This is a genomic window from Lentzea xerophila, from assembly GCF_051094245.1.
Classification (GTDB): domain Bacteria; phylum Actinomycetota; class Actinomycetes; order Mycobacteriales; family Pseudonocardiaceae; genus Lentzea; species Lentzea xerophila.
On sequence record NZ_CP194934.1, the window covers coordinates 5798154 to 5855824 of the forward strand.

A 57671-nucleotide genomic window follows, 5' to 3' on the forward strand; every position below is an offset into this window, starting at 1 on the left:
GCCCGAAGGCCGATGACCGCCGGCTCCCGTCCGCGAGCTCGGTGCTGGCGGCCTTCATGGCGGTGGTTCCACCCTGCCTGCGCCCGGCGAGGTCCGTCACCGCTGCCGTGCGAACGCGGACGCTCATCGGCTGAGGCCGCACCGGCTCCGCGGTCACCGGCACATCCGGGCCGACCGGAGGCAGACATGTCTGCCTGTTCGGTTCGAGTTCCGGCTGGGCGCTGCGATCTCCAGTTGACTGGGATGTCACCGCACTGCGGCAAACACCATGGAGTTCTCGCATGTCTTACGGTTTGGGTGTCGACATCGGCACCACCTACACGGCCGCCGCGGTGTCGGACGCCTCGGGTACCCGTGCCATCCCGCTCGGCCGCGACGTCGTCGTGTCCTCCGTCGTGTTCGCCACCGAGGGCGGTGAGCTGATCACCGGTGACGCCGCTGACGGGGAGTCGAGGAAGCAGCCGCTGCGGGCCTCCCACTCCCACAAGCGGAGGCTGGCCGACCCGACGCCGTTGAAGATCTGCGACGTGGTGCGGTCCCCCGGCCTCCTGATGGCCGCGCAGCTGCGCGACGTGATCTCGATGGCGACCGCGATGCGGGGACGCCCACCGGCGTCGGTCGTGCTGACTTGCCCCGCCGTGTGGGGGCCGTACCGCCGCGAGCACTTCTCGGAGGTGCCGAGGTTGGCGGGCGTGCAGGACGCCGTCATCGTCACCGAGCCCGAAGCCGCTGCCATGCACCACACGGTGGAACGCCGGCTCGGCGAGGGCGAAATCGTCGGTGTCTACGACCTCGGCGGCGGCACCTTCGACGCCACCGTGCTGCAGGCACGGCGGCACGGCATGGAGATCCTCGGCACCCCGGAGGGGGTCGAACGGCTGGGCGGCATCGACTTCGACGACTCGCTCCTGGCGCTGGTGGACCAGCGGGTGGACGGTGGGATCACCCGGCTCGACCCGGCCGACGCCGAGCAGGCCCGCGTCCTGCTGTCGGTGCGGGAGGCGTGCCGCAGGGCGAAGGAGGAGCTGTCCGCCGCCACGGACACCGCGCTGCAGCTGGACCTCCCGGACGGCACCCGCGAGGTGACCGTGACCCGCGCGGACTTCGAACGTGCCATCACACCCCAGCTCGCGCTCACGACGGACGCGTTCCGCCGCACGATCACGTCGGCCGGCCTGCGTGCGGACGACCTCGCGAGCGTGCTGCTCGTCGGCGGGTCCTCCCAGATCCCCTTGGTGGCCGACACGCTCTCCAAGGCCGTCGGCAAACCGCTCCGCGCTGGACTGCACCCCAAGCTCTCCGTCGCCCTGGGAGCCGCTGCCCTGGCGCGCAACGCGCTCCAGCGCTCCCCTGCCGCACCACCCGCTGCCCGCCGGGCCGCTGCGCCTCCTCACCAGGTACCCGGACGCCCGGCGGGCCTGCCGACTCCAGCGGGCGTGCCGGCTCCCGCAGGCATGCCGGTGCACACGAACCCACAGATTCCCTCCAGCCCGCCCGCGCACGCAGGCCAGCCATCGCACGCGAACCCGTCGTTGCCCTCACGCCCGTCGTCGCCCCCAGGCCCATCGCTGCCCGCGACTCGGCCCGCCGCCTCCGTCGAGGAGCTCCCGGTGCGGCGTCGCACCTTCGCGGCGGCGCCGCCCGCCAGGACCGCGCGCAGGCGGAACACCGCGGTGATCGCGGCAGCGGCCGTGACGGTGTTGACCGCCGGCGCCATCACCGCGGCCGTGGTGTTGAGCTCGGGAGAGGACTCCACCGAGCAGCCGGTTCCCGCCGCGGCTGACGATACCAGCGCTCCCCCTGCCTCCTCAGGTCCCCGGTTCCTGCACAACGGCCGGGACGTGGCGCCGTTCCACAGCATGATCGGCTCCGAGGCCAACTGGGCGGGCACCGCGCTGACAGCGGACGGCAAGGCCTCGCAGCAGGCGGTCGCAGTGCGCCCCGCCGACGTCAACGGCTCGAAGGACGGGCGGCAGGTGTCGTGGACCGGCAAGGGGGCGGCGCAGTTCTACGTGCAGGACCCCCAGGGCCGCCTGGACGCGACCTCCTACGTGGAGTCGGGCACTCTGACGTTCGACGTGGTCGTCGTCAAGGCGCCCACCGCCGATGTGTCGCTGGCCGCGCACTGCGGCTACCCGTGCGCGGCGCAGCTCAACGCCACCAGCTCGTTGCGGCGGCTGCCGATCGGTGAGAAGACGACGATGCGGATCCCGCTGAGCTGCTTCGCGGGCAAGGGCCTGAACGCGGCGGCCGTCGACGTGCCGTTCCTTGTGCACACCACCGGCACGTTCGAGGCCAAGTTCGCCGAGGTGCGGTGGGAGCCCTCGGGGACAACGGGCTCGGCGCCGGTCATCCCGTGCGCCGACCTCTCCTGAGCACTCGCCTGACGTGACCAGCGGTTCCAGCCGGAGCTGGAACCGCTGGTCACGTTGGCGGCTCAGCCCACGGAGGCCAGCCCTTCCTCAGAGGCGACCCGCTGCATCCCGCTCCTCATGAGCAGTTCGAGATCGGCGGCGGTGAGCGTGCGGGAGGCCGCCGTGGTGGCGAGCCGCTGCGCGAGCCGGTGCACGTCCCTGGCCGTCCGGCCGCGAGTGTGCGGCAGGAGGTCGCGCAGCGCGGCCGTCACCTCCTCTGGCACCTCGTGCCCGCGCCGGGTCAGGTGGCGCACGACCAGCGCAGCCAACTGGTCCACGTCGTAGTCCTCGAAGTCCCACCGCTGGGTGAAGCACCCGCTCAGCTCGGAGGAGAACTCCAGCAGGCGGGCCAGCGCGAGGTCCTCACCGCTGAGCAGGACGACGGGTCCGGCCGGGTTGCGCCGGGTCACCTCCACCAAGGCCTCGGGCACCTCGATGCGCCGTTCCGCGGAGTCGGCGGCCCATTCGTCGTCGACATCGAGCAGCAGGACGCCACCGCGCGCGTCGTCGAAGGCCGTGGCCATCAGGCTCATCGCCTGTCCCGGCCAACGCGGGCACAGGTCCGTGCCGAGCGACAACCGCGTCACGTGACCGGAGTCGACGAGTCGCAGCTCCGCCAAGGCCTGCGCGTAGTGCGTGGCCACCGCGCGCCGTCCCATGCCCTTGCTGCCCGACAGCACCACGTTCGCGTGCCGGCCGACGCCCTTGTTGCGCGCCTTGAGCCCGCACAGCTGCACCAGGGTGCGGCCGAGGGCTTCGCGGACACCGGTGAGCCCGGACATCGCGACGACGCGTTGCCAGCCGAGCGTCGCTTCCACGGCGGCGACGGGGTTCGTGGCCGAGTCAGGCCCTGCGCTCCTGGGCGCCACCTCGCCGAGCGCGCTCACCTCCGCGGCGAGGTCGTCACCGGTGAGCCTGTTCAGCTCGGTGTCCTTGTCCGGTGGGGTCATCGCCAGCCGGGACGCCTGGTTGTTCACCATCGACTCGAACAGCTTGCGGGCCACGCGGCCGTTGCCGAACGTGTCGTTCTTCGGCACGCGCTCGAAGTAGTCGGTGAGCGCGTCGACCGCGTCGTCGGTCAGCTCGTAGTAGTGCTTGCGGCACAGGTTGGTGGTGATCGTGACGAGCTCGTCGACGCTGTAGTTGGGGAACTCGATGGTGCGGGAGAAGCGGGACGCCAGACCGGGGTTGGAGGCGAGGAACTGCTCCATCAGCTCGGAGTAGCCCGCCACGATCACCACGATCTCGTCGCGGTGGTCCTCCATCATCTTCATGAGCGTGTCGATGGCCTCCTGACCGAAGTCGGGACCGCTGCCGCCCGACCCGCTCGACAGGGTGTAGGCCTCGTCGATGAACAGGACGCCGCCCATCGCCTTCGTGACGACCTCGGCCGTCTTGATGGCCGTCGCACCGATGTACTGGGCCACCAGGTCGGCCCTGGCGACCTCGATCATGTGCCCCTTGGCGAGGATGCCGAGCTCCGCGAGGACGGAGCCGTAGAGCCGTGCGACCGTCGTCTTGCCCGTGCCGGGAGGGCCGGCGAAGACCAGATGGCGGCTCATGGGCGGCATCGGCAGGCCCATCTGCTGCCGCCGCTGGGACATCTTGATGAGGTTGATCAGGCCGAGCACCTCGTGCTTCACGCCGTCCAGGCCGATCAGCGAGTCGAGCTCGGCCAGCGGGCCGTCCAGCTCGGCGCCCATCGCACCGCCGAGCGCGGACGACGCCGGGGACTCGGTGCCGGAGGGGTGGTCCGGCGCGACCGGCCTGGGCGCCGGAGCCGCAGGCTGCGCGGGACGCTGGGAGGCCTGCTCACCGGTGGCGATCCCCGTGACGGACAGCCGTTCGTGCTCGACCGCGCGGCGCACCGGGCTGCCACCGCTGCCGGTGACGGTGCAGTCCGCGACGGTCACCGACTCCTCGGTGTCCAGCAGGACGCCGTCCCCGGCGCTGTCGGTGATCTCGCACCCGCGCACCTCTCCGCGCGCACCGCTGAGCAGGTGCACGCCGTGCCGCCGAGCGGACCTCACCCGGCACCGCACCGCTTGCAGAACGCTGCCCGCACCGGCGCTGAGCCCGTCTCCCGCCGCCGCGACCACCTCGCTGTCCTTCATGGACAGAGAGGCGTCGTTCGCGTGGACACCGCCGCCGCGGACCAGGGTGGAGGCGAACTCCCCACGGGCTCCGCTCATCACGGTGACCAGGTGCTCCGCGGCCCCGGTGACGCGCACGTCCGTCACCTCCGCCTGCGCGGCCTCCGCCAGCAAGAGACCCGCCGCGTCACCGACGTCGATCACGGCGTCGGCGAGCACCAGCCGGGACTGGCCCTTCACCAGGACGGCGGGACCGCTCGCCGGAGTGGCGCGGAAGCCCTTGAGCTCCACCACCGCCCCGGAGTCGACCAGCACGGCGCCGCGGTCGCTGCCCTCGACGGTGAGCTTGCCGAACACGGCCTTGGACGCCGTGTCGACGACCACCCCGACCGGGCTGGCGCCGACGCGGCAGTCGTCGAACCGCGGTGTGGCCCCACCGGTGACGTAGACGGCGTTGCGACCGGCCGAGGTGAAGTGGCAGCCCCGCAACCGGGGGGAGGCACCGCCCGCGATGTGCGCGGACTGCACGCCCGCACCGGTGAACACGGAGTCGGTGACGGTGACGTCGCCGGTGCTGCGCACGTAGAGGTCGAGGCTCGCGCTCTGGCTGATCTTGACGCCCCGGACGTCCGCGTTCGCCTCCTGCTCCACGACGAGCGCGGGCTTGTCCGCCTCGATGATCTCGCAGTCCTCGACGACCAGCCGCGCGCGGCCGTTGGCGCAGATGCCGTTGCCACCGGCCTTGCGCACGGCGACCCGGCGCAGCACGAGGTTGCCCTCCTCGGTGACCACGACGCCGGACGAGGCGTTGCCGACCACCTCAGTGTCCTCGACCGTGCTGAGGACGCTCGACGTGACGACGATGCCCGCGCCACCGGTGCTGGTGATGACGCACCCGCGCAGGACCAGGCTCCCCCGCCCCTGCACGAGCACCGCCCAGGAGGACGCCGAGACCCGGCAGTCGTTCAGCGCGATCTCGCCGGCCCGGATGTCGACGGCCGGCACACCGGAGTCGGCGCACGTGACCACCAGGCCGGAGAACTGGGCCGCCGCCGCTGCCATGACCGCGACGCTGCCCGTCTGGGCGACGAGCTCCACCGTGCCGGGTCCGTCCTCGGCGGTGATGGTGACCATCCGCTCGATGACGAGGTTCTCCTCGTACCGGCCGGGCAGGACGCTGATGGTGGCGCCGTCGCGGGCTTCGCGCAGCGCGGCGCCGATCGTCGGGTAGGCGCCTGGCCTGTCGGTGGCGACCACCAGAAGTTGCCGGTTCATCAGCTCTCCTCGTGGGTCGTGGTCCTGGTGAGCCCCGGCCGCTGGACGAAGCGCGCCAGCGACGACTCGGGGACCCGTGCCTCCTGCGTGCCCGCCCCCCAGGTCTGGACGCACCGCCGCAACGAGTTGAGCGCCAGCTCGTCGAGCGCCTCGCGGTTGCGGTCGACCTTCCCCGTCGGGTCGATCTCGCCGGCGGCGAGCTCGCGCAGCAGCAACCGGCCGCGCGCACCGTCCGCGGGAGGGGTCAGCTCCAGCACCTTGAAGCTCGTGCCCGGGACGAAGAGCACGCGGTCGGCGACGGCGTCGACGTCCGGTTCCAGCAGCTTCGTCCGCCGGGCGGTCATCGACCAGACGAGCACGTCGACGTCGTTCTGCTCGGACTGGCGCGCACAGGGCGCGCTCAACGCGTTGATGAAACCCCACTCCGTGAGCAGCTTGCGACCGCCGTAGAAGTCGAGCTCCTGCTCGGTCAGGGAGGTGGAGAACACCGCCGGTCCCCGGTGCGACGGCAGCCTGCTCAGCCCCGACACCACGCAGCGCGCGAACGGCACGTGCGGACCGACCCCGCCCGAGCGCAGGGACTGGTCGAGCCCGTCACCGCTGGGCGACAGGTACAGCCGGATCGCGACGGCGTCGGTCAGCACCGCGCCGGACGACCGCTCGATCGCGCCCTGGAACCCAGGGTGTTCGGACAGCACGCGGTTCACGGAGTTGGCCACGGCCGCGTACTCCTGGCTGAGCGTGCGGCGCAGCCATCCCCGTTCCTCCTCCAGCCCGCGCTGCGGGACGAGCGCCGCGGCGGCGGCCGCCGGAGTCGGTTGCACGGCCGTCACCACCGGGCGTGCCGCGGACCGCGGCGGTGCCGGTTCTTCGACCGGGGGCAGCTCCTCGGCCGGGGCCGCGGCAGGTTCGGTGACCGCGGGTTCGCCCGGACGCTCCGGTGGCGGAGCAGCAGCGGGCTCGGCGACGGTCAGATCGGGTGCCGAGGGCGGGAGCAGCGGCGCCGTGCTCGCCGGAGGCGCGGAAACCGGTGCGTAGTCCAGCACCGGCGTGGAGAGTGCCGGCGCCGGCTCGGAGACCGGCGGCGACTGCGTCGGCAGCGGATCCGCGACCAGCTGCCCGTTCTCAAGGCGGACCGTCGCCGTCTCGAACGACGGATCCAGGGCGAACGGCGCGTCGGTCGGCGCCGTGGCGAACTCGCGCGGGGCGTGCGGTGCGGCAGCGGGTTCGGGGGACAGGAGCGGCGGGACAGTGGACTCGGAGGCCAGCAGCGGCGCAACCTCGGTGGCCGGAGTCAGCGCCGGAGCGGCGACCGGCTCGGCCGGCTGCTGTTCCACGACGCCCCACGCCTTGCCGCCGACCTGGTTCCGCTGTCGCGCGACCGCCAGTGCGGGCACCAGCTCGCTCACCCGGCGCGTCTGCGAGTCGAGCCGGCCCAGCAGGTCCTGGGCCGCGCGCCGAACCTCCGGTGCCACCGCCTCGACGCCTTCCTCGAACAGCACCAGGTGCCGCTCGCCGTCCGGTTCGGCCGTCCTGACCGCCGGACCGTGGGCGACCTCCTGCTCCAGGCGCACCCAGAGCCCTGCCGGGACGACCTCCAGCAGCACGTCCTGGGTGTACCGGTAGACGGCCGGTTCGACCTCCTCGATGCCGAACAGCGGGTCCCGGTAGCTCAGCAAGGCCGGCAGCGGCGCGGCCTGCCCCTGCTGGGCGGGGAAGTAGGCCACCTCCAGCGCGAACGGCTGCCAGCCCGGCGTGCCGTCGGAACGCAGGGTCACGATGTGGGGATCGGTGCGGGACCCGACCGGCAGACCGTTGTAGCAGGTGATCTGCTCGTCCAGCGCGTCGGCGACGTGCTGGCCGTACGGGCCGCTGTCGGGCAGCGTCATCGGGCCGAACCGGACCAGTCGCAGCTTGGCCCGCAGGTCCTGGGGCAGCCAGCTCCAGAACCGGGTGATGTCGTAGAGCGTGATCGGAGCGGCGCCGGGGCAGCCCAGCACGATGGTGCAGACGTCGGGCTGGCACGGCATCGTCTCGATCAGCCGCTGCCGGTGCGGCATCAGCAGGCTCTCCGACCCGCGCGGACGCAGCCACGCCCCGCCCGGCAACGGCTCGCTCACCGCGCTCGCGCTGGTCGGCATCACCTCGGCGAGCGCGGACACGGTCTCCCACGTGGGCCTGGGAAAACGTTTACCGTCCCGTTTGGGGGCCTTCCCCGGCTGGAACCGCACCCACCCGGTGCCCCACCCCGCGTCGACGAAGAGCGAGCCGCCGACGCCCGGCATCACCGCGCCGTCGGGGGCGATCACGGTGCGGCCGAGCCGCTCGGAGAACCACTGGCCCGCGAGCACCGTCGTCTCCCTGGTGCGGCCTCCGATGACCAGCCGCACGCCACGTCGCCTGCGGGGCAACAGCTTCGCCGCCGACTCCCACGTCGTGAACGAGCTCGACGGTGGCAGGTCGACCACGACGAGCTCATGGTCGGGGTCGGCGGCGAGGTTCAGCGCCATGTCGCGGACCTCGTCGCGCAGGACATCGCGCGGGTGCACCACGAGGGCGTTGCCGATCGTGTGACTGGTCATGTCCCGGTCACCACCGCGGTGATCCGGCCTCCTGGTCAGCAGGCTCACTCAGCCACGTCCTTTCCCACTCACGCCCACGGCGGCCCGGCTGAGGCCCGGACCGCTGGGAATCTGCGCCAGCACCTCGGCGGCGACCGGTACCGGTGCGACACCGCCGAACCCGAGTGCGCTGATGCTGTCGTCGTCGGCCAGCCGGTACTTCAGGCCGCGATCGGTGATGAGGTAGCGGTCGGGTTTGGCACCGGCACCCTTCGGCGCGGGCACCGACGCGGCGAGCACACCCGTACCGGGCTTCGCGCGCACCCCGACCCGTTCGTTCATGCCGAACCCCGCGTCCGCGCGGTCGACCGTGACGGCCTGGCTCACGACGTCCGCGCCGTCGGGTCGCTGGCGCAGGCAGAACGCGCGCTCACCGGCGGGGACCGGCTTCGCGGCCAGCAGGTCGGGAACGCGCTTCACGAGCGAGTCGTCGTCCGAGTGGGATGCGCTCGCCAGCACCTCGGACCCGATCTCGACGGCAGCGGCGCCGTTCTTGGCCTGCAGCAGCACCGCCTCGGTGCGCGACACGGGGGCCAGGCCGTTCTCGCGCAGGACGGAGAAGTTCTCGGCGCCGTTGCCCGCCACGTACCGGAACACCGTGCCGACCGGACGCGGAACACCCCCGACGTTCACGTTCTTCCTGCCCTGCTGGGGAATCACCGCCGGCCCCACCTCGGGGCCGTCCGGCAGTGCCGAGAGCCACACGGGCGGTGCAACGGGGGGCTTGCCCCCGCCGAGTCCGAGCGCCAGGGGGACGATCGGGTCGGTGAGCCGCAGCTTCCGGTTGCCCCACACCACGTACTGCTGCCCTTCGGCGGACGCCACCCAGAGGTACTCGTTCCCGCCGACGGGAGCCGAGGGCACGTCGGGGTCGACGGTCATGCTCATCAGACCGGTGCCCTCCACCTCGACGCCCGCGCTGCGCGGCAGGCACAACAGCCAGTGCCCGGCCACCAGCGAGGAGGCCGGGGGCACCGGGTCGGGCGCGTCGGGGATGCCGACCGGCTGGCCGCGTTCCAAGGCGGCGAGCGACGCCCGTGAGATGGACTCGACCTTGGCGCCGGCGCCCTTGAGGAGCATCGCGGACGCGTGGTTGAGCACGGGGACGAGCTGTCCCCGCTCGTACACGAACCGCGTGCCGCTCTCCTTCTCCACGAGGATGGCGTTGGGCTTCTTCCACGCCGTGTTGCCGCCGGGGTTGATCAGGCCGTACACCCAGAACGCCACACCGATCAGCAGCGCCAGCACCAGCCCGAACACCAGGCCCATCAGGGCGCGCCGCGCGGGTGCCTCGCTGTAGTTGGTGTCCCCCAGCAGCAACGCCGAGCTCATCCGGCCGACGAGCGTCTGGTAGGCGTGGACGTGGTCCTTCTTGGTCTGCACCGCTCACCCCGCCAGTCCGCGGGCCCAGGCGAAGAGGCCCAGTGCGTGCAGGACGAACGGCACCAGCGCGAGGCAGAGCAGGTTCTCCACGACGTCGCCCAGGTGCGGCCAGATCGGCAGCACCCGGCGGTGGGACGGGCGCAGCGCCGCCAGCACGAGCAGCAGAGCGGCGGCGAACAGCATCAGCACGCCGAAGAGGCGCTCCAGGTCGCTCATCCCGGACAACATGTGCAGAGCGGGCAACACCGCGCCCCAGGTGCCGGCCAGCGCGAGGGACGTGCGCTGGCCGACGTTCAGGAACTCGCGTGAGCGCAATAGCACCAGCGCCGCGAAGAGCCCGCTCAGCGTGTAGTCGAGCCAGCCGGGATCCGCCACCAGGTAGACGAACCCGACCGCGAGCACCGCGGACGCCCCCGTCGCGAGCACGCTCAGGTAGCGGTCGGCGATCCCGGTCTGCTCGATCACCTGTGCCGCGGGCATGGGCTCGACGTCGATCTTCATCTCGTCGGCGTTGCGGGGCAGCTGCGGGCCGCGCAGCCGGGCGACCCTCGTCGCGAGCTTCGGCGCGAACAACAGCAGCGCGAAGAAGGCGCTCATCAACGAGGCCGCGATCTGCAGACGGGTCAGCTCCAGCCCGAGGTGCAGCCACACCGCCAGCACCATCGCCACGCCCACGACCGCCGCGCACCCGAACGGGACGATCGGCAGCTTCGGCGCGAGCAGCCGTTGCACCACCAGCAACACCACCGACGTGGCCACGAGCGCGACGCCGCAGACCAGCAGGCCGTGCGGGTCCAGGGCGAGCGCACCGTCCACACCGGCCACACCGATCAGACCGGCCAGCCCCGCGTACCCGCAGCCCGCCACCCCGACCAGCCCGGCGAGCACGCCGTCCTCGATCGTGCGCGCGACGAGCACGGAGGCCAGGCACAGCACCAGCGCCAGGACACCGGCCGTGACCGTCGCTGCGACCGCGCTCGCGTTCTCGAACAGCGAGAACGCGATGGCGAACAGGACGAACCCGCTCAGGCTGAGGAACAGCTTCCGGTTCACCGCCTCGTTCCAGCGGTTGCCCTGCCGGTTCACCGCCGTGGCCATGCCCTCGGCCACGTCGTCGAAGTCCAGCTCCGGCAACGGGTCCTCGGCGCGGGAGAGGTGGAACTGCTCGCCGTCGAGCCAGTCCAGCGTCTCCGGCGTGCCCTCCGGGTCGAACGGGGCACCGCCGAGGCGTTGCAGCACCCACGAGCCGTACAGCTCACCGTCGTGACCCCGGTCGTGGTCGCGCACCACGTGCCGCACCAGCGTCGGCAGCAGCACCGCCACCGTCGTCGAGACCGGCACGGAGAGGTCGGCCTTGCCGCTGGGACCGTGCACGGTGATGCGACAGAGTTCGGAGGTCGTCGTCACATGCCCTCGTTCCGCGCGAACGCGCCGACACCGGTCGGCTCGTCCTGCGACTTGTCGACCGGCACGAGACCGGTCTGGATCAACTTGATGCCCCGCCGCGTCACCAGCTGGGCGCGGCCCTGCGGGAGGGTGCGCGGAGCGGCCTCGCCGAGGAACTTCCCCTCCTCCTTGGGGTAGGAGAAGAGCAGTGCGGGAGAACCGAGCTCCCACAGCCTGCGCATGACCGGGTCCATCATGCCGCGCAGGGCGTTCGCGCTGCTGCGCGCGACGATCAGGTGGAATCCGATGTGGACGCCCTGTGCCAGCAAGGGCAGCAGCGTGTCGAGCGGGGTGCCCATGCCGGTGCCCGAGGTCATCAGTTCGTAGTCGTCGACGACCACGAACAGCTGTGGCCCCTCCCACCAGTCGCGCCGGCGCAGCTGCTCGGACGAGATGTCCGGGCCCGGGACCCGCTTGTGCAGCGACACGGCCGCCTTGGTCGCGAGGTCGGTCAGCGCGTCCGAGCTGACCACGTGACCGATCTTGTACTCGTCGGGCATCATGTCGTCGAGGTCGCGGCGCGAGTCCGCGACGAGGATCTTGGCCTCACCCGGCCGGAAACCCTCGACGATCGACCGGATCACGAGCCGCAGCGCGTTGGTCTTGCCGGTCTCCGCGTCGCCCATCACGAACAGGTGCGGGATGGCGTTGAAGTCGTGCCACACCGGGTTCAGGCGCTGTTCGTCGAGGCCCAGGCACACCTTCAGGCCGCCGTTCTGCGGCTTCGGCAGGTCGACGATCGGCAGCCGGGTCGGCAGCAGCCGCACACCGGGTGCGCTGCGGCCCGGCCAGAAGGTGCGGACCTCCTCCACGAACGACTTGGTGGCGCTCGCCAGGTCCTCGGTCGCCGAGGACCCGTCCAGTCGCGGCAGCGCGGCGAGGAAGTGGAAACCGGAGCTGGTCAGGCCGCGGCCAGGCTGGTTCGGCACGGTGGCGGCTTTGCGGCTCTGCACCTCCGACTCCATCGAGTCGCCGAGGCGCAGCTCGAACCTCGTGCCCAGCACGTCGCGCAGCCACGGCCTGATCTCCGACCAGCGCGTCGAGGACACCACCAGGTGCACGCCGAAGGACAGACCGCGGGCGGCGATCTCGGTCAGCTTCGTCTCCAGGTCGCCGAAGTCCTGGCGCAGGGTGAACCAGCCGTCGATGATCAGGAACACCTCGCCGTGCGCGTCCTCGACCCGTCCGGCGCGCCGTGCGGCGCGGTAGTCGGCCATCGACTCGAAGCCGTGCTCGGCGAACGCCGCCTCACGCAGTTCCATGACCTGCACGACTTCTTCGAGGGTGCGCACCACGCGGTCGCGTTCCATGCGGGTCGCGACCGAACCGACGTGCGGGAGACCGCTGATCGACATGATGCCGCCGCCACCGAAGTCGAGCCCGTAGAACTGGACCTCCTCGGGGGTGTGGGTCAGCGCCAGGCCGAGGACCAGCGTGCGCAGCAACGCGGACTTGCCGCTCATCGGGGCGCCGACGACACCGACGTGGCCGTCCGCTCCGGACAGGTCGGCCACCAGCAGCTCGCGCAACTGCTCGTAGGGCAGGTCGACGACTCCGACGGGGACCCGCAGGCGTCCTCGGGTGCCGGGGTCGTCCACGCACATGCCGAGCTCCGGGTGCGGCACCACGCTGGGCAGCAGGGCGTCGAGGCTCGGCGACGCGGACAGCGGGGGCAGCCACACCTGGCGGGCGGCGGGTCCCGCACCGGCGAGCCTGCCGATCAGCACCTCCACCACGCTCGGGGCGTCCTCCGCGGGCGCCTCCGCCTTCTCCTGCTTGGCCTCCGGTTCCACGGGCTCGCTCTGCCGCAGCTCGTGCACACGCGGGCTGGGCTGGGTGTAGAACGGCACGATCTCGCCCGCCGCGCGGTCCTCACCGCTGATCGCCCCCTGCTCGGGCGCGGTCGTGAGGCAGGGACCGGACACGTACGCGCCCTTGAAGCGCGTCAACGTGGTCGTGTCGAACTTGAGGTACCCGTTGCCCGGACCGGGAGGCAGCTCGTAGGCGTCGGCGACACCGATCACGCTGCGCGACTCCATGGAGGAGAAGGTGCGCAGCGCGATGCGATAGGACAGGTGGCCCTCGACGCGGTGGATCCGCCCCTCGTCGAGCCGTTGCGAGGCGAGCAGCAGGTGCACCCCGAGGCTGCGGCCCAACCGTCCGATCGAGACGAACAGGTCCATGAACTCCGGCTTGGCGCTCAGCAGCTCGGAGAACTCGTCGACGATCACGAGCAGCGTCGGCAGCGGTGGCAGCTGGCCACCGGTCATGCGGGCCTTCTCGTACTCGAACAGCGACGAGTACCCGCTCTCGCGCAGGATCTCCTGGCGCCGCGTCATCTCACCGTTGATCGAGTCCTGCATGCGGTCGACCAGCGGGAGCTCGTCGGCGAGGTTGGTGATCACCGCGGAGGTGTGCGGCAGCTTCTCCATGTTGAGGAACGTCGCGCCGCCCTTGAAGTCCACCAGGACGAAGTTCAGGGTCTCCGACGAGTGCGTGGCCGCGAGCCCGCACACCAGGGTGCGCAGCAGCTCGCTCTTGCCGGAACCGGTGGCACCGATCAACATGCCGTGCGGTCCCATGCCGCCCTGCGCCGACTCCTTGAGGTCGATCTCCACGACCTCGCCGTCCTCGGTGACGCCGATCGGCACCTGGAGGCGGGCGCGTTGTGGGGTCTTCTGCCGCCACATCGCGTTGACGTCGAACGTGTGCAGGTCGCGGATGCCCAGCAACGAGGGCAGCTCGAAGTCTGTCTCGAAAGGACGGTCCACGATGTCGACCGTGCCGCTGGTGCGCTTGGGCGCGATCAACCGGGCAAGGGCGTCGGCCTGCACCACGCCGAACGAGTCGTGCCGTGCGGTGCCAGTCTCCTCACCGACCGGGTACGTCACCTCGCCGTCGCGGCAGGTGAGCCGCAACACCTTCGCACCGCCGGGCAGCGCGCCGGTGGCGTCGAGCAGCACCGTGTTGCGCAGGCCGGGGCCGAGCAGCGGGGAGTGCTCGGGAATCGACGCCAGGTGCGCGACGACCACCACGAACGGCTCCACCACACCGGGCAGGACGGACTTGTCGTGGTCGCCCCGGTCCGTGACGTCCTTCCCGAGCAGGTCGACCAGCTCGTCGTGGTCGCAGGTGAGCATCCGCAACGGGCCGGCGGCGTCGCGGGCGGTGGGGTGCGCGAGGTGCGGCAGCCACTTGGCCCAGTCCCAGTCCGCCTGGTTCGAGGGCGCGGTCAGCACGGCGATCCGCAGCTCGTCCGGCGCGTGGAAGGTGACCAGCTGACCGATCATCGCGCGCACCAGGCCGACGACGGCGTCCGGTTCGCCGGCGAGCTCGATGCTCGTGAAGCTGCGCAGCCCCACGGAGATCGGGATGCCGGTGACTGTCCGGTAGGTCTCGCTGAAGCGCCGCAGCGAGATCGCCGACAGCGGTTCGAGGTCCTCGATCGGCTTGGTCGACGGCGGCAGGAACTCCATGGCCGCCTGCTGGGTGCCGAGCCCGATCCGCACGCGGGCGAAGTCGTCGTGGCTGCCCCGCCGTTCCCACAGCCGCGGCCCGGTGGCGACCGACCACAGCCACGACGGGTCGGGGTTGTCCCACGCGACGGCCGCGCGCTGCTCGTTGCTCGTCTCCCTGGCACGCCGCCGCAGCTGCCCGATGTAGCGCAGGTAGTCGCGGCGTTCCGCGTCGAGTTTGCGCTTGCGCTCCCCCGCGTTGCGGAAGAGCTGGTTGATCGCCATCGCGACCATGCCGATCGACATCGCGCCGGCCATGATGAAGATGAACGGCGACCCGCCGCCGGAGCCCATGGAGGAGAAGATCAGGATCATGGCGATCGGCCCCAGCGCCATGGGCAGGAACATCAGCACCGAGCTGAAGTCGCGCACGGCGGGTTCGGGCATCACCGGCGGTTCCTGCAGCTCCTCCTGACCCTCCGGCATCGGGGGCCCCTCGGCACGCGGCCCCCGCTTCGCCGTGACGGTGCTCATTCGATCACCCCCGGTGCCGCCTTCGTCCTGCCGCTGTCCGCCCACACGCCGGTGTCCTGCTTGAGCAGGTCAGCCGACGTGCGCTCGTCTTCCTCGTCCTGCTCGTCGTCGTTCACCGGCTCCTCGTCCTCGGGGGCGTCGAGGCCGGCGCACCCCAGCCCCGACACGTGCGGGTCGAACCGGGGCAGGTAGGACGACATCTCGATCGGCTGGACAGTCGTCTCCGGCTGCAACCGCACAACCCCCTCGCGTCCCGCGCTGTGCCCCCACACCGTCGAGTCGCGCAGCGTGTAGTCGGGCTTCTCCGGCGCGCTCTCGCGCTCCTCCCGCAGCGCTGCAGCGGTGGGCAGCCAGGGCAGACCACCCGACGCCCCGGCGTCCCACGCGCTGAAGTCCTCTTCCCCGCCGGCGTGGACGAGCGCCACGCGGTCGTCGTCGAACGCGGCGATCAGCGGTTCGGCCGGTGGTGGTCCGGTCGGGATGTCGGTGATGGGCAACGGCACGCCTACGAGGGCGTCTTCGCGCCGCCTCTCTCCCGCACCTGCTGGGGCCGTCGGGGTCGCTTGGGCAGCCGGAGCCGCCGGGGCCACCTGGGTGGCCGGGGCCACCGGGACCGGCAGAGCCGCCGGGGTGACCGGCAGCACCGGTACCTGGGGTGCCGGCACCTGGGGCGCGGAGGGCTGGAGACCAGGGGGCTGGGGTGCCGGCGGCTGAGGCGCCGAGGGCTGAGCCACCGGGCGCTCGGAGACAGGGGCTTGGGGCACCGGGACCTCCGACGCCGGAACCTGCGGAACCACGACCCCGGCCGCCGGGACCTGTGGCACCAGGGACTCGCCCGCCGGAACGTGGGCCGCAGGAGCCTCGGACGCCGGAACCTGTGGCACCACGGCCTCAGTCGCCGGAGCCTGTGGCACCAGAACCTCCGACCCTGGAACGTGGGCCGCGGGGACGTCGAGCGCCGGAACCTGCGGCACCGACCCGTCCTGCGTCCACGGCTCCGGCCGCCCACGCGGCGCCTCCGCACCACCCGGATCACCGGTGGGCACCGCGGACGCGTGCTCCCACGGAGCCGTCTCACCGTCCACGAGTCCGGACGCGTCCGAGCGTTCGGCCGCACCGGCACCACCCGCACCGCCGCCCTGCCCGGGCGCCATCGGCATGGGCGGCATCATCGGCGAGCCGGCACCAGGCTGAGCGGCGCTCTGCGGTGCCGCGCTCCACTGCTCCGGCGTGCTCTTCTCCTGACCGGCCGTGTCCGGGTCACCGACACCGGGCAGCTCGACGCCCTCCCAGGGCTTGGCCTCCCCGCCGATCAGGCCGGCGGCGTCCGGACGCTCCGCAGCACCCGAACCACCACCGGTACCCGCACCAGGCGCACCCGGCGGCATCATCGGCATCCCACCACCGGGCATGCCGGCACCAGGCATCTCAGAGCCGTTGCCCTGGGACGAAGCCCACTCCTCCGGCTTACCCCCCACCTGGCCGATGGCCTGCGGCTCACCGACACCGGGCAGCTCGACGCCCTCCCACGGCTTGACCTCGCCACCGATCAATCCGGCAGCGTCCGGACGCTCCCCAGCACCCGAACCACCACCGGTACCCGCACCAGGCGCACCCGGCGGCATCATCGGCATCCCACCCGGCATCCCACCGCCGGGCATGCCCGCACCGGGCATGCCGACACCGGGCATTTCAGAACCGTTGCCCTGGGACGAAGCCCACTCCTCCGGCTTGCCGCCGACCTGGCCGATCGCCTGCGGCTCACCCAGACCAGGAGCGTCGACGCCCTCCCACGGCTTGACCTCGCCACCGATCAGCCCGGCGGCGTCCGGACGCTCCCCAGCACCCGAACCACCGCCAGTACCCGCACCAGGCGCGCCCGGCGGCATCATCGGCATCCCACCGGGCTGCCCGCCACCGGTCATGCCGCCGGGCAGCAAAGGAGTGTTGTGCTGGGACGAAGCCCACTCCTCCGGAGTCGACGGCAGCTCGGGGACGCCGCCGTGCGGGTCGCCCAGGCCGGGGGCCTTGGAGCCCTCCCACGGCTTCACCTCGCCACCGATCAGCCCCGAAGCGTCCGGACGCTCCCCAGCACCCGAACCACCACCGGTACCCGCGCCAGGTGCACCCGGCGGCATCATCGGCATACCGCCGCCGCCGAGGCCGTTGCGGTCGTCGTTCGACGCGCCCGAACCCTTGCCCGCGGTCCAGTCCTGGGGGCTCGGCACCTCGCCCGGCTTGAACTCACCGGGCTTGAAGTCACCCGGCTTGAACTCACCGGGTGTGAAGTCGCCCGGCTTGAAGTCAGCCGGAGGCGCACCTTGGCCACCGGGCGACACCTTGCCACCGGGGAACTCGCTCGGCTTGAAGTCACCGGGCTTGAACTCTCCCGGCTTGAAGTCACCAGGAGGCGCGACCTTGCCACCGGGCGGCGTCTTCCCACCGGGGAACTCGCCCGGCTTGAAGTCACCCGGCTTGAACTCACCGGGCTTGGGCACGTTGGGAACAGGCGTGTTCCCGCCACGACCGGACGCCGGCGGCTTGGAGCCCACGAACGAGCCGACGGGCGGCGGAACCGCTCCCTGACCACCGGGCAGGCCACCGCCGCCGGGACCGTTGCCGGGGGTGAACTCACCCGGCTTGAAGTCGGGCGGCGGCACGTTCCCGCCGGGAAGCTGGGAGGCGTTGAAATCGCCCGGTTTGAACGAGTTCGGCGAAGGCACGCCTCCACCGCCGGGGAGGCCGCCTTGGCCTGGGCCCGCTCCAGGGGTGAACTCGCCGGGCTTGGGGATCTCCGCGCCGGAGCCACCGAGCCCGGAACCGGGACCGCCCAGGCCGCTCGGGTCGAACTCGCCCGGCGGCGGCACGGCGGAGAAGTCCCCGGGACCACCGGCACCGCCGAAGGCGTTCCCGCCGGGCATGTCCGACGGCTTGAAGCCGGGGATCTCCGGCGTCTTGACCTCGGGGATCTCCGGCGTCTTGATCTCGGGGACCTCCGGGACCTTGCCCCCGGGCGGCGGCGGGATCTCGGACTTGGGCGGTGGCGGGACCTCGATCTTGGCCGGCGGCGGGACCTTGGACGGTGGCGGGACCTTGATCTCCGGCGGCTTGAAGCCGGGGATCTTGATCTCCGGGACCTTGATCTTGGGGGGTTTCGAGTCGGGCCCACCGCCCAACGGGTCCGGCTTCGGGATGGTGGTCAGCGTGGTGTCGTAGGCCTGCTTCTCGTACTCCGCCGCGAGGGTCTTCAGCACCTGGCGCATGTCGCGGTCGAGCAGTTTGACGATCTCGGGGAACTTGCTGATGTGGACGAGGTTTCCCTTGTCGCTCTCGATGATGACGTCCTCGCCCTTGATCGCGGCGATGCGCTGCGCTTCACGGGCGTAGAACTGGTCGATGTCGTGGACCGTCTTGATCGCCCACGCGAGGTAGTTGCCCGCCGCCCACAGCTGTTCGGGCACCGGGGAGAGCCGGGCCGAGCCGCCGTCGATCTGCGTGGCGTGGGCGGTGAACGACCTGGAGAACTCCTCCATCAACCCCATGAAGGCCTTCGACGCCTCGCCCTGCCACGGGCCGCCCTCGCCGCCCAGCGCCTTGGCCTGCTCGGCGATGCTCCTGCCCGTGGAGGCGAGGATCTCCTTGACCATGCGGAAGCTCAGCGCGGCGTCCCACAGCGTCTGCGGGTCCGAGGCGGCGCTCGCCCCCAGCTCGGTGCGCTCCTCGGCACCGATCGCGGCCGACCCGGTGATGCGGGCCATGATCTCTTTCCAGCCCCACGAGTCGTAGTCCGATGTGGACGAACCAGACCCGTCCCCGGTCGCCACCACGGCACCGTTGTCCTTGACTTCGACTTCCTGGCCGCCGGGCTTGGGCGGATCTTCAGCCATGGTGGTGCCTTCGTGTTGCGCGGGTGCACTGCCCGCAGGGCCGACAGGGGTGGACGCGACGCCGGGGAGGCCGTTGCTCGGACGACGCCCTAGGAGGCGGGGGTTGCTCCGCTGATCGCCTTGCTGACCTCGGCCCTCGCACCCGCGATGTGCTCGTTGAGGTCCTTGCCGGTGGCGGCGTTGAGCTCCTCGGCGGTGTCGTAGGCGCGCGCGAGCTTCTCGAGCTCGTCGGCGACCGTCGTGATCGCGTCGATGCTCCTGCGGAGGAACTCGCGGGTCGTGGGCTGGATCGCCGTGCCCTCACCGCCGCTGACGACCTTCACCTGCAGCTGGTGCGCGTCGTAGAAGATGCCGGGAGCGACCTTGACCTTCTCGATCTGCTCCAGCGCGGTCTTGAGGGTCGGGATCAGCGAGCGGATGTTGGTGGCGAACGTCTTCAGCGCCTCGGTGCTGACGCGGATGCCGCGGCCGGAGTGGTCCTTGTTGCGCGGCACCTTGGGCGGCGGGTACTTGTTCGCGAAGTGCTCCCCCTCGGGACCGCCCCAGTCGCCGAGACCATCCCTGGGCCCCTTGGCGTCGTACTCCTCGGGGTTCTTCTTGGCCTCCTCGTACGACTCCTTCTTGTCGGCCTCGCCCGGATGGTTCTTCTCGTAGTTCTTCTTGAACACTTCCTTCTCGTGGTCGGTCAGCTGCCGCGTGGTACCCGGCATGGTCACAGCCCTTCTCTTCGATCGGTGTCACGGGCGGAACGGGGGCGTCGCCGGGACGTCCGGCGACGCCCCGGGGACTTACTTCACGCTGTAGCCGCCCCAGGCGTTCATGCCGGTGTGCTCGATCTTGAGGTAGCCGCCGGTGATGTTGTTGAGGGCGACCTCGGCCGAGTTCAGGCTGTGCGGCATGCGCGCGGCGGCGGCGTCCCACTGGGACTTCGCCACCATGTACTGGTCCTTGGCACCGTCCTGCCAGTCCCCCAGGCTCTGGAGGATCTGCTGGTGCATGCTCTCCAGCTCGGTCTGCAGGCGCTTGGTGACCGCGGCCATCTGGTCGCGGACCGAGTCCGCCATGCCGCGGTCAAAGGTGTAAGTGGGCAAAGCACTGTCCTTTCGATGGCTGAACGGGGTGGGGTGTGGCGGCGATCAGAGGCCGGCCAGGCCCGGACCCACGGGGATGCTCGACGCGGTCTCGGTGTTGGAGCTCTCACCGGCGGTGATGACCTGCCGGTTGCCGTTCATGACCTCGATCATCTCGCCGAGCTTGTTCACGATGAACGTGCAGTCGTCCATCCAGGCCCGCATCGAGGTGTCGAAGGCCGCGGACGCGTCACCGGTCCAGGTCGACTTCAGCGTTCCGAGCGCGTCGCCGACGGTCTGGACACCGCTCTTGGCCACGTTCTGCGTGTTGCCGAGGTGGCCTGCCGCCGCCTGCATTCCCGGGGTAGTAGTTGACACTCCGGCCATTGGCTGTCTCCCTATGTGAACGAGCTAGTGGTCGCTGACAAACGAAGCTTGCTCAAGCAGCGCCCCGCCGCAGAAGAGCTTGCTCCCACTCGCCGGACCGATCAGCACTCTGCGGACGTTCTTTCCCTTCCACACACCTTTGGTGGCGCGTTCGCCCTCGCCTCCGGTGAACCGCAGGTGATGGGCTTGTCCGGATCCGGACAAAAGCGTTTGCGGTCAATCGACCGAGGCCGCCGGACGCGCTACATCGCCATTCGCCGAAGGTCGCCAATGCGAATGCGCGAAAGCAATGAGAACAGCGAAAGATCGCGCACGGACGAAAGACCGAATCCGGCGCTCTTCTCACCGGACGCCCAGGACAGCGCCTAGGACGTCACCGGTGCGGGTTCGTCGACGTCGTACGACGCGAGCAGCTCGCCGACCCTGCGCGTGACGTGGTCGTGCGCCATTAGCTCGGCCTCGCTCGACCCGGTCTCCGCCACGAGGTAGTGCTCGCCGTCCGTGCCGCACCACGTGAGAGCGGGGAGGGCACAGGGCCGGCCACGACCGGAGAACCCGATCCGGCCGGTCGCGGGAGGTCCGTCCACGGCACCCGACCAAGCAGCGGACCAGCGTCCCTCCGACAACAGGTCGGTGATCGCCACGGCCAGCTCGTCGGGTCTGATCGAGGAAAGCCACAGTTCGCCGCCGGCGAGCACGGCGAGAACGGCGTCGTCTGCCCCGCGGGCGGCGAGCGCCTGCAGCGGGTATCCCACGAAGGCGACCAGGTCGACGGCCTCGCGGTAGTTCCCGAGCAGGTGCAGCATCCGGGTGAGACGGGCGTCCGCGCGGTGCCCGCGGTCGGCCAGGCCCCGGTTGACCAGCTCCCGGTAGACCTCTTCGACCAGCACGGCACCGCATTGGGATCGTCCCCCGGTCTTCGGCACCATCAGGGGGTACGGCATCGGGCCGGGGCAGACGTCCGCCCACAGCACCTCGAAGTCGTACGTCGACAGCGGGAACTGCGGCATGCGCATCACACGAGTCAACACCGCGACGGGCCGCGGCGCAGCCCGCGGCCCGTGTTTGAGCCCGTCCGATCGCCCGGTCCTTCCCACCCGGTCAGAAAACGGGCGATGAGGTCACGAGATCCGGGCCAGCTCGCTCTCCACGCTGGCGCAGCGGGTCGGCATCGCCAGCTCGTCGAAGACGGTCCACGCGTACTCGAGCAGCTCGCGCGCCTCGTCGAGCGCACCCGCGTCGATGCAGCACCGGCCCTCCCACAGCGCCGCATCGGCCGCGAGCCCCGTGGCCCCCACCTCCTGCTGCATGACGCGGGACCGCGCGAACAGCGGCACGGCCTGGTCGCACCGGCCCATCGCGTGCAGGCAGCGGGCCATCCCCTCGACGAGAATGGCCGTCAGGCGGTTGCGGGGCTTCGTCGCCTCGCCCGCCCGGCCGCGGCGCACCGCTTCCTCGTGCAGCGCCTCCATGAGAGCAAGCGCCTGCTCGTGCTGTCCGTCGAGCAACAGCAGCGCACCGAACCGGTAACGGACCGGCAGCTGCACGGCCCAGAAGTCGTAGGAGGCGGCGAGTTCCACGGACTCCCGTGCGTGCTCCATCGCCGTGGCGCGGTCGACCTGGGAGTACTCGAAGTAGGAGGCGTAGGCCAGCGCCCACATCCGTTCCAGCCGGTCGCCGGCCACCTCGGCGCGGCCCAGGGCGAGCAGGTGCTGTTCCAGCGCGGCCTTGGTGTCGGCCACCATGGAATGCGCCCACCCCAGGAAGTTGAGCTGCTGCGCCTCGGCGGTCACGTCGCCCAGCGCCCGTGCCGCCTCGACACCGGCGCCGAAGACCTCGACCCACTCGACCACCTGCCAGCGGTCGTCGGAGTACCAGTGCATCGCCTGCGCGAGCGCCAGCACCTCGCTGTGCCAGCCCGTGCGCACCGCTTCCCGGAACGCGGCCAGCCAGCTGGACCGCTCCTGCTCCAGCCACGACCGCGCCTCGTCCAGCGTGTCGAAGACCTCGTTCGCGGGTTCCTCCGGCGAGAACCTCGTCCCCGCCGCGGTCGCCATGTCTAGCAGGTGCTCCACCACCGCTTCGGTCGTCAGCGCGCGGTCGGCCTCGTCGTCCTCGGCCTCCCACCGCTCACGCGCGAACAACCGCAACAGGTCGTGGAACCGGAACCGGCCCTCCGCCGGACCGGCCAGCACCATGCTCGCGTCCACCAGCTCGTCGAGCTGGCCGAAGGCCTCCGACTCGGTCAGGCTTCCGACGACCTGGGTCAGCTCGACGCCGAAGTCCGCACCCGGCACCGCCGCCAGCCGCCGGAACAACATCCGGCCCTCCGGTGACAGCCCCCGGTAGGACACCTCGAACGCCGAGCGCACCTGCAGATCGCCCGCGGACAACGACGTCAGCCTCGTCCGCTCGTCCCGCAGCTGGTTCGCCAGGTACCGCAAAGTCCACTGCGGCCTGGTCGCCAGCCGGTTCGCCGCGATCCGCAACGCCAGCGGCAGGTTCCCGCACAGCTCGATCAGCTCACCCGCCACACCGGGTTCGGCCCGCACCCGGTCCACCCCGACGACGGCCTCCAGCAACGCCTTCGCGTCCCCGTCGTCGAACGGCTCCAGGTACAACCACCGCACACCTTCGAGTCCCGCCAGCGTCCGGCGGCACGTCACGAGCGTCCGGCACCCCGGAGCCGCCGCGAGGAACGGCCGGACCTGCGCCTCCGAGGCGGCGTTGTCCAGCAGCACCAGCACCTTCCGCTTCTCCAGCAGCGCCCGGTACCGGCTCGACTGCTCGTCCACCACCGCGGGGACGTCTCCCGGTCCCACGCCCAGCGCCTGCAGCAGCCGGTCGAACACGACCTCCGCGGGCAACGGCCGCTCGTCCATCCCGCGCAGGTCGACGGCCAGGCACCCGTCGGGGAAGTCCTCGCGCCTGAGGTGCGCCGCGTACGCCGCCAGGACGGTCTTGCCCACGCCGGGCTGCCCCACGATCGCCACCGTCGGGTTCGCCTGCAGCAGCCGTTGCAGCTTTTCGAGGTCCGCTACGCGCCCGACCGGGTGGGAGGGCAGCGGCGGCATCTCGGCCGAGCCGGCGGCCGACACCGGAGACCGCCGCCTGCGCCCCTGCTCCGCGACCCGCAGGAACTCCTCCCGCTGCACGGCACCCAGTTCGAACGCGTCCGCCAGCACCTCGGCAGAACGCCGCTGCGCCGCACGAGCCCGGCCCTGCTCCAACTCCCGCAACGCCCGCACGCTGATACCCGACCGCTCCGCCAGACCCAGCTGACTCAGCCCGGCGGCACGCCGGTACCCCAGCAGCAGCTCACCGAAAGTCTTCTGGCCATCCGAGTCGCGCACGAGCCAAACGTAACCGCTCGCTCCGAGCCGATCGAGACAGCGACACCCGTTCAGACCAGTCCGTTTCCATCACACCCGGGTGCGTGCTGCTCCGCCAGCGCGGTCAGCTCGGCGTCCACCCGGTCCCGATCAGCGCGGTAGACCGGACCGTTCAGCAGCTCGCGGGCGGAGAGCAGGCAGCACCGGGCGCGGTCCGGTTCCCCCGCCGCGCGCCACGCGAGTCCTTCCCTGATCGCCTGGTCCGCCTCGCGGTGGGCCGCCTCGTTCTCGACGGACAGCCGGCGCGCCTCGCGATGGCTCACCGCCGCCTCCCGCCACCGGCCGAGGCCGGCGAGGCAGAGACCGATGTTCTCCGTCAACAGCATCATCACCCAGCGGACCACCTCCTGGTCGGCCTCGTGCCGGTGCTCGTGTGCCTCGGTGAGCAGGGCCTCGTGCACCGCCAGCGCGTCCTCGTAGCGGCCAGCCTCCTGGAGAGCGACCCCGAGGGTGCTGCGCATCCAGTACCGCATCTCGAAGAAGCCGTACTCCGCCGACAGCTCGTGGGCCACGCGCAGGTGGGCCATGCCCTCCTCGACCTTCCCGAGCCGGGTCAGCTCGACGCCGAGGTAGCAGTGCGCGAACACCTTCCCGCGGTGGTCGCCGATCTCCTCCGCGAGCGCCAGCGCACGCGAGCTGGTGCGGAGGGCGAGCTCGTTGTCGTTGCGGCACATGTACTGCGCCCAGCCGAGCTGGTTGAGCATGTCCACCTCGGCCACCTGGTCGCCGAGCCGCCGCGCGGCCTCGAGACCGAGCCGGTAGACCTCGTCCCAGCGGTAGTCGAACTCCTGGCTGTCCGCGAACCAGTGCATGGCCCGCGCCAGGCCGAGCACCTCGGCGTGCCAGCCGAGCGCCGCCGCCTCGCGCTGCGCGGCCGACCAGTTCGTGCCCTCCCGCACCAACCAGTCCCCCGCGCTAGCCTGCGAGGAGAACGGCGAGCCGTCCGCGTCAGGCGGTCCTTGGAACACGGACGCACCCGCGGCCGTCGCCGTACCCAGCAGGTGCCGGAGGGTGCGGTCGCGCAGCTGCTCGCGCACGTCCTCCGCTTCCTCCTGGGCCAGGCGCTCGGCGGCGAAGAGCCGCAGCAGGTTGTGGAACCGCAGGCGTCCCGGCGCCCGCGCGGTGTCCAGCAGGGACGCCTCGACCAGTTCGTCGAGCAGCGCGCCGACCTCCGGCTGCGGCACACCCGTGGCCACCGCGGCGAGCGCCTCGTCGAAGTGCTCGCCGGGGATCACCGCGAGGCGCCGGAGCACCCGGCGGGCGAACGGGGACAGCCGCCGGAACGACACCTCGAACGCGGAGCGCAGCTGGAGGTCGCCCGCAGACAGGGAGCTGAGCCGCATCCGCTCGTCGCGCAGCTGCGACACGAGGTAGGACAGCGACCAGTGCGGCCGCGTCGCCAGCCGGTTGCCCGCGATGCGGATCGCCAGCGGCAGGTTCCCGCACAGCGTCACCAGCTCGGCGGCCGCACCCGGTTCCCCGCACACGACGTCGTGGTCCGCGATGGAAGCGAGCAGGGCCACCCCGCTCTCCGTCGTCAGCGGCGAGAGCGAGACCCAGCTCGCGCTCGTCATGCCGGCCAGGACGCGGCGGCACGTCACCAGGGTCACGCCGCGGTTGCCCGTGCCGAGCAACGGCCGCACGTGCGCCTCGTCGACCGCGTTGTCCAGCAGCACCAGCACCCGCCGGTCGCGCAGCAGTGCACGGAACAGCTCGACGCGGTCCGCCTCGGACTCGGGAACACCCCTGGTGGGCACGCCGAGGGCCCGCAGCATCCGCTCCAGCGCCTCGTCCGCCGCCATCGGCCGGTCACCGGAACCGCCCAGGTCGACCGCGAGACAGCCGTCGGGGAAGTGGGCGGCCAGCCGGTGCGCCGCCGCGACGGCGAGCGAGGTCTTGCCGACACCGGGCGGCCCGGTGACCACGACGACGCCGGCGGGTTCCGCGGTACCGAGCCCGATCAGCTCGCACAGCTCCCGTTCCCTGCCGACGAGCTCGGTGACCGCGGGCAGCGAGTGGAGCATGGTGGGGTCGACGAGCTTGGCCGTGCGGCGACGCCCCTCCCTGGCGAGCGTCAGGAAGACCTCCCGGTCCTCGCCGGTCAGGTCGAGGGCGTCCGCCAGCACCGCGGCCGAGCGCTCCTGGGGTGAGTTCGCCCTGCCCCGTTCCAGGTCCCGCAGGGCGCGCACGCTCATCCCCGATGAACGGGCGAGATCGGCCTGGGACAAACCGGACGCCCGCCGGAGTCTGAGCAGCATCTGACCGAAGGCGGGAATCGCATCATCCGGGACGCTCACGGTCAGCATTAGACATAGAACCGCAGCTTGATAATTCCTTGATGTTCGCTCGGACGATGACTGCCGAGGAGGTCGACATCGATGCGGATCAAGCCTTCAACCAGGTAGAACGCTCGTGACGTCAGTTCCACGTGGGCACCGTAGCACCTTGTGGGGTGAATTCACTCTGCACGTCCACACCATGATCGATGTACGTTCGGACACACCTCCCGGCGCCGCATTGCTCCCTTTCAGTGAATTTACTGGAAGGCTCTGCGGATTCCCTTCCGCCGTTCTCCGGTCACCGCCTGGGCGGCTGAACCGGTACAGCCGGCTCCTGCGGTGCGGGGAGCCCGAACCGCTCCGCGACCTCCTCCGGCACCTCCAGCGCGTACGTGCCCGCCCTCTGCTTCCCGTCCGGCCAGTACCAGCGCCAGCCGTCGGCGGTGGGCCGGGTCACCGCGACGCCCAGCCACGCGGCGAGGTCGGCGGCATCGGTGCCGGGGTTCGCGTCGTGCGCGGTGTAGAGCCGGACCGCCTCGGCTCCGTTCCACCCGGCGGCCAGCAGCACGCGCCGCGCGTCGTCCGCGCCGAGCGCGACGCCGTGGTCGAGCACCAGCGCCACCACGTCGTCCTCGTCGGGCAGGTAGCGGGCCGCGGTGGAGAGCGGACCGTCCGGGTCGGCCCCGACGAACACGCCCGCGTCGACGCGGACCGCGCTCACCGCGGGCAGGTCGACGCCGAGCCGCTCGTGCCGGTGGAACGCGGCGTCGTCGGCGAACAGCGACTCGGGCGCGGACCAGCCGTGGCGGTGGGCGAGGTCGCCGAACTCGGGCAACGCGTGCAGGCGCTGCCCCGTCCGCCGCGGGTCGCCGAGCGCGACCAGGTTCCTGCCGTCGAGCCGGACCGCCCTGACGTGCACGGCGCTGCTCCCGCCGTGCAGCACCTGCCCCGGTCCCGCGGCGAGCCACGACCAGAAGCCGTACTGCGACCGGGCGGTCGTGAGCTTCGTCGAGACCGGGACCAGGGGCTCCCCCGCGACCTCGGCGAACCCGCTCCCGAAGGCCGTTCCGTCCGGCTCGGGCGCGAACACGGCGCCCAGCGCGGTGAGGTACCCCGTCAGCTCCGGGTTCTGCCTGCGGCGCACCGGCATGTCGACGAGCTTCAGCGCGGCGACGAGCCCGCTGACGTGCGGACGACCGGGTGCGGCGACGGGGGTGAGCACGGGCAGCCGTGGCCGGGTGAGGTCCGTGGCCGCGAGCTTCTGCATCGTCCTCGACCACCGGTCGGTCAGGTCGCGCCAGGCCGCCGGGTTCCGGTCCGCGGCGGCGGCCAGTTCCCCGGCGCTCGTGCGGAGGTCCGCGAACTCCTCTCGCGCGAAGGCGATCCGGTCGCGCACGCGGCTGCCCTGCACGCGGCCCAGCGGCCGGTCCCGGTGTGTGCGGAAGCCGACGGACGTGGTGGGCAGCGCGGCCGCCATGGCGCTCACGACGGCGTCACCGGCGTGCAGCATCGTCACGATCGTCAGCGCCCGGTCCCGCACGGCGATGTTCACCGCGGCGGCACCACCGGTCGTCTGGAAGTACCGGGACTCGTGCCCGGCCGAGGCGAACAGCGACTCCGCGAGCGCGTCCGGGTTGCCGAGCAACGCGGTGAACAGCGGGTCGCCGAACACCTTCGCGCGAGCCGGGCCGGTGAGGTTCACGGTCGCGAGCACCGCCAGCCGCGACTGCAACGGGGCGCCCACGGGGTAGGAGATCCTGTGCAGGAGGGACCCCTCGGTGGTGAAGGGGTCGTGTCCCCGTTCGAGGTGCCGGGCCACGTCGGTCAGCAGGTGGACGAGCCGGTCGGGGCTGAGCGGCCGGACGGCCCGGTGGTCACCGGACTGCCCGTCGGCGTCGCGGACCGGTACGACCGTTGCGGCGAGCACGGCGTCGTTGAGCACCGCGCGCACCTGGTCGCGCAGAGCCACGCCGGGCACGGCCCCCAGCGCGTCGTCCAGGCTCCGCAGGAGCTCCGCCGTGCCGTCCGCGAGGTCGTGCTGCTCGACCGCGCCGGACGACAGTGCGACCGCTTCGTCCACCCAGTGCGCGAGGTCGGTCTCGGACAGGGGCAGCCGGGCACGTCCGCGGGTCGCGCCGCGGTACGCCGACGTCAGCCTGCTGCGCTGCCGCGGGTCCGCGACGGGCCGCAGGCGACTGGTCGCGGGCGAGTCCTGGCCGGCCGGCGACCCCGGCGTGGTCGGCGGAGTGCTCTGGCCGGGGTCTGCGCCGGGCGGTGTGAAGCCGAGTGCGCGTGCACCCGCCAGGTCGACCTGCAGCCACACTTCGCCGTCCACGCCGTTCTGCCCGGTCGCGACGGCGGCGGTCCTCCCGTCCCGGTACTCGAGCGTGAGCGTGGGACGCAGCTCCGCCAGCACCAGGTAGACGTTGTCCCGCTGCACCTCGGCGGGAACCGGCTCGGCGTCGCGGGAGGTGTACCGCGAGGTGGCCAGCGTCCGCTCGACCTCTCCCTTGCCGATGAGGTTCTCCGCGATCGGACCGTCGAGCAGGGCGGCCTTCGCGGTCACGTTCTCCTCCGTCGTGACGACCGGGCCGGTCCCCTCGGCCGTCGTCTTGCGCAGCGACGCGCCGGGGATCGGGCCGAACAGCTGCCGCCGCCCCAGGTCGAAGGTGATCGTCGCCGTGGACACGGTCCTGCTGCCGACGTCGACCTGGTAGCCGTCGGGCGACAGGGCCGCCACGACGCGGCCGGCCAGCTGGGTCGCGGTCGTGGACACGAGCAGCCCGTTCGCCCGGCCCGCGTTCAGCTCCGGCAACAGCTCCGCGAGCCGGGCGTGCAGCCCCTCCGCGTGGAACGGCGTGGCGCTGATGGTGGCGTCGACGGGCAGGCCGGTGCCGTGCGTCAGGTCGCTCAACGGCGTGCCGACCGTTTCCAGCGGCGTCCTGGCGAGGTCCAGGACGGACGGCACCGGTGTCTGGATCGCCGACCCCACCGTGAAGCCCGGCAGCACCTGCATGTCCCGCACCGGTGTCTGCCGCAGCCCTGGCAGGTGCCTGCGGTAGACGCCCGAACGCGCCCAGGGGCGCACCTGCACGGTCACCCGCATGCCGTGGCCGTGCCGCCGCGCCTGACCGGACCACCGGTAGCCGACGGTGCTGCGGGACAGCACCCGGTCGTCCTGCCCGCCGCGGGACTCCGCGGCCAGCTCGGCCGCCGGGTTGACCAGGCCGCCGGTCAGCGCCGACCCGACCCACCTCGGAATGGCCGGCGGCAGGGCCACGCCCGCGGACCTGGTCCACTCCGACCGCTCGCCCCGGCTCGTGCTCCGGGTCGTCGTGACCTCGGAGTCCACCAGGAAGTTCTCCTCCACGCCCAGGTCCGCGCCGTCGACGCGCCGCGCGCTCACGACGACCAGCTGTTCGAGCTTGCCCGACTCCCCCAGCCGCTCGCCGAAGATCGGCGAACCGCCGTTGAGCACGTTGGCCAGCACCTGGTCCCCGCCGAGCTCCAGCCGCCTGCCGAACGCCTGCACCATCTCGTCGTGCAGCCCGGCGAACTGCTTGCGCACCTTGGGATCGGTGATGGTCTTCTCGTAGTCGCGCAGCAGCTCCCGGATGTCCTGCGTCATCCGCAGGGCCAGGTCCGGGCGCAGCGGCTCTGGCATCCCCAGCTCGATGCCGGCCTCGCTCGTCGCGGTCGCCGGAGGTGTCACCGCGTCCGCCGTGTGCGCGGCCTCGTACGCCCGGAGGTCGTCGGGCAGCAGGACGTGGTCGAGGTCGTGCCGGCTGAGCTCACCGATCCTCGGCACCTCGCTCGCCGGAATCCACAGCGTGACAGCCCGCGGCACGTACTTGCGCCGGTCGCCACCGGTCACCGGACCGTCGTGCTGCTCGCCGAACGGACCGGTCCACGTGTGCCGGGCCGACGTCGTCAGCCGGTGCCGCGCGTCGAACTCGACCAGGTAGCCGCGCTCGACCCAGGCGACCTTCGTGCGCGCGTCCACGGTGGTGGTCTCGGTGGTCTCCGGCCCGCGCAGGTAAGAGGCCGCGGCCTTCGCCTCGGCCGTGGCCACCTCTCCCAGCTTCACCTTCGCGGTGAGGCCGGCGTTCGGTCCGGTGCGCCGCTGCCGGTGCGACTCGACCGTCGTGTGGGTGGCGTTCGAGCGGGTGAACTCGTGGGCCTCGTCCACACCGATGATCCGGGCGTTGCCGTAGGTGCTCGTCAACGTCGCCGTGCCGGTGATCCTGCGGCTGCCGAGCTCCAGCGGTGCGAACCCGCTGTCGCCGTTGTAGTTCTCCAGCCGCAGCTCGTCGCCGGGTCCCTCGGCGAGCCCCAGCCTGCCCTGCCGCGACTGCCAGCTCACCCACTGCTCCAGTGCCCGGCGCGACACGTCCTGCGCGTCGTCCTCGCCGGAGCTGCCCAGCTGTGCCGGACGCGCGCCGAGGAGCTGGCGCTTCGCCAGCTCCTCGGCCCTGGCGCGGGAGCCCTCCGGTTCGGGAACCGCCAGCAGCCCGGCGGTCTCGGCGCCCAGGCGGGTGATCGCGGCCATCGAGTCGACCTCGAACCGCTTCGGCAGGTCCGCGGCCCGCTCGAACTCCGCGGCACCGCCCGGCCGGGTCCCGGCGTCGACCCAGTCGCTCTCGGTCCCGGGCTCGACCGGTCCGGCGTCCACCGCACGACCCGGTCGCTGGGCGACCGCGATCTCCAGCTCCGCCGCGATGCCCGTCCGGAGCTCCGCGTCGGCCGCGGGGTCCGGGCGCTCGGACCACGTCATCGGCGGGTCCAGGTCCGACAAGTCGGTGCCGGTCCGCACCTCGATCTCCGCCGGGTGCCGGTAGAGGTGGACCGGGACGTCCTCCCCGGTCCAGGCGCGCTCCTCCTCCATCGTCTCGCTGATCTGGGCGCGCCGCTGCTCGGACCGCGTCACGCCGGCCGTGCCGCCGAGCTCGACCGGCCCGGCGTCGCCCTCGACCGCGACCTTGAAGCCCTTCGACCGCGTCCGCTCCGCCGTCAGCTTCGTCGTCTCGCTGGTCGCGACGAACCCCTGCAGTTCCTTCGTCGACGCCTTCTTCACGTACTCGCCACCACCAGGGGCGACCACGCCGCCGAGGAACAGGTCCTTCTCCGCCCCCGGCAAGGAGATCCGCTTCGGATCGCCGCCGAAGAGCGCCCTCGGGTCATCGACCAGGACGTCGCGCAGACTCCGCTGAACGTCCTGTGCGTCCTGCGCGCCGGAGACCACCCCGTCGGCGTAGAGCCTCCGCACGACCCGGCCGATGACCGCCTCACGGGACACGTCGCTGAGCTTCCACCGGCTCCGCGCGTAGCCGGCGACCTCGTCCGCGCTCAGCCCGGACCGGTCCCGCGCGCCGGCGGCCCGAACCGTCCCCGCGGGCGCCGGCTCGTCACGGGCACCGACGTTGTTGCCGCTGTCGCTGTCCACAGGGGAGAACAGCAGCACCGCGGCGGCTTCGACGTGCAACGCCACCAACGGTTTGTCCTCACGTCGGAGGAACCCGAACGAACGGTGCGCATCGTCGGACGACAACGTTGCCAGCCGGTACGTCTTGCCCTCCTCGGCCATCACCACCAGGAACGGGAAGCTGATCGTGTCGTCGACGAAGTCGCCCTTGATCCGCTCGGTCAGCTCGTGCCGCACCTGCGACACCCGCTCGGAGAGGTTCTGGTTCACCCTGCTGAAGGACACACCGGCCCCGATCTTCACCCCGACCAGGCCCGCGAGCTCCTCACCGGCGCTCACGCCCAGCTCGAAGCCGGCCTCGTGGGTGGCCGCCGCGCCCACCGAGTGCCGGTGGCTCGCCGCCACGGTGCGTCCCAGCGACCGCGCGGCCGCCTGCGCCAGACCGGGTGCGAACGACTGCCCCTCCAGCGCTTTCCCCTGGCGCACCACGACCTTCACGGGCTTGTGCCCCGGGAAGCGGAACGTCTCCTCGACCTGCTCGCCGGTGACGAGGCGCTTGCCCTGCTTCGGCCCGAGGTCGTCGAGCCACCTCTCCAGCCGGGTGATCTCCTGATGTGACCCGGACAGCCGCAGCGTGGACTTGACCGCGCTGAAGACCGTGTCGATGCCGACGAACCGGACGTGTTCGAGCGCTTCGCGCGCACGCTCGAAACCGGCGTGGCTGCGGGCCCTCGCGAGGGCGTCGGGGGTGGCGGCGAGGTCCGGGTAGCTCAGCGCGGGACCCGCCGTCAGCGGGGTCTCCGGCAGCGGGTCGCCCGGCTCGCTCGCGGTGGCGCCGAACTGCGGCCACGTCAACGTCATCGTGACCGACTGCTTCCACTCCACCGGCTCCGGCCGCTCCCGGTGGAGGTGCCGCTTCGGTGGCTGGATCCGCAGGCGGTGGTGCACGTCGTGCGACGTCCGGGTCACCTTGGCGCCCGCCTGGGTGATCTCCACGGTCTCCCGCGTCGTCCCGGTCGCCGAGGTGCGCCGCTCCGACGCGGTGCCGAGCAGGCCCTGCACCGAGAACGACACGGTCACCGGCCCGGCCGGCACCGACCCCTGCACCGGGTTCACCGGCGTCGAGACCACCTCGGCCGACGTGCCGTCCTCCGCCTCCCGGACCGTCTCCGACCTCGTCAGGTCCGCGGTCGTGCTGACGGCGTGGTGGTGGGGTGCTCCGATGCCGAGCGCGTGCACCTCGACCTCGAAGTCCTCCCACACCTCGCGGATGCCTTCGAGCGAGCGGTCCAGCTGCTTGAGCTTCGCGTCGGCGAACGTCACGTCGACCCACCTGCCCAGCTCCGCGGAGTCCTCGCCGAGCTCCCGCAGCTGGTCCCGCAGCGCGCTGCGCAGGTGGGCGAAGTCCGGTTCCCCGTCGACCTGCGGCTGGTCGACCTGCGCCCGCCAGGCCCGCGCCTCCTCCGCGGCCGTCACCCAGGAGCCGGTCGTCGACAGGCTCGCGTTGCGCCGGTGCGGGCCCGACCTCCGCCTGCCCGGCCTCGGACTGCTCGGACCACCGGGTGCCCGGTGCACTTCCAGGGGACTGAGGAGGCTCGTACCCCGCCGGGGCCTCGACGCTCCCCCTCTCAGCGCGGGTTTCAGCCCGGCCTCGCGCGCCAGCTGCTCGGCGAGTGCCCGGACCGGTTGTCCCGGGGGCCGGCCCTCCTCCAGTTGGTACAACCGGTACGCGACCAGCTCCACCACGTCGTCGTGAGCCTGCTGGAACCGCGACCCCGGCACCGCGAACTGGTTCACCGTCAGGGTCGCCAGGGTCCGCAGTGACGCGACCCGTTCCGGTGACAGCTGCCGCCACTGCTGCGGCAACCGGTCCACCTCCGCGACGCTCGACAGCACCGGCAACGACGGGACGGGCTGCGGCGACCTGGGCTCCAGCCGTTCGGCGGACACCGGCCGGGAGCCGAGGTCGTCCCGGGGCAGCAGCGAGGCCGGGCTCTCAGCTTCCCAGTCCGCTGCCCAGGTGACGAGCTCCGCCGCTGTGAGCACCGACGGATGGCTCCTCATGGGGTCGCTCAGCACGAACACGCGGCGTCCACCTACCACACCTGCTCGGAGGTGGACCGCGTGATCCAGTGTCATGACCACGTGACCGGGCGAGGAGGCGAGCCGGTTCCAGAACTCCGCCCGCTGTGTGGGAAGGGCCAGGTTTTCCGCCAACGGCACGCGCGAGGTGGTCGCGGACTCCACGCCGGAGAGGATGGCGTCCGATTCCAGTGCGAGCCCGTGCAGGAACAGGGCCGCGTACTGGTTCGGCGCGACACCGGAGAGCCGACGAGGACCACGGTCCACGAGCGCCGGGGCGGCCAGCAGCGCGCTGCTCCACCAGTGGCCCGCGACGACCTTCTTCGTCAGCACCGGCACGACGTCCTGGCTCAGGTCGGCCGCGGCGAGCTTCTGCATCGTCCGGCTCCAGCGCACCGTCAGCGCACGCCAGTCGTGGCGCACACCCGGATCGCCCTGGTCGGCGGCCACCAGCGTCAAGGCCCGGCGTTCGATGGCGTCGAACTCGGAACGCGCCGCCGCGATCCGCCCGCGTGCCATGTCCTCCAGGGAACGACCGAACGGGCGGTCCGCGGCCGACCGGACCTCCGCGGCAGTCCTGCTGATGACCCGCTCCGCGGAGTCCGCGGCGGAGCGGCCGAGGTGCAGCAGCGCGGCGGTGCCGGGAACGCGGTTGCGCACGGCCGCGTTCATCGCGGCCGCGACACAGGTCGTGATGAAGTACTGCTCCTCGTGGCCGGCACCCGCGAACAGCGACTCGGCCAGCGCGGACGGGTTGTCCCGCAACGCGGCGAACAGCGGAGACGCGACGACGGCGGTCCTGGCCGCGGCGCTGAGGTTCGCCAGCCCCAACGTGGCGAGCCGGACCGGCAACGCCGTCCCCGCGTGCAGGTGGATCCCCCGCAGCGAGGACGTCGCGGCGGTGAAGGGGTCCTCACCGCGGGACACCACTGCGGCGAGGTCGTCCAGCACCGCGGTCAACCGGTCCGCGGTGATCGGCCGGATCTCCCTCGGGTCGGCGGCGTGGTCACGACCCGTGAGTCGTGTCCCGAGCGGAACCTCCCGCGTCGGCACCAGTGCCGCCGCGAGCAACGCCTCCGTGACGAACGCGCGGACCCGCGCCGCCTCACCCGGTTCGCCCGAGTTGGTCAGCACGTCGTTCAGCGACACGAGCCGCTCACGGGTGCCGGGCGGCAGGGCCAGGTGCTCCAGCCTCCCGCCGGCGGCGAGCGCGGCGTACTCGGCGGCCACGGCACGCACCTCGGTCCGCGGCACCTCCAGCGCGGTCAGGCCGTGCACGGCCCGGTCGTACTCGGCCTCGGCCCGCTGCGGTGCGGTCCGCGAGCCGTCGTAGTCGATCTCGACGGTGGCGCGGCGCATCTCCTCCGCGGGAACACCACCGTCGGCCGTGCCGGCCTCGGTCACGAGCCGGACCTCGACCTCGGCGGTGGAGGCCGGTGCGTCCCCACCCCGCAGGACCACCAGTTCCCGTCGCACCGCCGCGACGAACTCGTCCCGCACGAGCTCCGCCCGCGCTCGTGCCGCCGAGGTGGGCACCGGCACCCCGAAGGGCCCTGACCGGCCGTTGCCCCGGCCTGTGATCACCGCCGTCGGCGGGGTAAGGCCGTGTTCTGCCCGCAGCAGTGCCGCCCGGGCGACCTGGCGCGCGACCGCCCGGACCGGGGCGAGGGCGTTTGCCGGCGCGGTACGCGCCCCTTCGTCGAACCACACGGACGCCGGGGACGGCGGCTGCACACCTCCCAGCACGACGACGGTGAGCGCACCCTCCGGCCGCTGGTCGTGGAAGGTCTCCCCCGATCCCTTGCCGTACATGCGGAAGTGCCAGCGTGGTGCCGCCGCGCCGCGCTTTCCCGCACGAGGGTGGCTTTCCAGCGTGATCTGGCTCTGGCCGTCCGCGCTCTCGGCGACGACCGCGGCGAAGTGGTAGCCGAGGTGCCGTCCGTCCGCTCCTCCACTCATGGTCACGTAAACCTGTCCCGGCCGCGCCCACGCGTACCGGTTCACGCCCACCCGGCGCGCGAGGTCGTCCATCCGCCCAGCCGATTCCGGTGCGTGGCCGGTGAGTCCCGGTGCCGCGGCGTGATGACGGCCGGTGAACAACACCGCCATCCGGACGTCCACCTCGGACACCTCGCCGGACTCCGCGCTCACCGTCAGGCTGTCCGCCAGGCGCAGCAGTGCGGTGAGCTCCAGTCCGTCGTCCGCGTTGATCGGCGCCGTCGCCGTGGTGCCGTCCGGCCCGGTGAACAGCACCGTGTCGAAGCCGGCACCGTGGACCACGCCCGCGAAGTCGCTGCTGACGTCCGGCGGCACGAGCGGAACGACGCGGTGCAGCACTTGTTCGCGGCTGGGCTCGCCCACCGCGACCGTCGTGGTCCCGACGTCCAGCGCCACGCCGCTGCCGAGGCCGCGCAGCACTTCCCGCGCGCGGTCGAGCACGCCGGTGGTGGCGAAGAACTCGCTCGCGTGCTCCACCTCGGCGGAGTGGAGGCCTGGGACCGCGAGGGTGCCGTCTCCCGCCAGCCGGAGGTCCGCCGGCTCCCGCAGCCGCGGTGCTTCCGGGACGACAGTGTGCTGCGGCAGGTCGGCGACGGGGCGGCCGGGGAACACCGTGGCGAAGTCGTCCAGCGGCACGTCACCGATGAACAGGTCCAGCACGTCGGTGAACCGCCGCGGCATGCGCAGGCCTCCCGCGGGCACCGCGTCCGGGCTCCACCGGCCCATCAGCGTTCCGCTGACGTCGAGCCCACCACCCTGGTTCGTGGTCTCGTCGACGAGCCCCAGCATGTGGCCGAACTCGTGTGCGCTGTGCTCCTGCGACTGACCGGGGTGCCAGTTCGTCTGGTCGATCAGGCGGCCGGGGTCCATCGTCACCACGTGGTGGACCGCGGACGTCCCGTCGGCGGGCAGGAGGCGGAACCACAGCGGCTCACCGTCCGGTCTGCGCAGCGGGCCCCCGTCGCGTCCGCTGTTGAAGTAGCGGTCCACACCGGCCTGAGCGCTGCGCAGCAACGCCTCCCGCGTCGCCTCGTCGTGGCGCCCCTCTGGGTCGAGCGCGATGCGGACGGTGACCTCGGTGATCGGCCCGTCCCCGGTCGCGAACCGCCGCACCTCGAACGCCGACCTCTCGACCGCGTCGTGGCCGGGCACCGCGCGAATCCGGCCCCGCTGCACCACACCCGTGCGCTCCGGCTGCGCTCCGGCTTCGAATGCCCCGCCGGGCGTCACCGCGTCCTCGATCGCGTCGGCGTGGTCGGGCAGGAGGTGGAGCAGTCGCCGCAGCGGCTCGGGTTCCCGGTCGAACAAACCGCTCACACCGACGGGTTCACGTTCCGCCAGAGCGGACAGGGCATCACGCACAACGTCGACCGACACCCCCGCCTCGGAGGCCACCTCCAGGTCGACGCGTGCGGCGATGTCCGCAAGCGCGCGGTCCACCCGGCGTTCGGCGGCAAGGGCGTAGAACTCGCGCATCTCGACGATGGCGGCCCGCGACTCCGCGTCGGCGTGTGCCCACGAGGTGTCGTGCGGGCCCACCAGGTCGGGGAAGCCGTACACGTGCGAGTCGGTGAGCACCAGCACCGGCACGTCGACGGGATAGCCGTCGTCCCACCTCGCCGGGAAGTTCCGCTGGTCGTCCATCAGCTGCTGCTGCACCACCTCGGCGGTGCCCTGGTACCGCCGAACCCTGTCGGCGCCCGCGGCACGAGCCCAGTCGTCGATGCTCAACGGCCGTTCGGCGTTCACGGACGGGTCGAACACGACCCACTCGCGACTGTTCGGCGTCACCACGGCGACGGCCACGGCGATGTGGAAGTCCCACTCGACCTCGGCCGTGCCCAGCCCGGGTCCCCCGATGACCACCTTGCGCGGGTCGGCACCCCGCTGCTGGAGCGCGACGGCCATCCGGTGGGCCCGGTAGGTGCAGCCGTCGTCCGCGTAGTCGTAGGGCAGGCGCCGCTCACCGAAGAGGTGGTCGTCGAAGGTCAGCTCGCGCAACTGCGCGAACCACGCGTCCGCCTGCTCCCGCGACACGGGGTCCGTGATCACGCCGCCCAGCAGGTGGTCGACGTAGGCGGACTCGTCCGGCCGCAGCCGGCGCAGCTCGGTGCCGAGGTCCTCGCGGAACTCGTCCCAGTAGGCGTCCTCGACGACCCTGACCGCCTGGGGATCCCTGCCCAGACCGTCCAGCAAGGTCACCGCACCCTCGAAGTCCTGGCGCTGGACACGGGCATCGACCTCCCGCACCAGCTCCCACACCGACGGCAGCTCGGCCGGGTCGGCCTCCGGGCCCACCGCGATCGAACCGAGGGGCATCTCGGCGGCGGGGTCGGCGAGGAACGTGGTCACCCGCCCCATGACCTGCAACGCGCGCTCGTAGTCGGCGCCGGACAGCCGCCCGTCCTCGTGCGCGGCGGACAGCACCTGCGCCAGCTGGTACGACCTGTCCTGCGCGCCCGGCACCTCCATGAGCCGGTGCAGCTCGATCAGCAACCGCCTGCCGTTGACGGCGGGCTGCTCCAGCGTGGAGATGACAGACCGGTGTGCGATGTCCGTGGCCTGCTCCGGTGCCACGGGCGTCTGAGGGCGCACCACCTGGCTGACGGTGTCCGGGTTCTGGCCCGGTGCCTGTGGCACCTCGGTGCTCGGCGGCAGTGCGGCGGTGACCCGGCCGCCGGAACCCGTGGACGTTCCCCCGGCTTCGGCGGGTCGCGTCTCGTCCGCGGAGTCCAGCGACCCCTGCCTCGCGTCGATGCGGTGGTCGTCGCCCGGGTGCGCCTCGTCGCTGTGCTGCCGGGAGGGGTCGGCACCCGCCGCGGCGACGTCGCGTCCGCTGGCCCGGTCGTCACGGGTCTCCTGAGCCGACGGTGCGGACTGCGGGTCGTTCACGGCCGCCAGGTGGGTGGCGGAGGACTCCGGAGCCGCCTGCCCGGACGGCGGGGAGGCGGTGAGCCCGTGCTCGGCACGCGGCTGCGCCTCCGGCAGAGCGTCCCGCCCGCCGGTGATCGGTGCCGTCTGCACCTCGTCCCGCAAGGTGGGCGACGTCTGCGGGGTGAACGGCCCGGCAGCCGGTACGTCCGCGGCGGAGGACTCGGCCGCCGGAGGCACGACCGCTGGAGAGGAACCGGCCGCCGGACGCACCACCGCCGTAGAAGAACCGGTTGCCGGAGGCACCACCCCCGTGGAGGGCCCAGCCACCAGAGGCGCCACCGCCGGAGACGACCCAGCCGCCGGACGCACCCCCGCCGGAGAAGACCCGGTGACAGGTCCGGCCTGCGGCCCGTCCCCGGTCCCCGGCGCGGCGGGAGGCCCACCGGCGGCAACATCCCGCGGAACCTCGACCGCAGCGGGAACACCGCCTCGCAAAGGCGCCACCCGACCACCGAGCGGCGCGTCGACGCCACCGTTCCGCGCCAGCCCGGACCCCGGGCCCGTCACGGCACCCGGTCGACCACCTCCGGACGCTCGCGCACCTCCGTCCGCGTGAACGCCTCCCCCAGCAGACGTCCCGCTCTCCCGACCCAACGGAACCGCACCACGAGCCGCACCGCCTCCACCCGCCCACGTCCCGGCCTCGCCGGTCACCGACGGATTTTCTTCCACCACAACCCAACCAGGCGCCCCCGTCCCGCCCTCATCGGCAACAGGCCCGTTCTCCCGCCCCGCTCCCGGATCGCCGATCGCCCCCAGCGCGGGCACCTTCACCGCGTCCCCGTTGACCAGCCGGTCGATCGCCTCCCCGGCGTCGTGCGCCTTCTTCTCGGCGGCACCGCTGAAAGCACCGCCCACCGCACCGGCCCACAGGTCGTTCATGCTGCCGCCGAGGACTCCCGCGGTGCCGGCCCCCACCACGACGTCGGCGACCGCCTCCGCCGCACCGTGGAACGCCGCCGTGTCCTCGACGCGCGGTTTCCACCGGCCCACGCCCAGGTGCATGCCGCCGGCGAGACCCTCCGCCGCGCCACCGGCCACGAAGCTGATCAGCGAGCTGGTGCCGTCCCAGCGGTGGCGGTTGCCTTCGGCGACCTGGGAGAGCTGCGCGATCGCGTCCTGCACGACCTCCTCGACGCCGCCCTCCACGGCCTCGCCGATCAGCCTGACGGCCCAGTGCAGCCGCATCGAGATCTGCTGCACGGCGATGCGCGCGGAGGTGATGAACGACGGGACGAGCGGCGCGGTGAAGGGGCTCGACAGCGCCCACAGGATCGACGCGGCGAAGAAGGCGATCTCCACCATCATCGCGTAGACGGAGTGCTCGACGTTCAACGCGAGGTCGAGCAGGCTGCTCGACTGCACCCCGGTGATCAGCGCGATCCGGGGGACCTGGCCGAGCACGCGGGTGACCTGCTCGCGGAACGCGCGCCCGGCGCGGCCACCGATGGCGTGCTCGACCGACCCCACCAGCTGCGCGACGCCGTCCGCCAGTTCCTGCAGCGTCCTGCCGCTGTCCAGCCAGTTCTGCGCGAGCGCACGCGTGGCCGCCACGTCGACCTTCGGCGCCTGCTGCCCTGCCACGAGGACCCAGAGCCAGTCGAACGACGGATCGAAGTGCAGGCTCACCGTTCCTCAGCAGACGTCCGTCGAAATCCTCGCAGCAGCAGCAGCGGTGTCAGCGGCGGCCGTCACCGTCCGGCTTCTGGCCGGGCGCGTTCCCGGGGCCCATTGCATCCTTGAGTTTCAGCGAGATGTCCGTGGCGTTCTCCTCCGTGCCCACGCAGAAGGCTCTGAACTGCTTCACGCTGCCGGCGATGACGCCGATGGCCTTCGCCAGGCTGGCGAGGCCGTTCAGGTACTCCTCCGAGCGCTTGTAGTACTTGGGGGCGAACGCGTTCCAGCTCTCGTCGCCCTGACCGGACGGCAACGGCGCGTAGGACGCGAGCTCCCTGTTGCTGTTCGCGTAGTGGCGGAACCGGTCAGCGGCCGACTCGAAACCCGCCGCACCCCGGTTCAGCTGGTCGGTGTCGACGGAGATCCGCCCGGAACCGTCCCCGAGGTTGAACGGAGCCGGCCTGCTGCTGCCGCCTCCGCTCCGGTCATCACCGGAAGCGTCCTCGCCGGGGTTCTCTGACTTGATCATCGCACTCAGTCCCTGATGTTCATGACGTCACGGGTGGTGGGGCGCAGCTCGGGCGTGGGAGGCAGCAGCGACTGCAGGTCCACGTCCCCGGAGAAGAGCTTGCGCGCGTCGACCCCGGGAGGGAGCGTCGGCGCGATCACGTCCGCGGCCTCGTCCGCCACCTGCTGCTGCGCGTCCGTGATGGTCTTCAGGACCGCGGACTCCAGTTCTGCCGGTGTCATGCGCTTGTAGGCGCCGCTCGGGAACTTCACGTCCCTCACCACGCCGCCGTGACCGACGGTCACCGCCACGACCCGGCGGGGAGCGGTGACGGTGCACGACAGCTCGCTGAGCCGTCGCTGCGTCTCGCGCAGTTCGGCGAACTGCCGCTCGTACTGGCTCTTCAGCTGCTCGACCTGCTCGGACTGGGGATAGGACACCGCACGCCTCCCTCGGCCTGCTCGCCGTGACCGGACATCAGCAGTAAACGGGCAAAAGCAGAGCGTCCAAGACGAACTGACCGGTTCCGAACCTGAAAGGAACCGCATGGTGCCCAAACGCACCCGATACCGCCGTATCGATTGAGAGGGGACCGGCGAGAGGGCAGAGTTCGAAGCGGGAAATCGATTACCGCCGGGCGGTATGGCTCCAAACAGCCGTGTCCGAACCTGGTGGACCAGGGGTAGGTTCGAGCACCCGGCAGCCGTGTCGGGGTACCGGCGGTCGACAGGCAGCTTTGTCGTTTCGCAAACCTGCCCCCCGTTCTCGCTGGCCTTCCGCGCTGCTCACACGGTCTCCTGTGAACATGACTTCGCAGACCGCCTGGCCGGACGGCCGGCGCCCCCTGGCACCAGGGCACGCAAGCCGCACGGCCATCCGGGTCTTGGTCCACGCCTCGGACCCGCTGATCGCATCGGGCCTGCTCGCGATGCTGCGGCCGACGCCCGGCATCGAGATCGTCACGGACCCGCAGAACGCCGACGTCACCGTGGCCGTCGCGGACGACTGCCTGCAGGAGGCGTTCCAGCCCGGCACCTCCCGCCTCGTCCTCATCGCGGACGAGCTCCGCCAGGCGGAGCTGTGGACGGCCATCGAGCACGGACTCGTCGTGCTGGTGCCGCGCGCGGAAGCCACGGCCAGGACGAGGCTGCTGCGCGCCATCACCGACGCCCGCGAGGGACGGGGCGACCTGCCGGCCGAGCAGCTGGGCAACGTCCTGCGAGGGCTCAAGCAGCTGCAGGAGACGACCCTCGGGCCGCGCGACCTCACCCTCGCCGGTCTGTCGCTGCGCGAGACCGAGGTGATCAGGCTCCTCGCGGACGGCCTCGACACCGCCGAGATCGCGGAGCGGCTCATCTACTCCGAGCGCACCGTGAAGAACGTCCTGCACAACCTGCTCAGCAGGCTCAACCTGCGCAACCGCGCCCACGCGGTCGCCTACGCGTTGCGCCACGGCCTCATCTGAGACCGGCCGCGGACGGCCTCCCGCCGTCCGCGGTCACAACGCCGTGACGCCGACCAGCAGTGGCCCCAGCAACGACTCGAGCCACGCCTGAGCGCTCGTGGGCCCGTCCTCGCAGCAGTCGCCGCACGGGTGGAGGGCGGCGAGCACGTCGCCGATCAGCCGGCACCAGGCGTCGACGTCCTGCGCGGTCTCGAGCAGCACCACGCCGCCGGACTCCGGCAGCGTGCCGATGACGCGCCGTGCCGCCTCCGCGGTCTCCGCCAGGTACACCGGCGCCCACCACGAAATCTCCCAGTCGGCGGCACCCGCGGGCACGTGCTCGCGCACGATCGCGGTGATGCGCTCGTCGTACACCGGTTCGTCGGCGACCAGGCGACCCGATCCGCGGGTGCTGCCGTCCACCCACCGGCACCGGGCCAGCCACCGCTCCGCCACCAGGACGAGGCCGTCCGCGTGGGACCGCAGCAGTTCGACCTCACCCCCGGACAGCACACCGATCATGCCTTCGTCGCCACATCGGTCCCAACGGTTCACCGCTTCGTCTCCTCGCAGCGCGTGCTCTCGGCCTCTTCGCCTCCGCCGCACGAGCGGACCGGGGTCTGCCGGGGCGTGGAAAGATCAAACTAACCGGCGGCGGACGACCAAACGAGACCCGAGGTCGTGATCGGCCTTTCCAGCCTTCGAAAGCTGCACTGAAGACCGCGCTGCTGCGCACACGAGGAGATGCGGGAAAGGCTCGTCAGTGGACGGAGACACCGTGTCGCCCAGCGGAATTGATCCCCGGTTGCTCCGGCGCTGCGCCGCGGAGCAGCAGAAAGGCCCGCGAGCCGCACCCGTGGGCGAGCCGACGGCGGAACCGGGCGGAGCTGAGGTCGTCGAGCAGCCACCCGCCCGGCTGGGCACGCCGTCACCTCCTCGCGACCACGCGGAACCGGCGAGCGGGAACCGGCCCTCCCGCACCCCGGTCACGACCGTCGCGCCTCCGGAGCGATCGGTGCCTCCGCCTCCGTGCTGAACCGCGGTGCGGCGGAGTCCGCGGAGACCTGCGCGGCCGGCGTCTCGTCCTGCCCCGGCCCCCAGGGAACAACGCGCATGCCCGACTCCTGCCGGAACCGCTCGTGGACGGCGGACACCTCGTCGTCGCTCATCATGAACGTCTCGCGCATGAAGTCGCCGGTGAGCCGGACCGACGCCGGGCCGCCGGGGTTGAACAGCACGTCCACGCCGTCGGCCAGCAGCATCACGAGCTCGTCGAGGTCGATGCGCCGCCATTGCGGCGAGCTGACCCTCCTGCGGTGCGGCTCCGCGGTGGCCACGACGACGCAGGCGATGTCGTCCGGCGACTGCACGACCAGCGGTTTGCCGTCCCCGTTCATCGCGATGTCGAACAGGCAGTCGCGCAGCATCAGCTGGATGTGCTCCACCTCCGCGCCGCCGTGCAGGACCAGCCTCAGCACGGCGTCCAGCGGGTCCGTCGGCGAGTGCTCGTCGGCGGGCACGTAGTCCGGGTTGGCCCGGAACCGGCCGACGCGGCCGTCGCCCTCCACCGGCCACAGCCCGACGACGGCCTCCGCAGGCGGCAGTTCGTCCTCTTCGGACGGAGCCCACGCCGGATCCATGAGCAGGAACCAGTTCTCGAGCGGTCCGCTGTCCCCGGTGTCCTCGGTGGTGTCGGTCATGTTCTCCATCCTCGTCCCTCACGTCTCCGCCGGCAGTGCCGACGCCCTGATCCCCGGAGCGCTCGTGCTCACTGGTCCTGCGGTTCTTCCTTGATCTTGGGGAACTTGTAGCCCTCGCTGTAGTCGACCAGCACGATGCCGAAGGGGTTCTCTTCGGCGTTGATGACGTTGTCGAGCAGGAGCATGACGCTGCCTCCGACCTTGATGACGCCCGTGGGGTCGTTCTTGTCCGGGATCAAGACTTCGACGCTGACGAACACGGCGTTGACGCGCTTGCGGTCGATCTTCCCGTCGGGGGTGAGGACGGAGTTCGCGAAAGCGGTCGAGTTGCCGGCTCCTTCAGCGCTGATGAGGCGGGGGTTGTCGCGTGTTCCACCCTCCATCAGGTAGGACGGGTAGGCCGGGTGCTGTTCCCTCCACCGGTCTTCCTGCTCCAGTTGTCCTTGAGCGTCCAGGGTGTTGTCGAACATGCCGCCGAGGTAGAGGTCCACGAATCGTCCGCGGGTGAGCAACGGCTGCTGTTCAGCCTGGACGCTGCCCGGCGTGTTGGCGAGCAGGAGCTGGTACTGACCGACGAGAACCTTCTCCCGAGGCCCGACGTGGCGTGGCGCCACACGGCTGACGTAGACGGAGCTGTTCACGTGCTGGGGCCGCAGGGGCGCGATGGTGACGGTGTCCGGCGTCGGGTTGACCGCGGTGGCCACGACGTGGCGCACGCGTTCGGTCAGGTTGTACTCGAGCTCCTTCCACATCGCGCGGAGCTGCTGTGGTCTCATACGGGGCAGGCGGGAGTCGCGGGAGTCGTTGGCGATGCCCTCGATCTCGCCCTTGCCCCGCTTGCCCTCGACGACGCGGACGGTGATCTCGTCGGCACGAGCGCGGATGTCGGGATGGATGTTGCCATCGGGCCCGGCGAACAGCTCCGCGACCTCGAAGAGCGGGTTGTTCAGGGAGCGCCAGTAGAACTGGTCGTCCATTCCCATGATCGGCTGCAGGCCGTGGGTGATCGCACGTGAGGCGTACACGTCCTGCAACTCCGCGTCCTTTTCGGCCGCGAAGGTCTGTTCTCGCCGTCCCTGGTCCATCCAGCTCCCTCCCTCGACCTCAGGCTGGGCGTCGTGGGAGATGTTGTAGAGGTGCGCGACCTCGTGCGCGGCGATCAGACCACCGGACAGCTCCGCGACCCGCGCGGGCGTGAACCCGGACGGGTGCTCCAGCATGGCCAGCGCCCACTGCCCCACCACCCCGCGGGTGACGGGGTCGACCGGGGCCCCACCGGAGTCCCTCGTCAGGTCCAGGGCGGGGTGCACGTTCGCTTGGACGTGTTCCAACGCCTCCAGCAGCGTGGCCAGGCCGTGTGCGGGTGGCACCAGGGTGACGATCTGTTCGCGCACCTCGTCCGGCAGATCAGCACGCACCGGTGCGGCGGATGCGGCCGGAGCGGCCGGTGCGGCGGGTGCGACCTCGGGCGGGGTCTCGTGCTGGAGGTTGTGGATGTGCTCGGCCAGGTCTCCGGTGACCAGGCCACCGGAGAGCTCCACGACCTGCGCGGGCGTGAACCCGGACCGGTGCTCCAGCATGGTCCACGCCCATTGGCCGACCAGCTCCCTGGTGGTGGGGTCGGTCGGGGCACCGTTCGAGTCCCTCCTCAGGTCCAGGGCGGGGTGCACGTTGGCTTGGACGCGCTCCAACGCCTCCAGCAGCGTGGCCACGCCGGGTGCGGGCGGCACCAAGGTGACGATCCATTCGCGCACCTCGTCCGGCAGCGCCCTGTCCACCGCCGCAGCAGGTGCAACGACGACATCGGGCGCGGTGCCCTGAGAAGTGTGGTGGATGCGTTCGACGATTCCCGGGGTGACCAGGCCGCCGGAGAGCTCCGCGATCTGTGCGGGCGTGAACGCGGGCCGGTGCCGCAGCATGGCCAGCACCCACTGGCCGACCAGCTCACGGGTGGCGGGGTCGGTCGGGGCACCGTTCGAGTCCCTCGCCAGTTCCAGGGCGGGGTACGCGTTGGTCCTGACGTCCTTCAGCTCGTCGAGCAACGTGCCGGGGCCCTGCGCGAGCGGCACGAAAGCGATCACCCGCTCCCGCACCACGACCGGCATCTCCACACGCTCGGTCGCCCGATACTTGTCATCGCCGTCGTGGACGATGTAGTAGGTGTCGAGGTTGGCGTCGAAAGCGGCGAGGGTCGACACCAGGCCGGTCCTGGGAATCATCATCATGTTGACCCCCAGCACTTCGGCCACCAACCGAGGAACCCAGTGACCGCTCTGCGAGATCGAACGCTCCGAAGTGCGCAGATCGCGCTCGATCTCGTCCACCGGGAGCCCCGCTTCACCCAGGCCGTGCTCACCCCGCTCGGCCAACTTCCGGCGGCGATAGGCATCCGCTGTGGCCTGGCGCAAACCCGCCACTGACGCTTCCCGGCCAAGTCCCTCGAGCCGGGCAGACCACACACCCTCAGGCACAGACCTGAGCACGGCTTCGTAGAAGGAGTCCGGACCGGCTGCGACGTCGACGATGCCCAGCCCGAGCCGACCGGCGGCGAGAGACTGTTTGACCTCCGCGATCAGGTTCTTCATCTTCACGTTGTTGGCGTTAACACCCCGCTCACGAACAGCCGCAGCAGTCGATTCACTGCTCGCGGAAGGATTCATGGCGAGGTGCTCGCGGATGAAACCCCGGATCTGGTCAGGACTGAATTTTCCAAGACTCCGGGCCGGCACTCCCGGCGCCGGCCGGTTCTCGCCGTGCGAGCCGCCCTCGGTACCCGAGAATGCGAGGGGCGGTTCCACGTGCGGTGAGGCGGGACCAGATCGTCCCGGAGCCTGGGTTCGATCCGGGGCGACACCGCGGGGGACGGTCGCCCCGTAATGATCGCCGCCCTTGTGCACGACGTAATAGATGGGAAGGCTGTCATCGACGGCGGCGCTGCTGGCCAATGGCTGGCCGTCTGTGCGGATCGTCTTGAGGTTGACGTTCAGCACTTCACCCATCAACCGCGGATACCAAATTTCCATTTGAGGGGACACGTACCCTGGAGTGCGCAGATCGGTTTCGAGTTCATCCACCTCCAACTCGTCCCCAGGCTGCTTGCCCAGCGTGCGCAACCTCTCGCGGCGGTAGACATCCGCCGCAGCATGACGCAAGTCCTCCAGGGACACTCGCCGGCCGAGTTCCGCAAGCCGGTCCGACAACACATCTTCGGGCACAGACCTGAGCACGGCCTGGAAGAAGGAATCCGGGCCGGCCGCGACATCGACGATGTCCAGCCCGAGCGCAGCGGCGGCGGCAGAAAGCTTGACATCGCCGACCAGCTTCTCCAACCGCGATGAATCGATAGCAAAACCATTCGCGCGAATGGCCAGTTCAATCATTCTGTTGACATCGTGAGGATACTCATCAAGATGCTTGCGGACAAAATCTTTGATCCAGTCATCGTCAACCTTCTTACGACGCTTGAATGAATCCGCCATGTCATAGTAGATCAGACCACGCAGCCAATTGTCGTCAGGCGCGGCACCCTGACCGACAATCGCATTCGTTATGTCCTCAAGACTGCTGCCGGGATGATCGTCGCGGTACCTCTTGATCAGACCCTGGATGTGATCATCACTCGGCCGACCCGCGTCCACCGGCACAGCGGGCGCAACAGCGGACTCGACAGATCCAGCCACGACATCAGACGGGGTGTCGTCAGGGACGTCCTGCATGCGTTCGTCCTGCCGCACAACGATCAGGCCGCCGGACAGTTCCGCGATCTGCGCGGGCGTGAGCGCGGGCCGGTGCTCCAGCATGGACGACGCCCACCGGTCCACCAACTCACGGGTGGCGGGATCGGTCAGGACACCGCTGGGGTCCTTCTCCAACCCCAGGGCGGGGAACACTTTCGCCTTGACGTCCTTCAGCGCATCGAGCAACGTGCCCAACCCGTACGCGGGCGGCACGAAACCGATCAGTTGCTCACGCACCGCGGCCGGCATCTCCACGAGCTCGGTCGCTCGATAGTTGTCGTCACCGTCGAAAACGACGTAGTGGGTGGGGACGTTTTCGCCAAAAGCGCTGTGGGTCGACAGCCGGCCGTCCTCGCGGATCGCCCTGAGGTTGCGGCCCAGCACCCCCATCACCAACTGCGGAGCCAAGAAGGCGCTCTGCCTGTTCGAACGTCCCGGCGTGCGCAGACCGGTCTCGACCTCATCCGCCGGGAGCCCGAGCTCGTCCCGGCTCCGCCCGCCCTGCTCGGGCAGCTTCATGCGGCGGTAGGTGTCCGCCGTGGCGTTGCGCAGACCCGTCACGGACGGTTCCTGGCCGAGGCGCCCGAGCCGATCCGACAGCACGGCCCCGGGCACAGACCTGAGCACGGCTTCGTAGAAGGAGTCCGGACCGGTTGTGACGTCGACGATGCGCAGCCCGAGCCCCGCGGCGGCGACAGACTGCCCGGCGTTCTCGATCCGGGCTTCACCGGGGCCCTGCTGACGCGGGGCTTGCTGACGTGGGGGCTGGGTTTCCGACGCCGGCCGGTTCCCGTCGTGCGAGCCGCTCTCCACCGCGGGGGGTGGTTCCGCGTGCGATGGGGTGGGGCCGGACGGTTCCGGCGGGGTGTGAACGGCGGAGGTCCCGTCGTCGACCACGGTCACACGCGGCAGGTCCGGTGCGTGGACCGAGCCACCCTGGACGACGTCGAGCGGGGCGGTCGCGTGGTAGTGATCGACACCGACGTGAACGACGTGATAGGTGGGGAGGCTGCGAACGAGGGCGGCGTTGGTGGCCAACCGGCCGTTCTTGCGGATCGTCTTGACGTTGACGCCCAGCACTTCGGCGATCAACTGCGGGACCAGGTCGTGACCCGGAACGGGCGAACGCTCCAGGGCGAGCAGTCCTTCCTCCACCTCGCCCGCCGGAAGCCACATGCGGCGGTAGGCGCCCGCCATGGCGTGGCGCAGACCCAGCGCCGTCGCTTCCCTGCCGAGTTGCGTGAGCCGGTGCGACCACACGTCCTCGGGCACGGACCTGAGGACGGCCTCGTAGAAGGAGTCCGGGCCGGGAGCGACGTCGACAACGCCCAACCCGAGCTCAGCGGCGGCGACGGACTGCTGGACCCTGTGGATCAGATCCGCCAACCGCCCCTTTCTGATGGCCACACCCGGCACGCGAAGAGCCAGGACGATCATCTTGTCGGTGTCGTCGGGGTACTCGGCGAGGTGCACGCGGATCAACTCCTCGATCCGCTCGTCACCGAGGTTCTTGACAGGTACCGGCGCTGCGACGACCTCGTAGACCAGGGCACGCACCCGATCGGGGTCGACCTCGGGAACCCGACCGCTGACAGCGTTCACGATTTCCCGGACCGCGCTACCAGGACCACCGCCGTGGTACTCCTTGATCAGATCCTTGATCTGGTCGTCGGTCCGCACGCCGTGATCCCGGCTCCCCGCGTTCTCCTGAGCGGGGGTCGCGGTGTCCGGCGCCGACCGGATCCCGCTGCCCGTCGCCTCGTCGTTCCGCGGGGCGGCTTCGAGCCGGATGGTGGCCCGGTAGCGGCTGCCACCGTCGCGAACGACGTAGAAGGTCGGGAGCTCGTCGTTGATCACGACCTTCTCGGCCGTCAGCCGGCCGCGTTTGAGAGTCATCGTCTTGATGTTGACGCCCAGCACCGCGGGCATCAGCTGCGAGACCCAATGGGCGTTCCGCACGTCCCAGGTCCCCAGGTTGCGCACGCCTTCCTCCACCTCGTCCGCCGGGAGCCCCAGCTCGTTCAAGCTTCGTGAGTCCAGGTGGGGCAACGGCATGTTCCGGTAGGCGTCCGCCGTGGCCTGGCGCAGACCCAGCGCCGTCGCTTCCCTGCCGAGTTGCGTGAGCCGGCGCGACCACACGTCCTCGGGCACGGACCTGAGCACGGCTTCGTAGAAGGAGTCCGGGCCGGGAGCGACGTCGACGACGTCCAGCCCGAGCTGAGCGGCGGCGATGGACTGCTGGGCCAGGCGGAGCAGGTTGAGCATCTCCTTGTTGTCGAGGGAGACACCTTGCTTGCGAACAGCCGCGGCAGTGGAGACCTGGTCGTCACCGGGATGCTTCTCGAGGTGCTCGCGGATCAAACCCAGGACGTGGGTTCGAGCGAGCTTGTTGCGATGCCGGACCTGGGTTCCCATGACTTCGTCGAGCAGGGCGGCCACTCGCGCGTGGGGAGCTGCGACACCCTGAGCGAGGACAGCGTCCACGGCGTTCGTGACGCTGATCTTGGGGTGGGCCTCGTGGTACTCCTTGAGCACGTCCTTGATCTGGCCAGGACTCCACGCACTGTCGTCCTGCTCACCGGTGAGCTGGAAGAGCAGGAGTCGCAACTTCCCTTCGGAACGGGTGGCGTGCGGACCGACAGCCTTGAAGATCGCCGCGAAGTCGTCTCCGGGATGCTCGGCGAGATGCCTGCGGATCAGTTCCCCGTCCCGCGCGTCATCCGTGTTCTTCTGAGCGGGAGCCCAGGTTCCCGACACCGGCCGGTTCTCGTCGTGCGAGCTGCCCTGGACACCGGCGGATGATCCCGCAGCGGTCACGAGCGGTCCCGGTCCGCCGACCGGCGCCCAGGCCGAGGGATCCGGGACGGTCGCCTGGTAGCTGACGCCACTGTCGTGAACGATGTAGTGGGTGTCCCGGTTGTCGGAGAAGGCGTCGCTGGTCGACAGTTTGCCTTCTCTGCGGATCGTCTTGAGGTTGATGTTCAGCACGTCGACCATCAATTGTGGAGCCAGGTCGTCGATGCGCGCGTCCCAGCGCCCTGGAGTGCGCAGGTCGATCTCGAGCTGATCCACCTCCAGCGCATCCGGGTGCTGCTCGTCCAGCTCGCGCAACCTCAGGCGGCGGTAGGCATCCGCCGCGGCGTGACGCAAACCCCGCACGGACGCTTCCCGGCCGGCTTGCCAGAACCGGGTCCACCACACGTCCTCGGGCACGGACGCGAGAACGGCTTCGAAGAAGGCGTCGTTGCCGGGCGCGACGCGGACGATGCGCAGCCCGAGCGCAGCGGCAAGGGCAGACCGCCTGACCCCCCAGATCAGGTCCGACATCCGCGATGCCTGAACGGCAACACCGTGCGCACGAGCAGCAAGACTGATCATCTTGTGGAGGTCTCGTGGGTACTCGTCGAGATGCTTGCGGATGAAGTCCTTGATCTGGTCGTCACGGAACTGCTGGCGCCGGACCGAACTCGCCATGACCTCGTAGATCAGAGCGCGCAGGTGGTTGTCGTTGGGCACACCACCACGTCGGGCAACGGCATCCGCGATGACGTTGACACCGCTGCCGGGATCACCGTCGCGATACTCCTTGATCCAATCCTTGATCTGGTTGTCACTCGGCGGTTCCGCAGCCACCGGTGCAGCGGATGGGGCAGGCACGGCGGGTATCGCAGGCACGGCGGGTGTCACAGGCGCGGTGCCGCCGGAAGCACGGTGGATGCGCTCGGCCACGTCCGCGGTGACCAGGCCGCCGGAAAGTTCCGCTACCTCCGCGAGTGTGAACGCACGCCGACTCCCCAACATGGCCACCACCCACCGGCCGACCAGTTCCTGGGTGGCGGGGTCGGCCGGGACACCGCCGGCGTTCCTCGTCAGGTCGAGAGCGGGGTACTCGTGGGTTTGGACGTGCTCCAAGGCATCGAGCAGCGTGTTCCAGCCGCGGTCAGGCGGCACGAAAGCGATCACGCGTTCACGCACGGCGGTCGGCAGGTCCTTGTGCTCGGTCGCCTGGTACCTGTCGTCATCGCGATGGACGACGTAATAGGTGGGAAGCTTGTCATCGAAACCGACATGGGTCGACACCCAGCCGCTCTTGCGGATCGTCTTGAGGTTGACGCCCAGCACGTCGGCCACCAACTGCGGAGCCCAGTAGCCGCTGTGCGCGTTCTGATGCTCCGAAGTGCGCAGACCCTCCTCGACCCTGTCCGCCTCCAGCTCATCCGGGCGTTGCTCGCCGGGCTCGCGCGACCTCTGGCGCCGGTAGGCATCGGCCGTGGCCTGACGCAACGCCGCCACAGATCCTTCCTGCCCGAACCGGTCGAGCTCAGCGGACCACACGCCCCTGGGCACGGACCTGAGCACGGCTTCGTAGAAGGAGTCCCGGCCGGCCGGGACGTCGACGATCCGCAGCCCGAGCCCGTCGACGGCGATGGACAGCCTGGTGTCGTCGATCAGCCTCGTCAACCACGTGCTTCCGAGGAGGACCCCCTGCTCACGAACAGCCCGAGCAGTCGACTCGGTGTCGTCGAGGGGGTTCTCGACGAGGTGCTGGTGGATCACACGCTCAGCGGCGCGCTGCTCCTCGACCGTTCCCGGCTCATCCGACCCGTGCCTGACGAAGTGCGTCAGGCGCTGCAACCGTTCGTTCCTGACCTCGCCGACCAGCCTGTGCAGGTGGTCGTCGGAACCGGTGGCGCCCCATCCGCGAACCGTGGTGACAACCGCAGCGTCGTCATCGTCGGGATGACGGGCAACGTGCTCGCGGATCAGGTCCACGTCCCGCTCGTCAGCCGACTTCTCCTGAGCGGGTGCCCGGGTTGCCGGTGCCGGCTGGGTCTCGTCGTGCGAGCGGCCCTCGGTACCCGCTGTGGCAAGGGGTTCCGCGCGCGACGGCCCCGGTTCGCCGACCGGTGCGTGGATCAAGGCGTCCTGGGCGGCGTCGAGCGGGGCGGTCGCCCGGTAGTGGTTGAGGCCGTCGTGAACGACGTAATGGGTGCGGAGGCTGGGGTCGATGTCGACGCCGTTGGTCGACAGCCGGCCGTCGTGGGCGATCGTCTTGAGGTTGATCTTCAACACTCCGGGCACCAACTGCGCAGCTACGGCAACGCTCTCGCCGTCCCACTGTCCTAAAGTGCGCAGACCGTCCTCGACCGCGTCCGCCGGGAGCCTCATGCCCTCCAGGCTCCGTCCGCCCAGCTCGGGCAGCTTCAAGCGGCGGTAGGCGTCCGCCGTGGCCTGGCGCAACCCCGCCACGGACGCGTCCACGCCGAGCTCGTCGAGCCGGTCCGACCACACCGACTCAGGCACGGACGCGAGCACGGCAGTGTAGAAGTGGTCGCCGTCGGGTGCGATGTCGACGACGCGCAACCCCAGCGCGGCAGCAGTGGCAGCGGGGCTGTTCTCCTCCAGGGACAGGGCCACCAGCTCGTTCGCCACCGCGCCGGCGACCGATGGCCTGCTCCGCTTGTGCTGTGAGGTCACCACACCTTCGACGGAAGCCGCCGGGCGCTTCGACCCGGCGGCCTGTTCCCCGCCCGCTCCCGACTCGAGCCGCGCTCTCTTGAAGTCCTGGAAAGCCCTTGCCTGGGCCTCGCTGTACAGGTCGCGCCACCTCTTGGTGCCGGCGGTCATGCCCGTGCCGCGAGCCGCGTCGATGGTCTCCCTCTTGTTCTTGCCCGCGAGGATCTGCCGCCGCATGAACTCGATCTTTTCCTCGTCATCCCCGACCTCTTGAGGCCGGGGATCAGTGGCCGTGACCTTGTGGTACAGGTCCAGGAACCGCCTGTTCGCGACGTGGACACCCACCGCGCGAAGTGCACCACGAACCCCTTCGACGGTGCTCTGACCGGGGAGGTGCTGCCGGATCAGGTCCTCGATCTGCTCGTTCTCCCAGGTCTGTTCTGACTTGGAAGGAGCACCCGTGGCATTGTTGTAGAGTTCGAAGAACCGCGCGTCCTTGCGCCTGGCACCCTGCAGGCGCACAGCGTTGATGGTTTCCTTCTTCGATTCATCGGGATGCTCTGCACGTCGCATCCGGATCAGGTTCTCGACTTCCTCGTCGCTGAGCCTCCTGGGAGCGGAGTCCTGTTCGTTCGACGAGGAGGCATCGGGTCGTACCGGGAGGTCCTGATCACCGGGCGCTCCACCGCGGGGCCCGCGCGGGCTTGCCAGTCCCAGGTCCTTCGCCAGTGTGCGCACCAGGTCGTCGGGGCTCAGGGCCGGAACCGCCGACACCCCCTGGTCCGTGGTGTAGAGGTGGTGGGCGACCACCTCCACGGCGAGCTCGTGCTTGTTCCGCTGCTCCACCTGCTGCGCACTGGGCTCTCCCAGGGACATGGGCGGCACCGAGTGGCGTTCCACGATCTTGCGCGCCTGGTCGTGGAACGCGCTCAACGCGTGGGCGGGCATCTTCTGCCACCACACCGGAGCCGGCTGCTGCGGATCCGTCCACTCCGGCCGCTGTTCAGGCCCGGCCGGAACGGTCCGCGGTGAACCGCTGCGGGCAGCGTCCAGGTCGTCAAGGCCAGCGAAGGACGGGGTGTCCGACTCCGTCCCGATCGGTTCGCCCGAGACCTCGACGACCGCCTCCTCCGGCGGAGCCGCTGAGTCGGCACGCGTGGACACACCGTCGCGGACGGTGGCCGTCGAGTCGACCTCCGGCTTCGGCTCCGGGTCCACAGTGGAGGGTGTGTCGCCGGCCGGGTCGGTGTCCGCGGTGTCCGCAGCGGGTGCGGTGGGTGCGGCGTCATCGGCGGGTGCGGCGAGCGGCCGGGGTGGCGGAGTGGAGCCGTCTTCGTGCGAGACGGGTGGCGCGTCGTCCGGGACCGGTGGTGCGTCGGCCGGAACCGGCGGCGCATCGTCCGAAACCGGCGGCACCTCAGCCGAAACCGGTGGGGCGTCGTCCGACATCGGCGACACATCACCTGACACCGGTGTTGCGTCGTCCGACAATGGCGACACGTCACCTGGCACCGGCAAGTACTCCGACAGCGGCGACACGTCACCTGACACCAGAGGCAGATCCTCCGACAACGGCGACACATCACCCGACACCGGCGACAGATCCCCCGACGACAACGACGACACGTCGTCCGGTACCGGCAGCCCGTCGTCCGACGACAGCGACGACACGTCGTCCGAGACGGGCGACACCTCCTCCGGCACCGGTGGCAGCTCCACCGAAGCCGGCCGCACCTCCTCCGGGCTCGGCGTCACGTCACCGGAGACGGGCGGTGCGTCGTCCTCAGCGAACACGGCCCGCAGCTCGACCCGGACGTCCCCGGCCTCCGCGACGTGCCTCATCTCCACCTGGACGGGCGGGCGCGGCGCCGTTCCCGCACCGCGACGGGCAGAGCGGGTGATCTCCGCCATCACCGCCGACACCGCGGCTGCCGGTGCCGGACCGGTGAGGTCGCCGTGGGCGACGACCTCCAGACCGGCGAACGCGTCCTCGCCCGCCCCTGCGAGGACCCGGCCGACGCGGACCCGGTCGGCGGGGGTGAGCCTGGGCGCTGCCGGGGACAGGCGGATCTCGGCAGTGGGGTTCGGGCTGGGACGCGGTGCGGGCACCCGTGCACCGGACTCGTCCACGGCAACGGGCGTCTCCGTCGTACCGTCAACGAGGTCCCGCAGCTCGGCCGGTGTGTCACGGGGGCCGAGGTCGAGCGGCGGCAACAGGTGCTCGTCAGCGGGTTCGGTGAGCGTGCCGACCTGCGCCTCGTGCGCGTGCAGGGCGTCCCACCAGGCGTCGAGCGCGTCGGCGTGGGCGTTCTCCGCCCGCGCCAACGCTTCCGTCGAGCCCTCGACGCGGCGCCGGGCGGCATCGAGCGCTCCCGCGAGGGCGGAAGCTGCGGCCACGAGCGTCGCGTCGGCCGCCGCGAGGGCGCGCGCGGTGTCGGCGAGCTCGGCGGGGATCCGGTCCTGGTGGTCGTCGTCGACCAGCACGACCGCGTCGCGGACCTCGAAGTCCACGACGGCGGCCCGGTCGCGGTGCCCCGTGTGGCCCTTGGGCCTGGCGACAAACCGCACCTCGATGTCGTTGAGCCACAGCCCCGTCAAGCCCGTCGAGCTCGACGGGGGAACGGACTCGCCGTCGTGGTGGTGCTCGGCCTCGGCCTCACCTTCGGAGCCGATGCCGCCCACCACCCGCAGCGGCACCGCGAACGCGGCGCCGCCGCCGAGGGTCTTCTGCTCGCCGAATTTCTCGTGGCCCGGCGGCTGCGTGCCGCCCGGACCGAGCAGGGGGCCGGCGGCCATGCCGAACTCGGCGGCCGACTCCTCCGCCACGGTCTCGGTGCCGGAGCTGTTGCCCTGCGTCGAGACGGTGGTGCGCGCCGAGACGCCGGTCAGCGTCGGGGTGCCGGTCCTGCGCGCGTGCAGTTCGAGTGACCGGCCGCCGCCGAGCGGGATCTCCAGGGGCGTCCCGGTGGTGGCGTGCAACGGGAGCAACGCCTTGAAGCGCGGCCCGGTGAGGGTGGTGCGCAGGGCGCGGCGGACGTCCGCGGGGACCTCGCGCTGCCCCGTTGCCTCGCGATGGGCGAGCTCGGCCGCGGCGACCAGGTCGTCGGCGCCGAACCTGAGGTGCCCGGCCCAGCCGCGGCCCAGACCGGCGTCGCCGCGCCAGCGCGCGAGGGCGTCCGGTTCGGCTTCCTCCTCCGGCCGCACGACGGGGGTCGTGACCGCGGCGGGGCGTGCGTGGACCGTGTCCTCCGGCAGGTGCAGGATCGAGACGTCGTGCGCGGCGCCGGCCTCCGCCACCCGCCGGCCGTGGCGTTCGATCGCGACGGTGAACCCGACCGGAACCTGGAACCTGGCGAACGTCCCGGAGGTCTCGGCGCTGCTCTCGCGCACGACCTTGTGCGTCTTTTTCGTCGTCCTCTTCTTGCGCCCCAGCAGGACGTCGCCGATGACACCGCCGCCCATCATCGCGTACGGGTTGCTGCGCGAGACGTTCTCGTCCGGCGCGGGGCCACCTGCCTGGAGTGCGGGCAGCACCACCGGCTCCAGCCGCAGCACCGTCCTGGCGAAGGTGCGGACGCGGGAGCCGAGCGTCGTCGTGCCCCTGGTCTGCTTGACGTCGCCGTGTTCGAGGCCGGCGAACACCGGCTGGTCCAGCACCTCGTTGGTCATGACGACGTCGTAGGTCTCACCGGTGGTCCGGTCCTCCAGGCGCAGCGGCCGGGGAACACCGCCGCGCACGGAGTCCTCCAGCGTGGTCTGCGCGTCGGAGAGCCACGAGCTGATGGCCGCGTAGTTGTCGTGGCCCGTGCTCAACGGGGAGAGCGGGATGAGCCGGCGGGCGCGCTTGGGGCCGAGTGAGCGTTCGAGGTCGCGGCGCAGCTCGGGCAGCACGGACCGCAGGTCCACCACGCCGTCCACCACGCCCAGGCCCACCGACAGCGGTCCGCCGGGACGCAGGAACGCGGGAGGTGCGACGACCCGGTCCCCTGCCGTCTCCTCGGTTCCGTCGTCCGCGGCTCCGGTCGGGTCGTCGTCATCCGCGAGCGCGTCGGCCACGGCGGAGGGAGCGGCCGGTGCCGTGCCGGCCAGCGTGGTGACCGCGAGCGCCGCGAGCGCGGACGTGGCGGGATCGGTTCTCGTGGCCAGGTCGCGGACGCGGGCGTCCTCTTCGGCCTGCTTCGTGCGGATGGCGTCCAGCTGCGCGGTGGTCACCCAGGCCGTGACGGCACGCGGGAGGTCGAACTGCTCGTTGGCCGTGGCCGGAGCTGCGGGCCGCAGCACGCCCCAGGCGTTGCGCCAGCGGCGCGACCGCACCTCCGCGACGACCGTGGTCCGCACACCGAACCGCACGAGGTGCAGGCGCTCGGGCTGCCGCGCGGTGGAGGTGCCGGTCGCGACGTCCGTGGCGACGTCCTCGGTGCTGGACTTCTCGAGCACCATCGGGTCGCCCTCGATCACCAGCAGCGCGCCGGGTTTGACGGTCGCGCCCTCCTTGCCGTCGGTCGTGACGTCCTTGTAGAAGGCGAACGCCGTCAG

21 protein-coding genes (2 of these 21 cut by a window edge) are annotated in these 57671 nt (G+C 71.3%); 3 read left to right on the forward strand and 18 right to left on the reverse strand.

Annotated features, from left to right (window positions below):
* A protein-coding gene (locus ACRSBM_RS27595; RefSeq protein WP_434447494.1) for a hypothetical protein crosses the window boundary here: on the forward strand, positions 1-134 show its final stretch. It extends 367 nt beyond the left edge of the window; the window shows 134 of its 501 coding nt (coding positions 368-501); the start codon falls outside the window, past its left edge; the stop codon is at positions 132-134.
* Positions 135-281: 147 nt separating this feature from the next.
* A complete protein-coding gene (locus tag ACRSBM_RS27600) occupies positions 282-2375 on the forward strand; it encodes an Hsp70 family protein (RefSeq protein ID WP_434447496.1) in 2094 nt (697 codons plus the stop codon).
* 62 nt (positions 2376-2437) lie between these two features.
* On the opposite strand, the gene ACRSBM_RS27605 is transcribed toward ACRSBM_RS27600, so the two are convergent.
* The 15 genes from ACRSBM_RS27605 to ACRSBM_RS27675 form a co-directional block, all read right to left on the reverse strand.
* Entirely contained in the window at positions 2438-5782 is a 3345-nt protein-coding gene (locus tag ACRSBM_RS27605) for a right-handed parallel beta-helix repeat-containing protein (RefSeq protein WP_434447498.1), read from the reverse strand.
* Positions 5782-8364 (reverse strand): hypothetical protein, encoded by a 2583-nt coding sequence (locus ACRSBM_RS27610; RefSeq protein WP_434447500.1) that lies wholly within the window; start codon positions 8362-8364, stop codon positions 5782-5784. The genes ACRSBM_RS27605 and ACRSBM_RS27610 overlap by 1 nt, the downstream gene beginning before the upstream one ends.
* 48 nt (positions 8365-8412) lie before the next feature.
* On the reverse strand, positions 8413-9786 hold the full coding sequence (gene eccB / locus ACRSBM_RS27615) for a type VII secretion protein EccB (RefSeq protein WP_434447502.1): 1374 nt from the start codon (positions 9784-9786) through the stop codon (positions 8413-8415).
* Between the two features lie 3 nt (positions 9787-9789).
* A complete protein-coding gene (gene eccD / locus ACRSBM_RS27620) occupies positions 9790-11193 on the reverse strand; it encodes a type VII secretion integral membrane protein EccD (protein WP_434447503.1) in 1404 nt (467 codons plus the stop codon).
* A complete protein-coding gene (gene eccCa / locus ACRSBM_RS27625; RefSeq protein WP_434447505.1) occupies positions 11190-15221 on the reverse strand; it encodes a type VII secretion protein EccCa in 4032 nt (1343 codons plus the stop codon). The genes eccD and eccCa overlap by 4 nt, the downstream gene beginning before the upstream one ends.
* Positions 15218-19108, reverse strand: coding sequence for a hypothetical protein (locus ACRSBM_RS27630; protein WP_434447507.1), 3891 nt, complete (start codon positions 19106-19108; stop codon positions 15218-15220). Before ACRSBM_RS27630 ends, eccCa begins: the two co-directional genes overlap by 4 nt.
* A gap of 89 nt (positions 19109-19197) precedes the next feature.
* Positions 19198-19824, reverse strand: coding sequence for a hypothetical protein (locus tag ACRSBM_RS27635; protein ID WP_434447509.1), 627 nt, complete (start codon positions 19822-19824; stop codon positions 19198-19200).
* A 72-nt stretch (positions 19825-19896) separates the two neighbouring features.
* The gene (locus ACRSBM_RS27640) at positions 19897-20199 is read right to left on the reverse strand and encodes a WXG100 family type VII secretion target (protein WP_143091682.1); all 303 of its coding nucleotides are present in this window, start codon (positions 20197-20199) and stop codon (positions 19897-19899) included.
* Positions 20200-20244: 45 nt separating this feature from the next.
* On the reverse strand, positions 20245-20565 hold the full coding sequence (locus ACRSBM_RS27645; protein ID WP_360388235.1) for a WXG100 family type VII secretion target: 321 nt from the start codon (positions 20563-20565) through the stop codon (positions 20245-20247).
* 365 nt (positions 20566-20930) lie between these two features.
* Positions 20931-21581 (reverse strand): ESX secretion-associated protein EspG, encoded by a 651-nt coding sequence (locus ACRSBM_RS27650; RefSeq protein ID WP_434447512.1) that lies wholly within the window; start codon positions 21579-21581, stop codon positions 20931-20933.
* Between the two features lie 105 nt (positions 21582-21686).
* The gene (locus tag ACRSBM_RS27655) at positions 21687-23918 is read right to left on the reverse strand and encodes an ATP-binding protein (protein WP_434447514.1); all 2232 of its coding nucleotides are present in this window, start codon (positions 23916-23918) and stop codon (positions 21687-21689) included.
* Positions 23919-23968: 50 nt separating this feature from the next.
* Positions 23969-26263 carry a helix-turn-helix domain-containing protein gene (locus tag ACRSBM_RS27660; protein ID WP_434447516.1) on the reverse strand — a complete coding sequence of 765 codons (2295 nt, stop codon included), beginning with the start codon at positions 26261-26263 and terminating at the stop codon, positions 23969-23971.
* A gap of 271 nt (positions 26264-26534) precedes the next feature.
* The gene (locus ACRSBM_RS27665; RefSeq protein WP_434447518.1) at positions 26535-40301 is read right to left on the reverse strand and encodes a protein-glutamine glutaminase family protein; all 13767 of its coding nucleotides are present in this window, start codon (positions 40299-40301) and stop codon (positions 26535-26537) included.
* Between the two features lie 49 nt (positions 40302-40350).
* The gene (locus tag ACRSBM_RS27670; protein WP_434447520.1) at positions 40351-40818 is read right to left on the reverse strand and encodes a hypothetical protein; all 468 of its coding nucleotides are present in this window, start codon (positions 40816-40818) and stop codon (positions 40351-40353) included.
* Between the two features lie 5 nt (positions 40819-40823).
* Complete coding sequence (locus ACRSBM_RS27675) at positions 40824-41237, reverse strand: YbaB/EbfC family nucleoid-associated protein (protein WP_434447522.1); 414 nt, start codon at positions 41235-41237, stop codon at positions 40824-40826.
* A gap of 365 nt (positions 41238-41602) precedes the next feature.
* Here ACRSBM_RS27675 and ACRSBM_RS27680 point away from each other — a divergent pair, with 365 nt between their 5' ends.
* Positions 41603-42262: a helix-turn-helix transcriptional regulator gene (locus ACRSBM_RS27680; RefSeq protein ID WP_089919718.1), complete on the forward strand. Its 660-nt coding sequence runs from the start codon at positions 41603-41605 to the stop codon at positions 42260-42262.
* Positions 42263-42295: 33 nt separating this feature from the next.
* On the opposite strand, the gene ACRSBM_RS27685 is transcribed toward ACRSBM_RS27680, so the two are convergent.
* The 3 genes from ACRSBM_RS27685 to ACRSBM_RS27695 all read right to left on the reverse strand — a co-directional run.
* Positions 42296-42796, reverse strand: coding sequence for a hypothetical protein (locus ACRSBM_RS27685; protein WP_434447524.1), 501 nt, complete (start codon positions 42794-42796; stop codon positions 42296-42298).
* 431 nt (positions 42797-43227) lie between these two features.
* Positions 43228-43941 carry a type VII secretion system-associated protein gene (locus ACRSBM_RS27690; RefSeq protein WP_434447526.1) on the reverse strand — a complete coding sequence of 238 codons (714 nt, stop codon included), beginning with the start codon at positions 43939-43941 and terminating at the stop codon, positions 43228-43230.
* A gap of 68 nt (positions 43942-44009) precedes the next feature.
* Positions 44010-57671, reverse strand: the 3' end of a protein-coding gene (locus ACRSBM_RS27695; RefSeq protein ID WP_434447528.1) for a hypothetical protein. 20823 nt of this gene lie beyond the right edge of the window; the window shows 13662 of its 34485 coding nt (coding positions 20824-34485); its start codon lies off the right edge, out of view; it ends in the stop codon at positions 44010-44012.

Excerpts from the sequence above, each read along its gene's own strand:
- ACRSBM_RS27600 (WP_434447496.1), top strand. The coding sequence starts at position 282 with ATGTCTTACGGTTTGGGTGTCGACATCGGCACCACCTACACGGCCGCC.
- ACRSBM_RS27605 (WP_434447498.1), bottom strand. The coding sequence starts at position 5,782 with ATGAACCGGCAACTTCTGGTGGTCGCCACCGACAGGCCAGGCGCCTAC.
- ACRSBM_RS27610 (WP_434447500.1), bottom strand. The coding sequence starts at position 8,364 with ATGACCAGTCACACGATCGGCAACGCCCTCGTGGTGCACCCGCGCGAT.
- eccCa (WP_434447505.1), bottom strand. The coding sequence starts at position 15,221 with ATGAGCACCGTCACGGCGAAGCGGGGGCCGCGTGCCGAGGGGCCCCCG.
- ACRSBM_RS27630 (WP_434447507.1), bottom strand. The coding sequence starts at position 19,108 with ATGGCTGAAGATCCGCCCAAGCCCGGCGGCCAGGAAGTCGAAGTCAAG.
- ACRSBM_RS27645 (WP_360388235.1), bottom strand. The coding sequence starts at position 20,565 with ATGGCCGGAGTGTCAACTACTACCCCGGGAATGCAGGCGGCGGCAGGC.
- ACRSBM_RS27650 (WP_434447512.1), bottom strand. The coding sequence starts at position 21,581 with ATGCGCATGCCGCAGTTCCCGCTGTCGACGTACGACTTCGAGGTGCTG.
- ACRSBM_RS27660 (WP_434447516.1), bottom strand. The coding sequence starts at position 26,263 with ATGCTGACCGTGAGCGTCCCGGATGATGCGATTCCCGCCTTCGGTCAG.
- ACRSBM_RS27670 (WP_434447520.1), bottom strand. The coding sequence starts at position 40,818 with ATGATCAAGTCAGAGAACCCCGGCGAGGACGCTTCCGGTGATGACCGG.
- ACRSBM_RS27680 (WP_089919718.1), top strand. The coding sequence starts at position 41,603 with ATGACTTCGCAGACCGCCTGGCCGGACGGCCGGCGCCCCCTGGCACCA.
- ACRSBM_RS27690 (WP_434447526.1), bottom strand. The coding sequence starts at position 43,941 with ATGACCGACACCACCGAGGACACCGGGGACAGCGGACCGCTCGAGAAC.